Source organism: Mycobacterium sp. NGS15, assembly GCF_059813245.1.
This window is the reverse complement of sequence record NZ_JCALEF010000004.1, coordinates 454,853-509,103: the sequence shown is the minus strand read 5'-3', so window position 1 is coordinate 509,103 and position 54,251 is coordinate 454,853. Positions and strand designations below refer to the sequence as shown.

General features: G+C 63.9%; 59 protein-coding genes, 4 tRNA genes and 1 pseudogene (2 of these 64 running past the window's edge). 39 read left to right on the top strand and 25 right to left on the bottom strand.

Annotation, left to right across the window (positions count from 1 at the left end; translation table 11 throughout):
• A protein-coding gene (locus tag AC5Y5C_RS13635; protein ID WP_499972850.1) for a DUF4873 domain-containing protein crosses the window boundary here: on the bottom strand, window positions 1–332 show its 5' portion. 34 nt of this gene lie to the left of the window's left edge; 332 of the gene's 366 nt are visible here — the first part of the coding sequence; it begins with the start codon at window positions 330–332; its stop codon lies beyond the left edge, outside the window.
• Between the two features lie 135 nt (window positions 333–467).
• Here AC5Y5C_RS13635 and AC5Y5C_RS13630 point away from each other — a divergent pair, with 135 nt between their 5' ends.
• From AC5Y5C_RS13630 to AC5Y5C_RS13600, 7 genes are all read left to right on the top strand, one after another.
• On the top strand, window positions 468–1,451 hold the full coding sequence (locus tag AC5Y5C_RS13630) for a diiron oxygenase (protein ID WP_499972848.1): 984 nt from the start codon (window positions 468–470) through the stop codon (window positions 1,449–1,451).
• A gap of 91 nt (window positions 1,452–1,542) precedes the next feature.
• Window positions 1,543–2,526 (top strand): AurF N-oxygenase family protein, encoded by a 984-nt coding sequence (locus tag AC5Y5C_RS13625; protein ID WP_499972847.1) that lies wholly within the window; start codon window positions 1,543–1,545, stop codon window positions 2,524–2,526.
• Window positions 2,527–2,617: 91 nt separating this feature from the next.
• Complete coding sequence (locus AC5Y5C_RS13620) at window positions 2,618–4,222, top strand: flavin-containing monooxygenase (RefSeq protein WP_499972845.1); 1,605 nt, start codon at window positions 2,618–2,620, stop codon at window positions 4,220–4,222.
• Between the two features lie 29 nt (window positions 4,223–4,251).
• Complete coding sequence (locus AC5Y5C_RS13615) at window positions 4,252–5,115, top strand: SDR family NAD(P)-dependent oxidoreductase (RefSeq protein WP_499972843.1); 864 nt, start codon at window positions 4,252–4,254, stop codon at window positions 5,113–5,115.
• A 10-nt stretch (window positions 5,116–5,125) separates the two neighbouring features.
• A complete protein-coding gene (locus tag AC5Y5C_RS13610; protein ID WP_499972840.1) occupies window positions 5,126–6,196 on the top strand; it encodes a 2Fe-2S iron-sulfur cluster-binding protein in 1,071 nt (356 codons plus the stop codon).
• A 37-nt stretch (window positions 6,197–6,233) separates the two neighbouring features.
• Entirely contained in the window at window positions 6,234–6,725 is a 492-nt protein-coding gene (locus AC5Y5C_RS13605) for a hypothetical protein (RefSeq protein ID WP_499972837.1), read from the top strand.
• A gap of 21 nt (window positions 6,726–6,746) precedes the next feature.
• A complete protein-coding gene (locus AC5Y5C_RS13600; RefSeq protein WP_499972836.1) occupies window positions 6,747–7,550 on the top strand; it encodes an RsiV family protein in 804 nt (267 codons plus the stop codon).
• Here AC5Y5C_RS13600 and AC5Y5C_RS13595 read toward each other — a convergent pair whose 3' ends face one another.
• Window positions 7,551–8,573 (bottom strand): NAD(P)H-dependent glycerol-3-phosphate dehydrogenase, encoded by a 1,023-nt coding sequence (locus AC5Y5C_RS13595; RefSeq protein WP_499972834.1) that lies wholly within the window; start codon window positions 8,571–8,573, stop codon window positions 7,551–7,553.
• Between the two features lie 34 nt (window positions 8,574–8,607).
• Between AC5Y5C_RS13595 and AC5Y5C_RS13590 the strand changes: the two genes are divergently transcribed.
• On the top strand, window positions 8,608–9,657 hold the full coding sequence (locus AC5Y5C_RS13590) for a TIGR03617 family F420-dependent LLM class oxidoreductase (protein ID WP_499973223.1): 1,050 nt from the start codon (window positions 8,608–8,610) through the stop codon (window positions 9,655–9,657).
• Here the strand turns inward: AC5Y5C_RS13590 and AC5Y5C_RS13585 are convergent.
• Together AC5Y5C_RS13585 and AC5Y5C_RS13580 are read right to left on the bottom strand one after the other, a co-directional pair.
• Window positions 9,654–10,301, bottom strand: a complete 648-nt coding sequence (locus AC5Y5C_RS13585) for a LysE family translocator (RefSeq protein ID WP_499972833.1) — start codon at window positions 10,299–10,301, stop codon at window positions 9,654–9,656. The two genes, AC5Y5C_RS13590 and AC5Y5C_RS13585, sit on opposite strands and share 4 nt — an antisense overlap.
• 12 nt (window positions 10,302–10,313) lie before the next feature.
• Window positions 10,314–10,805 carry a YajQ family cyclic di-GMP-binding protein gene (locus AC5Y5C_RS13580; protein ID WP_499972830.1) on the bottom strand — a complete coding sequence of 164 codons (492 nt, stop codon included), beginning with the start codon at window positions 10,803–10,805 and terminating at the stop codon, window positions 10,314–10,316.
• Window positions 10,806–10,895: 90 nt separating this feature from the next.
• On the opposite strand from AC5Y5C_RS13580, the gene AC5Y5C_RS13575 reads away from it, so the two are divergent.
• The 5 genes from AC5Y5C_RS13575 (at window position 10,896) to AC5Y5C_RS13555 (ending at window position 14,289) form a co-directional block, all read left to right on the top strand.
• A tRNA-Tyr gene (locus AC5Y5C_RS13575) sits at window positions 10,896–10,978 on the top strand.
• A 243-nt stretch (window positions 10,979–11,221) separates the two neighbouring features.
• Complete coding sequence (locus tag AC5Y5C_RS13570) at window positions 11,222–11,527, top strand: hypothetical protein (protein WP_499972828.1); 306 nt, start codon at window positions 11,222–11,224, stop codon at window positions 11,525–11,527.
• 15 nt (window positions 11,528–11,542) lie between these two features.
• Window positions 11,543–13,570, top strand: a complete 2,028-nt coding sequence (locus AC5Y5C_RS13565) for an endonuclease (protein ID WP_499972826.1) — start codon at window positions 11,543–11,545, stop codon at window positions 13,568–13,570.
• The gene (locus AC5Y5C_RS13560) at window positions 13,570–13,956 is read left to right on the top strand and encodes a hypothetical protein (protein WP_499972825.1); all 387 of its coding nucleotides are present in this window, start codon (window positions 13,570–13,572) and stop codon (window positions 13,954–13,956) included. The genes AC5Y5C_RS13565 and AC5Y5C_RS13560 overlap by 1 nt, the downstream gene beginning before the upstream one ends.
• Window positions 13,957–13,959: 3 nt before the next feature.
• Window positions 13,960–14,289 carry a hypothetical protein gene (locus AC5Y5C_RS13555; RefSeq protein WP_499972823.1) on the top strand — a complete coding sequence of 110 codons (330 nt, stop codon included), beginning with the start codon at window positions 13,960–13,962 and terminating at the stop codon, window positions 14,287–14,289.
• 18 nt (window positions 14,290–14,307) lie between these two features.
• On the opposite strand, the gene AC5Y5C_RS13550 is transcribed toward AC5Y5C_RS13555, so the two are convergent.
• The 3 genes and pseudogenes from AC5Y5C_RS13550 to AC5Y5C_RS13540 all read right to left on the bottom strand — a co-directional run bounded on the left by AC5Y5C_RS13550 (window position 14,308) and on the right by AC5Y5C_RS13540 (window position 16,003).
• On the bottom strand, window positions 14,308–15,165 hold the full coding sequence (locus AC5Y5C_RS13550) for a metal-dependent hydrolase (protein ID WP_499972821.1): 858 nt from the start codon (window positions 15,163–15,165) through the stop codon (window positions 14,308–14,310).
• A pseudogene (locus tag AC5Y5C_RS13545) lies at window positions 15,149–15,539 on the bottom strand (2TM domain-containing protein). The gene AC5Y5C_RS13550 and the pseudogene AC5Y5C_RS13545 overlap by 17 nt, the downstream one beginning before the upstream one ends.
• The gene (locus AC5Y5C_RS13540) at window positions 15,539–16,003 is read right to left on the bottom strand and encodes a PadR family transcriptional regulator (RefSeq protein ID WP_499972819.1); all 465 of its coding nucleotides are present in this window, start codon (window positions 16,001–16,003) and stop codon (window positions 15,539–15,541) included. Before AC5Y5C_RS13540 ends, AC5Y5C_RS13545 begins: the two are co-directional and overlap by 1 nt.
• A 173-nt stretch (window positions 16,004–16,176) precedes the next feature.
• On the opposite strand from AC5Y5C_RS13540, the gene AC5Y5C_RS13535 reads away from it, so the two are divergent.
• Window positions 16,177–16,425, top strand: coding sequence for a hypothetical protein (locus AC5Y5C_RS13535; protein ID WP_499972818.1), 249 nt, complete (start codon window positions 16,177–16,179; stop codon window positions 16,423–16,425).
• Between the two features lie 15 nt (window positions 16,426–16,440).
• Here AC5Y5C_RS13535 and AC5Y5C_RS13530 read toward each other — a convergent pair whose 3' ends face one another.
• The 5 genes from AC5Y5C_RS13530 to AC5Y5C_RS13510 all read right to left on the bottom strand — a co-directional run bounded on the left by AC5Y5C_RS13530 (window position 16,441) and on the right by AC5Y5C_RS13510 (window position 22,503).
• On the bottom strand, window positions 16,441–16,683 hold the full coding sequence (locus tag AC5Y5C_RS13530; RefSeq protein WP_499972816.1) for a hypothetical protein: 243 nt from the start codon (window positions 16,681–16,683) through the stop codon (window positions 16,441–16,443).
• Between the two features lie 45 nt (window positions 16,684–16,728).
• Window positions 16,729–17,673 (bottom strand): trypsin-like serine peptidase, encoded by a 945-nt coding sequence (locus AC5Y5C_RS13525; RefSeq protein WP_499972815.1) that lies wholly within the window; start codon window positions 17,671–17,673, stop codon window positions 16,729–16,731.
• Window positions 17,674–17,798: 125 nt separating this feature from the next.
• Complete coding sequence (locus tag AC5Y5C_RS13520) at window positions 17,799–19,073, bottom strand: alpha/beta hydrolase family protein (protein ID WP_499972813.1); 1,275 nt, start codon at window positions 19,071–19,073, stop codon at window positions 17,799–17,801.
• Between the two features lie 17 nt (window positions 19,074–19,090).
• Complete coding sequence (locus AC5Y5C_RS13515) at window positions 19,091–20,617, bottom strand: S8 family peptidase (RefSeq protein WP_499972811.1); 1,527 nt, start codon at window positions 20,615–20,617, stop codon at window positions 19,091–19,093.
• A gap of 80 nt (window positions 20,618–20,697) precedes the next feature.
• A complete protein-coding gene (locus AC5Y5C_RS13510; RefSeq protein WP_499972809.1) occupies window positions 20,698–22,503 on the bottom strand; it encodes a peroxidase family protein in 1,806 nt (601 codons plus the stop codon).
• Window positions 22,504–22,752: 249 nt separating this feature from the next.
• Here AC5Y5C_RS13510 and AC5Y5C_RS13505 point away from each other — a divergent pair, with 249 nt between their 5' ends.
• Both AC5Y5C_RS13505 and AC5Y5C_RS13500 read left to right on the top strand, forming a co-directional pair.
• The gene (locus tag AC5Y5C_RS13505) at window positions 22,753–23,877 is read left to right on the top strand and encodes a catalase family protein (RefSeq protein WP_499973221.1); all 1,125 of its coding nucleotides are present in this window, start codon (window positions 22,753–22,755) and stop codon (window positions 23,875–23,877) included.
• A gap of 103 nt (window positions 23,878–23,980) precedes the next feature.
• Window positions 23,981–26,590, top strand: coding sequence for a LuxR C-terminal-related transcriptional regulator (locus tag AC5Y5C_RS13500; protein ID WP_499973220.1), 2,610 nt, complete (start codon window positions 23,981–23,983; stop codon window positions 26,588–26,590).
• Window positions 26,591–26,616: 26 nt separating this feature from the next.
• On the opposite strand, the gene AC5Y5C_RS13495 is transcribed toward AC5Y5C_RS13500, so the two are convergent.
• The 4 genes from AC5Y5C_RS13495 to AC5Y5C_RS13480 form a co-directional block, all read right to left on the bottom strand.
• Entirely contained in the window at window positions 26,617–26,862 is a 246-nt protein-coding gene (locus AC5Y5C_RS13495; RefSeq protein ID WP_499972806.1) for a hypothetical protein, read from the bottom strand.
• A 121-nt stretch (window positions 26,863–26,983) separates the two neighbouring features.
• Window positions 26,984–27,415, bottom strand: a complete 432-nt coding sequence (locus tag AC5Y5C_RS13490; RefSeq protein ID WP_499972805.1) for a hypothetical protein — start codon at window positions 27,413–27,415, stop codon at window positions 26,984–26,986.
• Window positions 27,416–27,567: 152 nt separating this feature from the next.
• Window positions 27,568–28,425 carry a universal stress protein gene (locus AC5Y5C_RS13485; protein ID WP_499972803.1) on the bottom strand — a complete coding sequence of 286 codons (858 nt, stop codon included), beginning with the start codon at window positions 28,423–28,425 and terminating at the stop codon, window positions 27,568–27,570.
• Between the two features lie 9 nt (window positions 28,426–28,434).
• Window positions 28,435–29,427 (bottom strand): Acg family FMN-binding oxidoreductase, encoded by a 993-nt coding sequence (locus AC5Y5C_RS13480; RefSeq protein ID WP_499972802.1) that lies wholly within the window; start codon window positions 29,425–29,427, stop codon window positions 28,435–28,437.
• A 173-nt stretch (window positions 29,428–29,600) separates the two neighbouring features.
• Between AC5Y5C_RS13480 and AC5Y5C_RS13475 the strand changes: the two genes are divergently transcribed.
• A complete protein-coding gene (locus AC5Y5C_RS13475; RefSeq protein WP_499972801.1) occupies window positions 29,601–31,160 on the top strand; it encodes a bifunctional aminoglycoside phosphotransferase/ATP-binding protein in 1,560 nt (519 codons plus the stop codon).
• A gap of 10 nt (window positions 31,161–31,170) precedes the next feature.
• Here AC5Y5C_RS13475 and AC5Y5C_RS13470 read toward each other — a convergent pair whose 3' ends face one another.
• Window positions 31,171–31,728 carry a type 1 glutamine amidotransferase domain-containing protein gene (locus tag AC5Y5C_RS13470; protein WP_499972799.1) on the bottom strand — a complete coding sequence of 186 codons (558 nt, stop codon included), beginning with the start codon at window positions 31,726–31,728 and terminating at the stop codon, window positions 31,171–31,173.
• Window positions 31,729–32,001: 273 nt separating this feature from the next.
• Between AC5Y5C_RS13470 and AC5Y5C_RS13465 the strand changes: the two genes are divergently transcribed.
• The 17 genes from AC5Y5C_RS13465 to AC5Y5C_RS13385 all read left to right on the top strand — a co-directional run bounded on the left by AC5Y5C_RS13465 (window position 32,002) and on the right by AC5Y5C_RS13385 (window position 41,164).
• The gene (locus AC5Y5C_RS13465) at window positions 32,002–32,559 is read left to right on the top strand and encodes a Dps family protein (RefSeq protein WP_499972798.1); all 558 of its coding nucleotides are present in this window, start codon (window positions 32,002–32,004) and stop codon (window positions 32,557–32,559) included.
• A 157-nt stretch (window positions 32,560–32,716) separates the two neighbouring features.
• Window positions 32,717–32,950, top strand: coding sequence for a microaggregate-binding protein 1 (mbp1, locus tag AC5Y5C_RS13460; RefSeq protein WP_499972797.1), 234 nt, complete (start codon window positions 32,717–32,719; stop codon window positions 32,948–32,950).
• Window positions 32,951–33,105: 155 nt separating this feature from the next.
• Window positions 33,106–33,363 carry a DUF7218 family protein gene (locus AC5Y5C_RS13455; RefSeq protein WP_499973217.1) on the top strand — a complete coding sequence of 86 codons (258 nt, stop codon included), beginning with the start codon at window positions 33,106–33,108 and terminating at the stop codon, window positions 33,361–33,363.
• A 202-nt stretch (window positions 33,364–33,565) separates the two neighbouring features.
• Window positions 33,566–33,638: transfer RNA gene (locus AC5Y5C_RS13450), tRNA-Thr, on the top strand.
• A gap of 38 nt (window positions 33,639–33,676) precedes the next feature.
• Window positions 33,677–33,753: transfer RNA gene (locus tag AC5Y5C_RS13445), tRNA-Met, on the top strand.
• Window positions 33,754–33,790: 37 nt separating this feature from the next.
• Window positions 33,791–33,958 (top strand): 50S ribosomal protein L33, encoded by a 168-nt coding sequence (gene rpmG / locus AC5Y5C_RS13440; RefSeq protein WP_030096611.1) that lies wholly within the window; start codon window positions 33,791–33,793, stop codon window positions 33,956–33,958.
• A 97-nt stretch (window positions 33,959–34,055) separates the two neighbouring features.
• A complete protein-coding gene (hadA, locus tag AC5Y5C_RS13435; protein WP_499972792.1) occupies window positions 34,056–34,526 on the top strand; it encodes a (3R)-hydroxyacyl-ACP dehydratase subunit HadA in 471 nt (156 codons plus the stop codon).
• Window positions 34,526–34,957, top strand: coding sequence for a (3R)-hydroxyacyl-ACP dehydratase subunit HadB (gene hadB / locus AC5Y5C_RS13430; protein WP_078288560.1), 432 nt, complete (start codon window positions 34,526–34,528; stop codon window positions 34,955–34,957). Before hadA ends, hadB begins: the two co-directional genes overlap by 1 nt.
• Before the next feature lie 2 nt (window positions 34,958–34,959).
• Window positions 34,960–35,430: an FAS1-like dehydratase domain-containing protein gene (locus AC5Y5C_RS13425; protein WP_499972788.1), complete on the top strand. Its 471-nt coding sequence runs from the start codon at window positions 34,960–34,962 to the stop codon at window positions 35,428–35,430.
• A 172-nt stretch (window positions 35,431–35,602) separates the two neighbouring features.
• Window positions 35,603–35,675, top strand: a tRNA-Trp gene (locus AC5Y5C_RS13420).
• Window positions 35,676–35,746: 71 nt separating this feature from the next.
• Window positions 35,747–36,157 (top strand): preprotein translocase subunit SecE, encoded by a 411-nt coding sequence (gene secE, locus AC5Y5C_RS13415; protein WP_499972787.1) that lies wholly within the window; start codon window positions 35,747–35,749, stop codon window positions 36,155–36,157.
• A gap of 110 nt (window positions 36,158–36,267) precedes the next feature.
• Complete coding sequence (nusG, locus tag AC5Y5C_RS13410) at window positions 36,268–37,008, top strand: transcription termination/antitermination protein NusG (protein WP_499973215.1); 741 nt, start codon at window positions 36,268–36,270, stop codon at window positions 37,006–37,008.
• Window positions 37,009–37,091: 83 nt separating this feature from the next.
• Complete coding sequence (gene rplK / locus AC5Y5C_RS13405) at window positions 37,092–37,520, top strand: 50S ribosomal protein L11 (RefSeq protein ID WP_005061484.1); 429 nt, start codon at window positions 37,092–37,094, stop codon at window positions 37,518–37,520.
• A 118-nt stretch (window positions 37,521–37,638) separates the two neighbouring features.
• Window positions 37,639–38,349: a 50S ribosomal protein L1 gene (gene rplA / locus AC5Y5C_RS13400; protein WP_499972783.1), complete on the top strand. Its 711-nt coding sequence runs from the start codon at window positions 37,639–37,641 to the stop codon at window positions 38,347–38,349.
• Between the two features lie 153 nt (window positions 38,350–38,502).
• On the top strand, window positions 38,503–38,703 hold the full coding sequence (locus tag AC5Y5C_RS13395) for a hypothetical protein (protein ID WP_499972781.1): 201 nt from the start codon (window positions 38,503–38,505) through the stop codon (window positions 38,701–38,703).
• A gap of 62 nt (window positions 38,704–38,765) precedes the next feature.
• Window positions 38,766–39,416, top strand: a complete 651-nt coding sequence (locus tag AC5Y5C_RS13390; protein WP_078297927.1) for a response regulator transcription factor — start codon at window positions 38,766–38,768, stop codon at window positions 39,414–39,416.
• 44 nt (window positions 39,417–39,460) lie between these two features.
• Window positions 39,461–41,164 carry a GAF domain-containing sensor histidine kinase gene (locus tag AC5Y5C_RS13385; protein WP_499972779.1) on the top strand — a complete coding sequence of 568 codons (1,704 nt, stop codon included), beginning with the start codon at window positions 39,461–39,463 and terminating at the stop codon, window positions 41,162–41,164.
• Between the two features lie 24 nt (window positions 41,165–41,188).
• Here AC5Y5C_RS13385 and AC5Y5C_RS13380 read toward each other — a convergent pair whose 3' ends face one another.
• Window positions 41,189–42,133 (bottom strand): LysR family transcriptional regulator, encoded by a 945-nt coding sequence (locus AC5Y5C_RS13380; RefSeq protein ID WP_499972777.1) that lies wholly within the window; start codon window positions 42,131–42,133, stop codon window positions 41,189–41,191.
• 329 nt (window positions 42,134–42,462) lie between these two features.
• Between AC5Y5C_RS13380 and AC5Y5C_RS13375 the strand changes: the two genes are divergently transcribed.
• Together AC5Y5C_RS13375 and AC5Y5C_RS13370 are read left to right on the top strand one after the other, a co-directional pair.
• Entirely contained in the window at window positions 42,463–42,873 is a 411-nt protein-coding gene (locus tag AC5Y5C_RS13375) for a hypothetical protein (RefSeq protein ID WP_499972774.1), read from the top strand.
• A 10-nt stretch (window positions 42,874–42,883) separates the two neighbouring features.
• A complete protein-coding gene (locus AC5Y5C_RS13370; RefSeq protein ID WP_499972771.1) occupies window positions 42,884–43,876 on the top strand; it encodes an alpha/beta fold hydrolase in 993 nt (330 codons plus the stop codon).
• On the opposite strand, the gene AC5Y5C_RS13365 is transcribed toward AC5Y5C_RS13370, so the two are convergent.
• Both AC5Y5C_RS13365 and AC5Y5C_RS13360 read right to left on the bottom strand, forming a co-directional pair.
• Window positions 43,873–45,102, bottom strand: coding sequence for an RNA polymerase sigma factor (locus AC5Y5C_RS13365; RefSeq protein WP_499972768.1), 1,230 nt, complete (start codon window positions 45,100–45,102; stop codon window positions 43,873–43,875). The genes AC5Y5C_RS13370 and AC5Y5C_RS13365 overlap by 4 nt on opposite strands.
• Before the next feature lie 38 nt (window positions 45,103–45,140).
• Entirely contained in the window at window positions 45,141–45,839 is a 699-nt protein-coding gene (locus tag AC5Y5C_RS13360) for a YciI family protein (protein WP_499972764.1), read from the bottom strand.
• 127 nt (window positions 45,840–45,966) lie between these two features.
• Here AC5Y5C_RS13360 and AC5Y5C_RS13355 point away from each other — a divergent pair, with 127 nt between their 5' ends.
• Entirely contained in the window at window positions 45,967–46,911 is a 945-nt protein-coding gene (locus AC5Y5C_RS13355; RefSeq protein ID WP_499972761.1) for a class I SAM-dependent methyltransferase, read from the top strand.
• Here the strand turns inward: AC5Y5C_RS13355 and AC5Y5C_RS13350 are convergent.
• Window positions 46,908–47,786 carry a diacylglycerol kinase gene (locus tag AC5Y5C_RS13350; RefSeq protein WP_499972760.1) on the bottom strand — a complete coding sequence of 293 codons (879 nt, stop codon included), beginning with the start codon at window positions 47,784–47,786 and terminating at the stop codon, window positions 46,908–46,910. The genes AC5Y5C_RS13355 and AC5Y5C_RS13350 overlap by 4 nt on opposite strands.
• Window positions 47,787–47,791: 5 nt before the next feature.
• On the bottom strand, window positions 47,792–49,384 hold the full coding sequence (locus AC5Y5C_RS13345) for an FAD-binding oxidoreductase (protein ID WP_499972758.1): 1,593 nt from the start codon (window positions 49,382–49,384) through the stop codon (window positions 47,792–47,794).
• Between the two features lie 59 nt (window positions 49,385–49,443).
• Between AC5Y5C_RS13345 and AC5Y5C_RS13340 the strand changes: the two genes are divergently transcribed.
• Together AC5Y5C_RS13340 and AC5Y5C_RS13335 are read left to right on the top strand one after the other, a co-directional pair.
• Window positions 49,444–50,043 carry a TetR/AcrR family transcriptional regulator gene (locus tag AC5Y5C_RS13340; RefSeq protein WP_499972755.1) on the top strand — a complete coding sequence of 200 codons (600 nt, stop codon included), beginning with the start codon at window positions 49,444–49,446 and terminating at the stop codon, window positions 50,041–50,043.
• A gap of 20 nt (window positions 50,044–50,063) precedes the next feature.
• A complete protein-coding gene (locus tag AC5Y5C_RS13335; protein ID WP_499972754.1) occupies window positions 50,064–51,509 on the top strand; it encodes a glycerol-3-phosphate dehydrogenase/oxidase in 1,446 nt (481 codons plus the stop codon).
• Here the strand turns inward: AC5Y5C_RS13335 and AC5Y5C_RS13330 are convergent.
• From AC5Y5C_RS13330 to AC5Y5C_RS13320, 3 genes are all read right to left on the bottom strand, one after another.
• On the bottom strand, window positions 51,488–52,348 hold the full coding sequence (locus tag AC5Y5C_RS13330) for a cyclopropane mycolic acid synthase family methyltransferase (RefSeq protein ID WP_499972752.1): 861 nt from the start codon (window positions 52,346–52,348) through the stop codon (window positions 51,488–51,490). The two genes, AC5Y5C_RS13335 and AC5Y5C_RS13330, sit on opposite strands and share 22 nt — an antisense overlap.
• Window positions 52,349–52,530: 182 nt before the next feature.
• Window positions 52,531–53,475, bottom strand: coding sequence for an alpha/beta fold hydrolase (locus tag AC5Y5C_RS13325; RefSeq protein WP_499972749.1), 945 nt, complete (start codon window positions 53,473–53,475; stop codon window positions 52,531–52,533).
• 1 nt (window position 53,476) lies between these two features.
• On the bottom strand, window positions 53,477–54,251 hold the 3' portion of the coding sequence (locus AC5Y5C_RS13320) for an ABC1 kinase family protein (protein WP_499973212.1). The gene runs 530 nt beyond the window's last position; only the last 775 of its 1,305 coding nucleotides appear in the window; its start codon lies beyond the right edge, outside the window — the gene reads right to left on this strand; its stop codon occupies window positions 53,477–53,479.

Here is a 54,251-nt window from a genome sequence, read left to right as displayed (position 1 = left end):
ACGTGGAACGGGGGAGTGCTCTTCCCGATCACCCGGTACCGCTTCCATGGGTCGGGATCGCCGATGAAGGCATCCCGGGCGCTGTGGGAGGTGCGGATCGTGGCTTTCACGCGTGCCTCATCACCGATTATCGCGGTCAGCTGTTCGTTCGGCCTGATGCGTCCTATCCACCGGAAAATACCGTCGATCGGCTCGCTGTACCCCTTGAGCTCCAGCTCGACCGGGACCTCGACACCACGAACGGTCACGGTGGCCTCGCCGATGTAGTCCGAATCGTCATGCGGGCTGTGGGTGAAGACGCTATTGGTGTCGTCGTGTCGGGGAAGGCTCATGATTCTCCGTCCGGCCTGGTGGCCTCTTGACAATCGGGACGCCGTCCCGACAAACTCGCTGACATATGCGTAACAAAGAGTACCCCATACTTATGGATACGGATATTTCATCTTGGCTGACCAGAAGGCGATGACGTGGCGTCCAGCAGTTATAAAGACATCAACTACACCGACTACGACTTCACCCCGGCCACCACGGTCGACGGCGGGGTTCCTGCGCGCCGGCGCCGGGTAGGTGATCGGCTCAAGACGGCCCGCAGGCTGCTCTTCGAGGCGACAGAGCTCAGCTATGACCCCGAGTTGGATATCGACTGGGATGCGCCCCTGGACTCGGGGAAGCACTGGCTGGCCGCCCAGCGGGTATCGCTCTACGGCACCCCGCAATGGGATGTGCTTTCGGCTGGGCAGCGCGGCGAATTGGCGCGCCAGGAGCTGGTCAGTCTGCTGAGCTTCGTCATGGATGCCCAGGGTGCGCTTGCGTCGCTGATGTTCCGCGACGTTATCGAGGGCAACACCCTGGCCGATGATTACACCCGTTTCCTCTTGGCCAGTGTTCGCGACATCAGCCGTAACGCCACCATGGTCGGCCGGCTGATCAACAAGACGGGATTAGAGCTCCAGCCCGCCCCGATGGCGGTGCAACGCCTCCAGCGGTTCTTCGTGCCGCTCATTCCGCACGGTCCGCTCGGTCGCGTATTCATTCTGCTGCTCCAGAGGATGATTCATCAGTTGATGTGCGAGCTCGAGGCCGACGAGCAGGCCCAGCCCGTGGTCCGGCAGGTAGCGAAGATCTGTGTTCTGGTGTGCCGCCGTCAGCTTGAGTTCGCCGAGGATGAGCTGTACCGCGCCGTGGACGCGCGCAGGTATCTCCCGCCGGCCATGGCCGACGTCGCAGCCGCGCTGCTGACGGTGTTGGCGACGTCGTTGGTCGTGCGTCCGCAGGTGTACCGCAGCGTGGGTCTGACCGAGCGGGCGGGTCGCAGGGCGGCCGCCCGGAGCAAGAATGCCCGCCACCGGAACGCGGTGTTGCTGCGGCGATATTTCGACGTCGCCCAGGACGCGGGGATGTTCAGAACCAGTGCTGCACGGGCGATTCTCGGCGGTCGCGGCCTCGTGTGACCTTGCCGGGGGATTGACAAACGCCGGCATGAGAATGAAACTAAAAGTAGCCGGTACTAGAAGTAATGCATAAAACTGAAGGGCGGGATCAATGACGACCATCGACCAACCGACGGCCCTACATGAGGCGGGAGCCTCCTCGGTACGGGGTAAGACCGTGGGCGACCGGCAAAAGACGGCGCAACGACTGCTGCGCTCGGCAGCTGAGCGTGCCTACGACGGCGAGGTTGACATCGACTGGGACGCCCCGGTGGTGCCCGGCTTGTACTGGGCCACGCCGCGCCGGACATCGCTGTACGGCACCAAGCTGTGGGACAAGCTGACTCAGGATCAGCGCATCGAACTCACGCGCCATGAGCTCGGCTCCGTATTGAGCTTCGGCATCTACGTCGAGACCGGTCTCAGCGCCATGTTGTGGCGGCAGGTTGTCGAGCAGAACGGGGGAGCGACCGATCACGGCCGTTACGCGTTGACCGAGATCAGCGAGGAAGCGCGGCACTCCACCATGTTTGGCCGCCTGGTGAACAAGCTCGGCATCGAGCCGTACACCTATCCGAAGTTCGCAACGCGCGTCATCCGGCTCCTCGGTTTGGTGCCGCTGGGCCCTTCAGGGCTTGGCACGCTGCTGCTGGTCGAGGAGGTGCTGGACCGCGCGCAGCGGGAGACGATGATGGATGAGACGGTGCAGCCGCATGCTCGTCAGCTCATGAAGATTCACGTGCTGGAAGAAGCGCGGCATATCACTTATGCGCGTGAGGAACTGGTGCGGCAGATCGCGGAGCGGGGGCCGGTCTCCAACGCGTTCCACCGAGGGGTCTTCGCTCTCTCGGTGATCGGTATCTATCCAGTGCTCTTCAACCCCAAGGTTTACCGGTCGGTGGGTATTCACCCCCTCCGCGGCCTCTTTGCCTTCCTGACGTCACCGCACTATCGCGAGAACGCAACGTGGGTTTCGGAGCCGCTGATGCGCTTCATGCACGAGATCGGTTTCTTGGACGGCAAATTCACCGGCCGACTGTTGCGGATGTCGCGGGCGATGCCGGATGACATCCTGGCCGAGATCAAGGCGCGGTAAGCGCGGCAAGAAACTGGCTCGTTGCCGGCGGCAATGAGCCAGTTCTGCCGTGTCAAGGGTCCACCTCCGAAATAGAAAGCGATTGCGCCACATGACTGCTATCGATACCCCGCCCGAAGAGCGCCAGCCCGACACTGTGACGGAAAGCAGCCCATCGGAGCCCATCCGTATCCGTGCGCTGATTGTCGGCACCGGCTTCTCGGGTATCGGCGCGGGGATCGCGCTGCAGAAGATGGGGGTGCCCTTTCGCATCCTGGAGAAGGCCGGTGAGATGGGCGGCACCTGGCGCGACAACACCTATCCCGGTGCGGCCTGCGATGTGCCCACCCACCTGTATTCGTTCTCTTTCGAGCCGCGCTCGAACTGGGAACAGCTCTTCTCCCGGCAGCCCGAGATCTTCGACTATCTCAAGGAAGTCTCCGCCAAATACGGTCTGTACCGGCACGTCACCTTCAACACGCGCGTCACCCGCGGGTACTGGGATGAGAGCGAGTACCGCTGGCATGTGTTCACCGAGAGTGGGCAGGAGTACATCTGTCAATTCCTCATCTCCGGTGTTGGTGCGCTGCACATCCCCAGCATCCCGGAGATCGAGGGTCTGGACCGCTTCGCGGGGCCGGTCTTTCATTCCGCGCAGTGGAACCATGAATACGACCTGGCAGGCAAGAAGGTTGCCGTTATCGGCACCGGTGCCAGCGCCATTCAGTTCGTTCCTGAGATCGTCGGCAAGGTCGGTGAACTGAAGCTGTTCCAGCGCACCGCACCGTGGGTATTGCCACGCACCAATGTCGAATTCGGCCCGGTGGCCAAGCGGGCGTTTGCGAACATCCCGGGTTTGCGTGCGCTGTTCCGCAGCGGCATGTACTTCGGCGCAGAAGCCGGTGCGTACGCGATGAACCGTCGGCCCGCCCTACTCAAAGGTGTTGAGCTGCTGGGCCGTGCGTACATCAAGAGCCAGATCTCGGATCCGGAGGTACGCCGGAAGGTCACACCCGATTACCGCGCCGGATGCAAACGACTCCTGGGGTCGGCGACGTACTACAAGGCCATCGAGAACCCGAAGACGGAATTGGTCACCGAGTCCATCGCACGGGTGACTGCCGACGGCGTCGTCACCAGCGACGGGACAGAGCGCAAGGTCGACGCCATTATCTTCGGCACCGGCTTTCACGTCACCGACTCGTACAAGTACCTGGATCTGAAGGGCCAGAACGGGGAGGACCTCGGTGACCGTTGGTCACGGGAGGGTGTCACCGCCCACCGCGGAATCACCATCGCGGGCATGCCTAATCTCTTCTTCCTCTTGGGCCCCAATACCGGGTTGGGTCACAACTCGATCGTGTTCATGATCGAGTCGCAGATCCACTACGTCACCGAGGCGATCAAACGCATCGACGAGGCCTACGCCCAGGCGATCGTGCCCACCCGGGAAGCTCAAGACCGGTTCAACGCCGAGGTCCAGCGCAAGCTGCAGGGCTCGGTCTGGAACAACGGTGGCTGCCAGAGCTGGTACTTGGACGAGCATGGCAAGAATCGGACGCTGTGGTCGGGATTCACCTTCGAATACTGGTCGCAGACAAGAAAAGTGGATCCCACTGAGTACGCGTTCGAGGGCGCGGTGCGCCCGGCCGTACGCAAGACCGTTCCGCTCGCAGACGGTCCCCGGCAGACCTCGCCGAGTATGGCCGCGAACTAGCCACCCGCCCCAACAGAAGCGAGAAAACGATGAAAGACTTCGATAACAAGGTCGCCGTAATAACCGGTGCCGGTTCGGGTATCGGCCGCAGCCTGGCCCTGACGCTGGCACAGCGCGGGGCGCGCCTGGCGCTCTCGGATATCGACACCGCCGGGGTAGCCGATACCGCCGGGCGCTGCGAGAAGGCCGGTGCCACCGCCATTCCCTTCGAACTCGACGTTGCCGACCGGGCCGCCGTGTATGCCCATGCCGCCGATGTCAAGAACGAGTTCGGTCAGGTCAACCTGGTGTTCAACAACGCCGGGGTGGCGCTTTCGGCGGATGTCACAGACATGGAATGGGACGACTTCGACTGGTTGATGAATATCAACTTCTGGGGTGTTGCGCACGGCACCAAGGCATTCCTGCCACACCTCATCGAATCGGGCGACGGCCACATCATCAACGTGTCGTCGGTGTTCGGATTTATGGGCATACCTTCTCAGAGTGCCTACAACGCAGCGAAATTCGCTGTTCGCGGCTTCACCGAGGCGCTGCGTCAGGAGATCCGGGCGGCGAAGTATCCCGTGGGCGTCACCTGTGTGCACCCCGGCGGGATCAAGACCAACATCGCATCGAGCGCGCGTGGTATCCCGGAGGGCGTAGACCGGGAAACCGTCCGAAAGGGCTTCCAGCTCGCGGCGATCACCCGGCCGGACTCGGCGGCCCGGATCATTCTGCGGGGAGTCGAAAAGAATCGGCCCCGCGTATTGATCGGTCCCGATGCCCGGGTGTTCGACGCGATACCGCGCATCATCGGACCGCGCTACGGGGATCTGATGGCACCCTTCTACGGCATCGGCAAGTACGGAATCGGCAAGAAGATCGCGGGCCGCTTCGGTATCGAGCTCTAGGCAGCCGTCGATGACAGATACCATCTCGCCCGATACGTCCACCGTGACCGGCAACCCCCACGTTCATTCACTGGAGGTCGTCGAGATCATCAAGGAGACAGGCGATGCGGTCTCCCTGGTGTTCGAAGTGCCGGACGCGCTCGCGCATGCCTTCCGCTACCGGCCGGGCCAATTCCTCACGCTGAAAATTCCCAGCGAACAGACGGGCTCGGTGGCCCGCTGCTATTCGTTGTCCAGCTCGCCGCATCTCGATGACGACCTCGTGGTCACCGTCAAACGTACAGATGGCGGGTATGCGTCGAACTGGCTGTGTGACAACGTCGTTGTCGGAGACCGCATCACCGTGCTCACCCCTTCCGGGGTGTTCGTCCCGCGCTCGCTGGACGGCGACTTCTTACTGATCGCGGCGGGCAGCGGCATCACCCCGATGCTGTCCATAGCCAAGTCGGTCCTGCTCGGCGGTGCGGGCACGGTCTATCTCTTCTACGCCAACAGGGACGAGCACAGCGTCATCTTCGGTGCCGAGATCGACGAGATCATGGTGGAATTCCCGGACCGGCTGCGGGTTGTGCACTGGCTCGAAGCCGAACGCGGACTGCCCACCCGCGAAGCCATGGCCGAGCTGTTCGCCGCCTATACGCGCTACAGCACGTACATCTGCGGTCCGGCGCCCTTCATGGACGGCGCCCGCGCCGCGCTGTCGAGCGTCGGCATGCCCGCCAATCACATTCATGTCGAGCTCTACCAGTCGCTGACCGGCGACCCGTTTGCCGACATCGTGGTCCCGCGGGCCGGTGGTGAAGATGCCGCCCAGGCGAGCGTGGAACTCGACGGCACACAGGTCACCGTCACGTGGCCCAGGAACACCCCGCTGCTCGACGTGCTGCTTGCCCAGGGCATCGACGCGCCGTACTCCTGCCGCGAAGGCGCGTGCAGCGCCTGTGCCTGCACGGTGCGCCGCGGCGAGGTGCGGATGCTCCGCAACGACACCCTGGTCGACGCCGACCTCGCCATGGGGCTGACCCTCGCCTGTCAGGCCGTTCCGGTCACCGATAGCGTCGATATCGTCTTTGACCAGTAGACGCGAGATTGCGCGCGATCTTGGATATGGTCACGGGATGCGTAGCATGCCCATCCTTGGCGCTTTGACCAGCGCGGTCGCCGCCGTCCTGCTGGCGGGTGTGGCCTCCGCCGACCCGGACACCCCGAATCCGCTTGACCCGTCCGGGCTTCCGAACGTCAACGGGTTTACCGCGGTGTCGCCGTTGGAGTACAGCATCATGGCGGACACGGCATACGGTTTCACCATCCCCGGCGGGATCTCATGTCTGATCAAGCGCGCCGACGCCAGCTACGGCTGCAGTGGCCCGCTGCCCGGGGCGCCGAACGAGGCGAACCTCGTCAGCGGCAGTAACGCTCCGGGTTTCGCCAGTACCGACCGGCCGATCTACGGCATCGGCGGCGAATCCTTCAAACCCCTACCGCCGGGCCATCGCCTGAGTTACCGCGAGGTCAGCTGTGGCTTGGACGGTGCCGGCACGCTGACCTGTGTCAACAACCGCTTCCAGAACGGCTTCGTGGTCGGTCCGGGCGGCAGCTACACCACCTAGCCGGCCGGTTAGATTGGTTCCATGCGTCCTGGGTACCTGCTGGTCGCCGCCCTGTGCGGCATCGTCCTCGTCGGCTGCGATAGGGGAGAAGCGCCCAGAGACACGCCTACTCAGGAATCCAGCAGCGCGACCACGCCGGCCCCTAGCGCCACGATCGATCCGGCCGCCGCGCCCGCATGTCCCAAACACGGCGGTCGCTGGGATGCCGCACAAGGCTGCGTCATCGACGAGGTCACGCCGCAGGCCACACAACACCTGCTCATTCCCGTCCAATGGGATTCGTCGTTTCCCGAGTTGCAGAAGGGGGTCGACGAGCTGGTGGCGGACATCCGGGCCAGTTTCCGCAAGTCCGTCGAGCGGGCGGGGGCGCCGCCCGAGGGCAAGCCGTGGGCGCTCAACGTCACCTTTGACGCGTATCAGGGCAAGGGCGTGCATCCGACCGACGGGGTCCGGTTCTCGATCAGCGAGTCACTGGGCGGCTATCACCCGGGATTCGCGTTTCGCACCCTTACCTTCGACCGCACCACCAAACAGGCCATCACCCTGGGTGCGCTGCTGATCGATCCCGCGAAGGCGCTGCCCAAGATCTCCGCGCTGGTCCGCAGCGATCTGCGCGCGCAACTCGGCGGTGTGGGAACCGAATTCGTGGACACCGGAACGGTTCCGGAGACCGGGAACTTCAAGAACCTCTCGCTCGACGGTGATGCGTTGCTGTTCTCCTTCGAGCCCTACCAGGTGGCGGCGTATGCCGAGGGGCCGATGCAGAGCCGGGTGGCGCTGTCGGAGCTGCGTGATGTGGTGAAGCCCGAGTACTTGCCGGCCTGATCAAAATCCGGTGCCATGGACCTCATGGCCTGGCGTTGCCGCCATGAGCCCACGGTAGGCCTGTTCCACCGTCGAGCCGTGGTTGATCACCCCGTCGACCTCGCGGGCGATCGGCATCTGGATGCCGTACTCGTCGGCGAGGGTCATCACCACCGACGACGCCTTGACACCCTCGGCCACCTGGTTCATCGCCTGGATGATCTCGTCGATGGTTTTGCCCTTACCAATCTCCTCACCCACGTGCCGGTTGCGGCTGCTGGCGCTCGTGCAGGTGACGATGAGGTCGCCCAGACCCGCCAGGCCCGGGAACGTCTCGGGGTTGCCGCCCATGGCCACACCGAGTTTGGTCATCTCCCGCAGCGCCCGCGCGATCACCATGGCGCGGGTGTTCTCGCCGATCCCGATCGCGTAACCCATGCCGCTGGCGATGGCGAAGACGTTCTTGAGGGCGCCCGCCATTTCCACACCCACCACGTCGTTGGTGCTGTACACGCGAAAACGTGACGTGCGGAAAAGCTCCCCGAGCCTCGCTGCCTGATGCTGATCGGGCATCGCGACAACGCCGGCGGCCGCATACCCACGGGCCACCTCCTTGGCGATATTGGGCCCGGCCAGGATGCCTGCCGGGTGCCCGGGCAGTACTTCCTCGATGATCTGTGACATCCGCATCCGCGAGCCTTGCTCGAGGCCCTTGACCAGCGAGACGATCGGCACCCACGGACGCAGCGATTGCCCGATCTCGGTGAGCACCTCGCGGAAGCTGTGCGAGGGAACCCCCATGATCACCACGTCGGCCCGCTCGATGGCCTCGTGCAAGTCCGAGGTGGCGCGCAGGCTTTCGGTGAGCTCTACCTCGTCGGTGAGATATCGCGAATTGCGGTGCCGTTCATTGATATCGGCCACGGTCTCCGGCGAGCGGGCCCACTGCAGGGTGGGGCTGCGACGCGCCACAATCGACGCCACCGTGGTGCCCCAGGATCCGCCCCCGAGGACGACGACTTGTGGTTCACGAAGTGCTGCCATGCCCGCCAGGGTATGGGCCCAGTGCGCCCCGAATATGGACTTCGGCAATATGAGTGCGGTGCTGATCGATGTAACGCTCACGACCGGGTTGACCGCCATGGCTGCCGACGCTGCCGAGGCCGAGGCGGCCGGGTACTCCGGTATCTGGACGTTCGAGGGCGCGCACGACCCCTTTCTGCCTCTACTGCTGGCCGCCGAGCACACGGAGGGCGTGACCCTCGGCACCTCGATCGCGGTCGCGTTCGCGCGTAATCCGATGCTGCTGGCCACTATTGGCTGGGACTTGCAGGCGTACTCGGGCGGGCGATTCATGCTGGGGCTCGGTACGCAGATCAAACCGCATATCACCCGCCGGTTCGGCATGCCGTGGGGCAGTCCTGCGGCGAGGATGCGGGATATGGTGCTGGCTGTGCGCGCCATCTGGCAGTCGTGGCAGGAGCGTGGCCGCCTGGACTATCGCGGCGAGTTCTACCAGAACACCCTCATGACGCCGATGTTCATGCCCGATCCGGGTGAGGTGAGCGCCTTTGGCCCGCCACCTATCTGGCTGGCCGGTGTCGGTATCGGGATGACCGAGGTGGCCGGCGAGGTGGCGGACGGATTCCTGTCGCACCCGTTCTGCACACCCGAGTACCTCGCGCAGATCACCCTTCCGACATTGGCGCGGGGCGCGGAGAAATCCGGAAAGACGGTCGCCGACATTCAGATCCACCACTCGCCGATGATCGTCATCGGGCGTGACGACGCCGAGCTGTCCGGTGCCCGCGCGGCGGTACGCAAACAGCTCGCCTTTTATGGATCCACCCCCGCGTACTGGCCGATCCTGGAATTGCATGGCCGGGCAGAGGTTGGCCCGAGACTGAAAGAGCTTTCCAAAGAAGGTGAATGGGATGCGATGACGAACCTGATCGACGACGAGTTCGTCGATATTGCGGCGGTCACCGTGACCGACACCGCGCAGGGTGCGCGCGAATTACAGGCCTGTTACGGCGATCTGGTGCACCGGTTGGGTTTCAATACCCCGTACCGGCCCGACCGCGCGCTGCTCGCCGAACTGCTTCGAGAGTGCGCGCAGGCCCGCTAGGCGCGGGCGCCCGAGACCGCCACTCCTGCGCCCAGGCCGACGATCATGAGGCCTCCCGCGCCGCCTAGAGCTTCCAAACGCCGCGGCGAACGGGCGAACCAGTTACGAGCGGTGCTGGCCAGCAGCGCCCACAGACTGTCCGAGACGAGAGCCATCGCAACGAACACGATGCCGAAGACGAAGATCTGTACCGGCACCGAGCCCGCGGCCGGATCGGCGAACTGCGGCAGCACCGCGGCGAAGAACAGCGCAGTCTTCGGGTTGGTCATGCCGACGATGAAGCCTTGTCGGAAGACTCGCTGCCGTCCTACCGTGGGCTGTTTTGCGTTCAATGCCTCGTTGAGTGATTTTCGGTTCCGAATTGCTTGCACGCCAAGGTAGATGAGGTATACGGCACCAGTCAGCTTCACCGCTGTCAGCGCCCATGAGGAGGCTGTGAGCAGGGCGCCCAGCCCGGCTGTCGCCAGCACCACGAACACGGCAGTGCCCGCCGTATTACCGAGGACGCTCATGAGGCCCGAGCGGCGGCCCAGGCTAAGTGAGCGGCCGACGGAAAACAGGACGCTGGGGCCCGGAATCACGATGAGGGCGTACGCAACGATCACGAAGCCGATTAGGTGTGATGGCGAGACAGCGGGGATCATCGACCGATCCTGCTACCGGTAGTTGACGAACTGCAATGCAATATCGAGATCGGAGCCCTTCAATAGGGCCTGGACGGCCTGCAGATCGTCGCGCTTCTTGCTCGACACCCGGATCTCCTCGCCCTGCACCTGCGACTTGACGCCCTTGGGGCCCTCGTCGCGGATGAGCTTGTTGATCTTCTTGGCGTTCTCGGCATCGATGCCCTGCTTGAGGGTTCCGGTGAGCCGGTAGGTCTTGCCACTGGGGGCGGGATCGCCCGCATCGAAGGCCTTCATGCTGATGTCCCGCCGGATCAGCTTCTCCTTGAAGACGTCGACGGCCGCCTTCAGGCGCTCCTCGGTGGAGCTCACCAGCTCGATGGCCTCGTCACCTTTCCAGGCGATAGTGGTGTCGGTCCCACGGAAGTCGAATCGCGTGGCCAGCTCCTTGGCCGCCTGGTTCAGCGCGTTGTCGACCTCCTGCCGGTCGATCTTGCTCACGATGTCGAATGATGAATCCGCCATGACTGCTCCTCTTTCTGGTCCTCGTACGTTCCGTATCCAGTCGGTTTGCGTTAGCCCGACCCTATCGTTGTATCCTGCATCGTCTGATAAGGCGGGTTGCCCGAGCGGCCAATGGGAGCGGACTGTAAATCCGTCGGCTTACGCCTACACAGGTTCGAATCCTGTACCCGCCACAGCAGTCAGGCCCCCTTTCGAGGGGGCCTGACGTGTTTCATCGGTCTGCCGTCCGCAGTAGATGTGCGCGGCGGTCACAAGGGCGTCCACATCGTGAGGGTTGGCTCACTCTGTGCATGCCAGAGCGCGGGCGCTAATTGTGCGGACAGTCGTCTTTTCAGCTAACACAGTGCACGGCTCGAGGGCCGCTGTTGTACGGTGGGGTCAGTTATGTGGCTGCTGGCTGCGTGAAGGGGACACGGGTGGCGGGTCGGATTAAGGCTGACTTGGAGGCCTTGGAGCGGTTACGTCCGCAGGTGCAGGAGTTGGCCAGCGCGATTCGGGGCGAAAGCGCAGCTAGCGGTGCGGCACCTGCGGGGGCTGATCCGGCGATGGCCGCGATTGCGGCGATGACAGCCAGGACGTTGCCGAATGCTGCGAAGGTTGTCGGGGGCTGGATGAGCGTGTTCGGTGATGTCTGCGAGGCGGGCCGGCAGGGCTTCATCGCCAACGAGGAGCACGGCGTGGCGTTGATGAAGAGCGTCCCGGCCCTGCACCGCGGCCTCTAGTTTCGGGTATCGAATATGTCGCCGACGAAATCGCTGCTGCTGAGCATCGATTCGAACGCGTATCTGGCACCCGTCGCGACCTGGAAGCAGACCGCGGCGAAGCTAGAGTCCCGCACCGCCACGTTCAAAGGGTACGTGGACAAGCCGGGCGGCACCTATTGGGAAGGCGAGTTCGCCGAGGCCGCACAGCACAATGCGGGCGAGGGCCTGAAAACTGTTGGGTCTATCCGGGACACCGTGGATGCTGCTGCCGATGAGTTGACAGGCACCGTGACCTATAGCGTGTTGCCGCCGTTGACTACGGCCAAGGCGATCATCAACCACGCCGAACAACAACAGGGTGTCAGGGTCAACGAAGACTTGTCGATGACCTACACGCCGCCCGACGGTATGAGCGATGAGGCGGTGGAGAAGTCCCGGCAGGCCGTGGCGACGATGGCCAAGGAGCTCAAAGACAACGCCGACAAATGGTGGGCGGCAACACAAACCGTCAAACAGCAGGTCGAGACCGCCGAGAAAACGATTACCGGCCAACTGAACCTTGCCGCAGCGACGTTCAACGTCAACAACAATGTCGCCCAGGCCGCCCCCGCAGATCAACCAGGGATCGCAGCCCGGCTGAAAGGCCTGGACGCGCCTAACCCGGAAGCTGATCCTGGTGCGACGAAGGCCGCCGCCGCGGGAGCCGACACGCAAGCCAACTACAAAGACTGGTACCCGAAAACCACTGCACCCGCTGGCGACAAACCTATCGACCCGCGACAGGTCGGCAGCCTAGGAGCCGTACCCGGTGTGGGCGATATCGATAAGACGAAACCGCAAAAGCTTGCCCCCACACTGCAACCCGGCGACGTGGCAGCGTTCAAAGACATCACTCGCCAAAAGCTGATCAACGAGCGTGTGCCCGCCGATCAGATCGAGCAGCGAGTCAACGACGCGGTCAAGGCGGCACAGGCGCCGCGTTTCCAGCCTGATGTTGAGCAGACGCGCACACCCGGCGCGGTGCCGCTGCACAACTCTCCTGGTGATCAGTTCAACGACATCGTGGGCCGCGCCAACGATTCAGCCACCGATACCGTCAACAGTCAGATAGAGCAGGCGAAAATCCTTACCGGGCAAGCCGGTCCGGGGGCGCCCGGTGTTGCTGAAGCCTGGAAAGAGTACGGGCTGGCCGCTGCCAAGCAGGCCCATGAACTGACGACCGATCCTCTGGCCGCACCCAAGATGGGTATTGAACAAGCCAAGGACTTTTACAACCACCCGGGCGAGTTCATCGGCAAGAACATGATCCTGGGCACCGAGGCCCTGGCCGGTGGCGGAGTCGGTGGCGAAGCCGCGGCTGGCGCCCGCGGACTGCTCGGCGATCTCACCGGCGCCGAAACACGAGCAATCACAGACGGACTCGATGGCGCCACTCCCGGCCATCATGCGCCGCCTCAAGTGGAACACCCGACACCTACAGTGGATCACCCTGCAGCCAACGCCGGGCTTGACCATCAGTCGCCGAATGCTGGCAGCTGGAACCACTCCACCGAGCATTACTCACCGCAGGCGCCGCAGTTGGCAGCCGACCTCAACAATGCGTTTACTAACGGCCACGCAACCTCAGATCTGGCTGGTCAAGTCGCCGATCACTCCACCCATCACGCACCGGGCATCGGCAGCACCGCCAACCCCGACCGAGTTGTTCTGGGCAAATGGGATGGGCAAGACGGCGGTTACATCGGCGAAGCCAGACACAATGGCGGCATCTACTTCGACACAGGCGATGACACATGGAACGCGGTTGGTCACGGACTTGATGACGCAAGCTCCCGAAGCCTGGGGTGGCAGGTCAACGAACAGTTCTTGCGTGCACAATTGGAGAATAGGGTGCCGCGGGTCGACTACGTTCTGCCCGAGGGCTTCAGCAGTGTTGAACAAGTAGCAGCCGTGCAGAGGCGTTCCTTCTCTGCAATGGAGATCAACTTCTTGAAGGAAAACGCCGCAGCGTACGGATACGTACAGCAAGGCAACGTGTGGGTCTACACGGGAGGCAAGTGATGAGACCAGCAGAGTTAGCGAGCTTTCTGAATCGAACCCTCTCTGGAGCTGGCTTCGCGCTTGACGAAGTGCAGGACTCCGCCACCTATGGAAACCGTCCAGCGTGGGCGATCTACTATTTGCGTCCGGACTGCAAGCTTCAGATTTGTTCATCGGTGCGCGACGGCGGCATCGACTTCTTCCTTGCGCCGCTGGACGCGCCCAACGAACTCGGGGTGGACAACAAGTCCAAGAAATGGCACTACATGCTCATGCTGAGCGGTGCCCACGACGATCTGGTCACCCCCGGCCTCGATGCCGATGACACTGCGGTGATGTCATGGATGAAGGAGCTCTTCGAAATTCATTTCGGCGCAGCACATAACGCTCTCCTCTCCCGCCGTTAGCGCATGTCCAGCACCGACATCGATGTCAGTGACGCGATCGTTGTTTACCTCTGGCGCTATCCCGGGAAAACGGCGGACTTCGGTGCGTATGACGACACGGCAGCCTTGGAACAGGTCCGAGCCATTCTCGACGAGGCGATCAAGATCGAGCTTGACTGGGGCCGAATGTCCTTGAATGACGCCGGCGATTATGTCGAAGCCGTCATGTATGAGCGACACCCGGAGCTATCTCGTCAAGCACTCCAAGTAATCGGAAACGACTTCGCTTACGCCTACGCAGGTTCGAATCCTGCCACCCGCCACAGCATTCAGGCCCCCTTTCGAGGGGCCTGACGTCGTTTGAGGGTCTGCTCAGCGTAGGTGGCCGGCCAGCTGTCCCTGCTCACCGAAAAGTTCGGTGTTCCAGCGAGCCACGAGGTCGGTGTTGTCGAATTCGTCCGGGTGGAAACCCGGACGGTTATAGGCCCTGACGCGGTCACGTACTTCCCTGGTTACGAAGGGTGAATGCCTCAGCTCGGCAAGGCTTTTGAATAACCTGATCGGGTGGTATGCCGCCCTGTCCAGCATCAGGGACATCAGGGTGTCGAGGACTGTTCCACAGATGAAGACGGTAGTGATCAGCCGCATGGCCCACACACGCATGCGTTCGGTGCCTCCAACCGTCCGATAGACATCGAATGCGACGGCACGATGCTCGGACTCCTCCAGCGCATGCCACAGAAGCATCGAGCGCACCTCGCCCTCGCCCAAGAGATCTTGCGCGCGCGTATCGGTCAGCAGCGTCTCGGCGAGCGTCGCGGTGTAATGCTCCAGCGCCGCCGTCATGGCGAGGTTGAAGCGAGGCGGCAGGTGCCGCGTGTAGAGATTCATCCCGCGCAGGGTTATCCGGTCGACGATGCGCGTCGGGTAGCCCATCTGCTGCAACCGCTCGTTGAGCTCGCGGTGCTCGCGCCCGTGCGTCACCTCCTGGCCGATGAACCCGGCCACCTGCTTCTTCAGTACGGGATCGGTGATCTGGTCGGAGAAGTGCTTGACCGAGCGAATGAAGTAGTCCTCACCCTCGGGGAACACCGCGGACAGCATGGCAATGATGTGGCTCATCACCAGATCGCCCTGCACGTAGTGGCGATTCAGTGAGCCTGTCGGATAACGGAATGTGATCCGCCTGGTCTTGATGGGCCGGGTGCTCTGGTCAGTGTGGGCGGTCATGGCGACTCCTGAGTGGGTGTGTCGTGCGTGGCTCGGTTGGCGCCCTCGGTGGGCCAGGATTCGAGGGCGGGCTCGCCCTCCGCGTGACGCCAAATGGACCTGGCGACGACGTAATGCGCGATGAGGCCGATGCCCCAGCCCAGCAGTGGATAGATGAACCAGGGGTACGCGGTCCCGTGGTCGAATTGCCAGGTGAGCGCCCAGATCGCGACCAGGAGGATCTGCACGGCGACATAGGTGGCGGCGTGGATCTGGAAGGCCGCTCGATTCACCTGCCCGATCCATGCCCGGCGTTTTCGCTCGAGCCTGCGCTGTTCCTCCTCGGCCCGGCGTTCGGCGCGTTCCACCGCTCGTTCAAAGGCATCACCGCTCACTACTTGGCTCCTCTCCTGCGGTCTTCAACTCGGGTAAGGCCAGTGATCTCGGTGGCGGCCCGGTCGAGAATCGCCTCCACCGCGACGGGATCCACGCGACCTGCAGACGGCATGACCCGCGCGGAGAACCGGGCGAGGATCTTCTCGAAAGAATCCCCGCGGCCGAACCGTGCGCCGGTACGCAATTCCACCGCCGCCAGCACATCGGCTCGACCGGTGAGCGCTCGTTCGCCCTCTTCGGACGCCCGATAGACCGTCCGGCCCTCGCGTGTCTGGCCCGTCAGCAGGCCTTCCACGGCCAGTGCCTCGACTGCGGGATACACCGTGCCGGGCGACGGTTGGTACCCGCCGGCCCCGAAGAGCCTCGACAGTTCGGACATCAGCTCGTATCCATGCATGGGCCGCTGCGCCAGCAGCGCCAGAAGCACGAGCGGCAGCTCGCCATGACGGAAGAAACGTGCCAAATCAGAGCCCCCTCTTCTCCTACGAAAGTATTACGAAAGTTATATCGAAACTATTACGAAGTCAACGGCGGGCAAGCGATTGGGCAGACAAGGTACTACGCCTGTCGTGGCTCATTTCCCGGCGAGGCCTGCGTCGTCGCGAAGGGCCAGGGAAATGGTGCGACCATGCGCTCATGACTGAAGACGCAGCGGTGGCGCAGGCTCGGGTCCTGCTGCGGTCGTTGTATGAGCATGTGGACCAGGTGTCTCAACGAATCGCCACCACCGAACGGCAGATCTGCCGGACTGGCAATGCAATGCCGCGGCATCGTAAGCGGCTGAGGGCGATGCAGAAGGACCTTGATGAGGCGCATCGTCTCATTAGCGGCCTGCACGGCTGTTATCCGGCCGCGCGCGATATTCGGGGCCAGACGTCGCGTTGATCCGTGCCGGACGGCCTAGCCGGCGGTCACCGTGAGCTGATCTTGTCCCTCGGCGATATGGGCCGTCGCATGAAAAGTCTTCCCTGTGTACGACACAAGAAATCGGTAGTCACCGGCCAGGGGCACGGAGATCACAATCTCGCCCCAGTCATCGGCGACCATCGCAATATCGTGGACCTCGCCGGGCGCCGCGGCGATGCTGATCACAGCACCGGCCATGGGACGCCCGGCGCGGTCACGGAATGAGATACCGACCACGTATCCTCCTGTGTCCGGGTTTCTCGGGTTACCTGAAATGCCTTGTCACATACCGTTACTCTTCCAGGTTGACATGTTGTTGAAGACGGCGCTGTTGATGCGGGTGGCCGAGTTGCCCGAGTTGGCGCCGTTGGTGTGAACGCCGACGCCGTAACGGTTCCCGTTCTGCAGCACCCACACCGGCGAGCCGCTCTGCCCGCCCGTGCTGTCGATGTTGTAGGTAATGACGCGATCGGAGACCGCCTTGGTGCGTTGCGCCATGAACCACTGCTCGCCGTTCTTCTCGCCGGGATACCCGGAAAGGTTCAGAGCCGCGGCCTTCAGGAAGTCGTCGTTGCGGGTGGCGAAACCGAAGTAACCCGTCTGATCGCCCGGACGTGACGACGGCGGCAGGATGATCGCGCCGTAATCGTTGTCGCGGTTCTGGTTCTGGGTCCACCCGGTGACACTGCGGAAGGTGGTACCCACATGGGTCCCGAACGGACGGATACCGGAATTGCGGCCGGGAATCACCTGGATCGAGCGCACCCATCCACCGTCGGCATGCATGTAGACGCAGTGCCCGGCCGTCATGACGGTGCGAGGCGCGATCAGCCAGCCCGTCCCGACGTAGGTGCGGTTGTTGGCGGAGGTGATGATCAGGTGGCAGATAGCGCGCCACGGGAACGTCGTGGTGTTGCCGACCCGAACGCGATCATCGGTACCGATAATGATTTCGGCACTATTGGCCAACTCGGGATAACTACCGAGGATGGCGTCCAGCGGCGCGAGCTCGGACTCATCGATAGTCAGCCCGTCGACCGAACCCAGTTCACTGACCGCCGATTCACCCTGTGCTTGCGTGGCGGCGTTGGTGGTCTCGGTGTCGGCGTTACCCGCTTGCCCCGAGGGCAATTCGTGTTCGGTGACCGCGGCCGCACCGGCGGCCCCTGAGATTTCGTACTCGGTCTCGGACGGTTTGTGATTCGTTGACTTGACTGCGGTGGCCATGGTGGACTCCTTGCATAGTGCGTGAGGTTCGAGCTAGGACCTGCTCATCGTGTTCCGATATGCGGTCTGGTTCGCGCGTAGTCAGGTACTCGATCTCACAGTGCAGGAATGATTTTCGTGTTCGATCAGGTGGCGCGGGCGGCGGAGACGATCGCCCAGGCCACCTCGGGGTGCTTGATATCGCTATGCGCACCACTGAATTCGGACTGGCTGGCGTCGTCGATAACCTTGTTGGCGTCAAGTCGGTAGAAATGCCCGCGCTGGAAGTCGTAGGGCTTGCCGGCCTCGGACAGCTCAAGTGCCGTGGCGGCCGGGTCCTGCTGGTATCCGTCGTGACCCATTGCTCCCCAGCGGAACCACAGGTCCTGCCCGGCCTGACTGTCCTGCCGCGCGAGCATGCTGGCCGCCGGGTACCACCAGCCGACTGCGCGGTCGGCGGAGGAATACGTTGTGAGCAGCGGCCCGTCCACCCGCTCTTCGAGCCCGGCCAGGCCGCCGGGGCCACGGCCCGGATCGAAGAGCAGCTTGCGGTTGAAGGTGAAGTGCGAGAAGGCGCCCTGGATCAGGGTGAGCGACTTGACCGGGCTGGTGCCGGTCTTCGGCAACCCAGCCAGCGCATAGGAGACCAGTCGCGCCCCGAAACTATGCCCGATGAGGTGAATGCGGGGTGCGCCGTCAGGACCGGACAATGAGGCCAGCAGTGGGCCAAGGCCGCGTTCGCCGATGACTCCGGCCCGGTTCTTCATCTCGTAATAGCTCATCGTGCGCAGGATCTCGCGCGCCCCTGACCACAGCCCGGCGAAGGGATTGCCCAGCCCCTGGGCGGAGCTCGTGGACTTCGGTGCCATGGCCGCGGCTTGCCCGAACACCGCGAGCGGGTCGCTGTTCGCAATGCTCGACTCTCCGCTGTCCTCTTCCGACTGGGGTTTGGTGGTGACGAGTCCGGCAGCCAAGGTGTGGAACTCGATGAGCTTGGCAGACTGCTGCGGTTTCTCGTCGAGCAGCTCGCCCATCGTCTTGAGCTGCTCTGCCTGGCCGGGGAAGCGTGGAGCCAGCGCCGCCGCGAGCTGTGCACCCGTCGAAGGGACCGGCGGCGCGCTATCCGGATCGTCGTCGGGCAGTAACACCGACGGCCAGTTGATCCCCGCGACAGCCACACCCTCTGTGTGTCCGCCGAGCTGGTCGGCGATCAGCGAGAACATCGCGGTGTAGAGCTGGCGGGCCGACGTCACACTGTTGTTCCATCCGTGCGACATCACGAACAGATCGGTGATGCCCCCGGCCGCCACGGCCGCCGGCAGACCGCCGTCACCGTCGCCAGTGGCGTCATTGAGTGAGCCGTCGGCATTGAAATCCGGTTCGTAGTAAGGCAGTCCGCTAATCGTTACCGTCGTTGTCATGATGTTCCCGCTTGTCTCTACGTGTTGGATAGTGCGCGCATCAGGTCGACCAGCCCGGCGCCCTGGAAGAACTCGTGGCGCCCCAGGTCGACGGCCGACTTCAGGAAGATCTCCTTGACCTCCTGTGGTTTACCCACGAACTCCGTGCGGGCCGACAAGAAGGCGGCGATCGCGCCCGAGACGTGGGCGGCGGCCATCGAGGTCCCGCTGTCCTCGATGTAGTTGGCGGCGCCTTCGGTACCGCCGTCCTTCAACAGGTCAATGCCCGTGGCCATGAGACCGGTTGCCGCAGAGGTGATCCGCTCGCCCGGCGCCACCAGGTCGGGTTTGCGTCGGCCATCCAGAGTCGGCCCCTTGGACGAGTCGAAGGTGACACCGCTGGTGTGTGGCCGGTACCGGTGGACCGAACCGACGGTGATGGCGGTGGCGGCATTGCCGGGGTCGGTGATGGTGGACAGCTGCCCGTAGACGTCGGCCGTCGTTCCGAGAATGGCAGCACCCACACCGACAGTGGCGGTGCCGGCGCCCAGGTTTCCCGCGCTCACGACGCAGACCACGCCGGAGCCGGTGAGCAGATCGAGCTCACGACACAGCGGACTTTGACCTGCCGCGTAATCCCTTGGCATCCAGCCGCATCCCAGCGACAGATTCACGCCGTGGATCTGTAGATCGTTGCCGTAGCTGTTGATCTCACGCACATAGTTGAGGGCGTCGATGAGCACGCTAGACAGGGTCTTGCCGTCGTCGTCGAGGACCTTGAGACTCACCAGGTTGGCGTGCGGCGCCACCCCGGACAGCCGCGACCCCTGTGCCAGCATCCGCGGAACCCATTCCGGAAGTCCTTCTGCGGTCGGTTGGGTGGAGGCGATCCGGATGAGCTTCGGGTCGGTGGGTGATTCGCCCGCGATGATGCCGGCCACGTGGGTGCCGTGTCCGTAGACATCGACGAGTGGGCCCTTGGACGCTTCCGGAGAAAGCGTGAAGTCCTTGTGTAGAGGCCTCACCGAGTCTGCGGTGAGGGTGCCGTTGGCGGCGAAATGCGGGTGCTCGGCATCGATTCCCGAATCCAGCACCGCCCATACGACGCCGGTGCCCCCGGAGCCATACGTACGGATCGCCGCGTCTGCCTTGATCGTCGTGAGCGAGCGGTCCAGATGCGCCTCGACCACCAGGTCGGGCCACACCCGCCGGATCAGCTGCAGTGCTTGTTGGGCGCTTTTGGCGCTCGAGGACTTGGCGCCCCCGCGGACCAGGCGCTGGATCTCGTCGGGGGTGAGCATGCATCGCACATAGTGGCGGCCGACGGGCGTTGGCGCGGGTGGCTCGTCGCGCAGCACCCGGTGGAACATGTGCAGGAATTGATCCCGCACATGGTCGGGGTCGACACCGGCGCCGACGAGAAGCTCGATCAGCACCATCCTGCGGTCGTCATTGTCGGTGACCAATGCCTTGGCCTCGCCGGGCGGTGCCGTCTGCGGATCGGCGAGCACCATCGGGCTGATGACCGAGGGCCGCTTGGGGCCGCGCGGCACTGGGCTAGTCACCGCACACCGCAGGTATGAATCCAGTAGGGCTCATCTGATGATTGTGGACCTAAAGGCCCTTGCCGGTCATGAGTATTCGACTACTCGGTCGGTCCGTTGGCCCACACGGGCGTCCACGGTGCAAAGGGGTTGGCGACACCGGTCAGCGCGGACTGCAGGGACGGGAAGTGCCGGAGCAGGACCGAGCGCATCGAGTTATCCCTGACCCACGCAATGCCTTCCGGGGTGTAGACCTCGGGCCGGAAATCGGATGTGAAGAATCTGTCGCTCTCCAACCGTCGGGATGCCATCAGCACAAATATCCGAAAAGCTGTGTCGCTGAACCCAAATCCTTTCGGTTTGGGCTCTGCGTACAGACCGACCATCAGGTCTACCCGCTCCACGTCGCCATAGATTGCCGCGAGTTCCCGGGCGACCACCGGGTCGTCGGTGAGTTCGGCGAAGGACGACACCGGCCGCAGCCGCAACATCCGCCGGAACTGGTTGTAACGGGGGACGCCCCGCTCACGGACCCGAAGCACGTCGATGGCCGCGAGGTCCAGAATCGACCCGTCCGGTCGCTCCAGACGCTGCAGATGACGCGGGAAGTTATGCAGGGTCAGTGCGCCCGGATTGGCACGGCCGAATGAATAGATGATGTTCTCTATCGAGGTCTCACTGAACCGGGTCCGGACATGTTGAACGGCGAGATCGGGCAACTCCTGCTCGGCGATCACGGAGTCGTCGGATGCCGACCGGAGCACGAAATGATCGGGGATGAGCGGGTGCATCCGGTACACCGCGACAAACTCTTCGGTCAGCGAATAGGGCACGTGATGCAGACTCGTCGGTGAGCCCGGAATGCCGCGCAGCAGAGCATTGTGGGGCTGACGGCGAAACAGCGTGCTCAAGCGTTCACCGAGAATGCCGGACCAGTTTGTGTGCATCGCGAACACGGTGGTGGGGTGCCCAATGATCGCGGGGGTCCAGTCGATCGTATGGATTTTCGCCATGAGTGCGGTGTTGACCAGGCGGGCCTTGTCGTACAGCTCTTGATCCGACATTTCCGGGTGGCTGGCGGCCAGATGTGCGCAGATCGCATTGTGCTCCCGCATGAACAGCGAATGCAGGACGGCCAGACCAACCCAGAAGTTGGCGGTTGTCTCTGATGCGCTGGCCAGCTCTTCGACATCGGCCGGTGGCAGACCGAGCCGGTCGAGCCGCAGCGTGCCTCCGGTCCGGGAGCGCAGCGCATCGGCGATGGCCCGAGTGCCACCGTAGACCTGCGATCCGTCCCACCAATGGGTGTCCTGGGTGACGAATGTCGGGGGACCTGAGGCGTCGGGAAAGGGATCGGGTGCGGTGCGGCGTATCTGCATCGGGCGCTGCGGCCACGGATCGTCCTCATCGAGCGGCAAGGCCCAGGGCTTGGACTCGGCGGTGTTATGACTGAACCAGTCGTGGACCTCGAACTGGATCCACGCCGCCGCCAGCACGTTCAGCGTTGTCGCCGGAATGAACTGGTCACGGGTCAGCAGTCTGCGACTGATCAGCCGGGGGTTCGGGTCCAGGAGTTGTCCGGGAGCTTCCGGAAAGGTCTGTGCCGGGGGTGCGTTGCGTCCGAATCGGCTTCCCACCGAACCCATCAACGGGTGATCGAGATTGTTGTAGGTGCCATCCAATGTCCGTGCGGTGCGATAGCTCATGTTCTCCGGCGGCGGTGATCCGCCCGGTGCTCGCCCCGTGTCGAACAGATTGTCGGCCCGTAATGCGTTGCGTAGCCCTATGAGTACTGCGATGCCGAATGCCGGAGGCAGCCGGGACCACCCGACCGACCGATCGATTCGTGTCGCGAGCCATGACGCCAGGGTGGCGGCCGATCCGGCGTGTCTGTCCTTTTTCGGCATACCGGTAATGCTGACAAATTTCGATGGCGTGGAACGTGAGTATTGAGTTACTCGATCGCTATGAAATCCGGATTTCCGATGGCGCCGGGAATACCTGGTCATTTCACCCGCACCGGTCCCGGCCGGGGCGCAGGATTGGGTAGTCGTGTACTCATGCGCGCGCCGCCGGCCTTCACGACACTGACCAAGTCACCGTGTCCGATGGATATCGACAGTCTCGGACCACTAATACGGGAGGACTGGACCGCGATGGGCACAACGGAGCGACGACTCGATGCGGCGCGTACTTACCTTCGGTACCACGAGGAGATGAACGTGGCTCCGCCCGGCGAGGAGGAGGCCATCGACAAGATCATCACGGTGTTGCATACGAACAACGAACGGGCGTTCCGGAAGTATCGGCACGCGGTCCGGGATGCGCACGCGAAGAGTCACGGCATCTTGCGCGGTGAGCTGACGGTCTATCCGGACCTACCGCCGCACTTACGCCAAGGCATGTTTGCGACGCTGGGTAGATACCCGATCATCTGCAGGTTGTCCACGACGTCCGGCCTACTGCGCAGCGACCGGATCCGTGGCGTGCGGGGCCTGGGTATCAAGGTCATGGGAGTCGGTGGTCCGCGCACTCTCCCGGATGACGATGCCACCACCCAGGATTTCGTGCTGGTCACCCACCGCGAGTTCCTCTTCGCGGACGCGAAGACATATCTTCGGCGGGGAATGCCGACGGCATGGTTGCTGGCGCGCCTGCCGGACACCGCACTGAGGCTGGGTAGCAACCTTCTTGGAGGTGTGGCGAAATTTCTTCCACGCGTGGGACTCTCACTGCCGGAATCGGTGGCCGTGTTCGTGCGTCCCAACACACATATTCTCGGCGATACCTTCTACTCCTCGGCGCCGCTGCGGTACGGAGAGTACGTGGCCAAGCTCAGCTATGTACCCCTGTCCAAGTCGGTGCGGGACCTTGAGGGGGTGCTGTTGCCGGAGCCCATCGCCGACGACGAGCTCCGCCGCTTGGTTGCAGAGTTCTTCCAGCACAACAGCGCTGAGTACGAGATAAGAGTTCAACTGTGCACCGATGCCAAGACCATGCCGCTCGAGGATGCCACCGTCGCGTGGCCGGAGGCGGACTCGCCACACCTGGGAGTCGCCAAAATCGTCTTCCCCGTGCAAGATTCATATAGCGCCGAGCGACAGGTATTCGGCGACGACGTGCTGTCCTTCAACTCCTGGCGCGCCCTGGCGGCGCATCGCCCGCTGGGATCGATCAACCGAATGAAACTTCGAGTCTACGAGGCCTCCAGCAACTTTCGGCATGAGAAGAACGGGGTGTCGCGGATGGAGCCGGCCGGGGTCCAGGATCTGCCGGACTGAGAAGGTTGCGATGACACCCACGATCACCAAACCCGTCACGCAGGAGAAGTCGTCCGACGGACTGGCCCACACAAACCGGCATCGCGATCTAGACTCTCTTTCCATGTCGGGGAGCTGGCAGTTGCTCGACCGCCCAACCGAATTCGAGGCTGTCCGCTCAACGCTGGCGGACAATCTTTCGTGTGGAGTGGTGTTGGTGGGCTCCGCCGGCGTCGGCAAGACAACCCTCGCGCGGGCGGTCACCGACTCGTTGGCATGCCCGGTTCGCTGGGTGGCGTGTACCGAGTCGTCGCGGAGCATTCCTCTGGGCGTATTCGCCCATTGGATACAGACGACCGGATCGCGTGATCCGGCCGCGCTCATCGCAGCGGCGCGGGAATCCATTGTCGCAACGCCGCATCCGATCATCGGAATCGACGACGCCCACCTCTTGGACGACCTCTCCGCGACCTTGCTGCACCAGATAGCCGTCGGCCATGCGGGCCGGTTGGTGGCCACCGTGCGTAGCGGCGAGCCCGTTCCAGATGCGGTCACCGCATTATGGAAAGACGACTACCTGCGCCGGTTCGAGCTCGAGGCGTTCACCAAGGAGCAGAGCGTCGCCCTCGTCGAATCGGTGCTCGGTGGGGCGCTCGAAGGGTTCAGCGCCGACGTGATGTGGGAGTCGTCCGGAGGAAATCCGCTGTTTCTTCGGCATCTGGTGGAAGGGGCTGTCGAGGCCGGCTCCCTGACCGCCGTCAACGGGGTGTGGCAGCTGCGCGGTAACACGGTTGTCCCGTCGGGATTGGCGGCGCTGCTCGGAGATCGCCTCGAGCAGCTGGACGGCGACGTGCTCAACGTGCTGAAACTGCTGTCCTTGTGCGAACCGCTTGATCTCGACACGTTGTGTGAGATCGCCGGTGGCGACGCGCTGGACGGCGCAGAGATCACCGGTTTTGTCCGTGTCGAGGCCGACGGACGACGGATCAATGTGCGGTTCAGCCATCCGATGTTGGGCGAGGTGGTCCGGCGCAGAGTGGGAACCGCATCGGCGCGACGCCTACGCGGTCAGCTCGTGCGGGCGCTCCGGGAGCGCGATAACGGCTCGCCCGTCAAGCGCATCCGGTTGGCGCAGCTCTCGGTCGACAGCGACGAGGCCACCGACCCCGCCCTCTTGGTCTCCGCGGCGAAGGACGCGGTGTATCTGTCCAATCTGCCCGTCGGGGAGCACCTGGCGCGGTGCGCGGTGGAACGCGACGGAGGACTGCGTGCGGCCGAGGTTCTTTCCCGCGCTCTGCTGTGGCAGGGCCGGCCCGAGGAAGCCGAACAGGCGCTTGCCGAGTTTGATCCGGACGAGCTCGACGAGCTTTCGCTGGTCCTCTGGGGTCTTCCGCTGGTGTCCATCGCGTTCTGGTCGATGGGCGATGTCGGACGTGCTCATGAGCTGATGGCCCTGCTCCGTGAACGGGTGCAGCATCCCGCGCTGAAACTGGTCGTCGACGCAACGGGAGCGGCCTTGGCCGTGCACGAGAACCAGTTCGATGAGGGGCTCGCGGCCGCGACCTTGGTGCTGTCGGATCCCGAGGCTCCCCGGCAGGCGGTGGAATTCGCGGCATTCGGTATCGGGCTTGCGCTGCCCGTCGCTGGGCGCGGTGACGAGTTCGAGCCGATCGCGGCGAGGTGCCGTGCCCAGAAACGGTCCACCGACGGCATGATCGCGGTAATGGTGCGTTACTGCGACGTACTGGCCCTCGTCTACACCGGTCAGCTCCGGCTAGCCGACCGCCGTGTTACGGAATACACCGAATTCTCCTCTGCTGGGCAGTTTCTCGCATGGGCGATAGCGCGCATCATGGCCGGGTTGGTCGCCGTGCACCGGGGGGCCTTCCCGACGGCGATCTCCTCGATCGAGCAGGCTCTGGCGGCCCTCAACGCCGAGAAGCCACTGCCGTGGCAGCTGCCTGCGCGGCTATTACTCGCCCGTGCCTACGCCGCACTCGGGAAGGTTGAAGATGCCGAGCGCGTGCTCACCGAATCAGGGGAACACTCGGGGCAGTTCGTCGCGCTCCACGACCCCCAGTTGTTGATCGCGAAATCATGGCTCGCCGCAGCACGCGGTGCGGACCGGTCGGCGGTAGACGCCGCCCGGCGCGCGGCCGATGCCGCACACACCGCCGGTCAGTATGCGGTGGAGGCCGAGGCCTTGCACCATGCCGCACGGTTCGGTGACCGGACTGTGGGGCGCCGCCTCGGATCGCTGGTATCGCGTGTGCATGGCCCGTTGGTGGGGTTGTATGCACGGCATGCGGTCGCGGTGGGTACTTCGGATGCCGCGGCCCTGGACGCGGTGAGTCAAGAGTTCGAGAACGCGGGCCTGCTGCTTTCGGCGGCAGATGCCGCGGCCCAGGCGGTGGCGTTACTGGGTCGCGATGGGGACCGGAGCAAGAGCGCCGAGTCTGCCGCGCGCGCACTGCGGATCGCCGGCCAATGCGGTGGTGCGGCCACGCCCGCGATCCGGGCCGCCGCCCGTCCGCTGCCGGTCACGGCGCGTGAGCGTGAAATCGCGGCGCTCATCGGGGAGGGGCTGTGCAACCGCGAGATCGCCGAGCGTCTCACGCTGTCGGTGCGGACCATCGAAGGCCACATCTACCGTGCGTGCATCAAACTCGATGTGGCAGACCGCGATCAGCTCGCCAAGATTGTGTGGAGCGATCTGGCGAACCCGCAGGAATAGGCGTACCGCACGCGATCCGCTGCACGTCAATCGTCTGCGGCGCCTTCTGATGCTGGCTGCTGAAGAACAGTGCGTTCATGCACCAAGTAGCCGGATGCGACGGAGAAGAGGACGGTAATGGCCGATCCCACGTCTCCGGGTATCTCGACATTGAACTTGCCGAGGATGAATACCAGGACAACCGAGATCGCGCCGGCGGTGCCGCTGGCCGCGACCTTGGTCGTGGGTGTGGGTGACGGTTGCCGGATTGCTTGTCGTTCAAGCGTTGTCATGATCGGCTCCTTCGGGTGATGGCTCTCCTCGAACCGTAGGCCGGCGGGCGGTCACCCACACGAGTAGCGAGCTACTTCGTTCGTTGGGGGCGCGCGGCCACTCCGGAGTACCTCAGCGGTACTAGCCGGCCAGCCTAGGCGCCCGCCGGGCTCCGAATCTGCCATGGCTGACACGGTGGATTGCTGCCCGACGCTGACTGCCGATCGATACCGGAGGAGAGCTGACGCCGGCGGGCTGAGGTTGAACGTCAACGGATTCCAGGTAGGTGGCCGCAACGCCGGGCAGCGTATGCAGATACTCGGCGAGCCGGTCGAATTCGGGGCAGGCGGGTGCGGTGACGACGAAAATGGATCGAAGCTCGAGTGGCACGCCCGCCGCGTTGGCGTGCAGGGGCGCGACTGTGTGCCCGGCGACCCGAACGGCCTCGAAAATCGGTGTAGCTGAATTGATTCCACCCGGATGCTCGCGAAGATCGTGAGCAGGGCCGGCCTCAACCAGGATGAGCAGCTTGACGTGCGGCGGGACGGAGTGTGGGGCAGTTCGCGTAATCATTTCTACTCCTCCCGGCAAGGGCCGCGCAGTTCGGTTTCGTTGTGTAAAAGCGATACACATCAATCCTGATCTGACGCGGTCTCGACGACGCGAGTAGCGAGATACCCCAAAAGTGGCGTGATGTGGCAGTAGGCACCACGCGGTGGTGTTGCTTAGAGCAGCTGTTGCCGCGCGGCCACGAGTACCGAACAGTGGGTCCTGCCCAGCACGCCGCACCCGCTGGGGCCGACCAATTCCTGAACACGCGCCGCATCGCCGGCCCCGACGATCACCAGCTGCACGGAATGTCCGTGGCGCTCCAGGTAATCCAGCGTGCCGCCCACCGGGTCGAGGGCGCGGATGTCCAGGTCGGGGTGCCGTGCTCGTAGCGGCGCCAGGCGTCGCTCCAGCAGGACCGCCGCCACCTGACGGTCCTCACGCGTCAGGGTGGTAGCCCGGAGCCGGCCCGAGCTTGGCGCACGATGGCGTAGCAGGACGCGCATCGGTGCTCCGCGCAGCCTTGCCTCGTGCGCGGCCAGCTCCAGCGAGGCTACGGACTCATGGGATTCGTCGACCTCTGCCACCACCGCGGGTGTTACACCGAGCGGCGACTGTCCGTCACGGATCACCGCGACCGGACACCGCGCCGACCGGAGAACTTCGGCGGCGGTGGACCCGACCTTCCGGGTATCGGAGCCGCTGATGCCGATCGCTCCCACGCAGAGCATGAGGGCACCGCGTGAGGAGTCCAGGAGCACATCTGCCACCCGCCCGTGCCGGATGTCGACTTGGACCTTCACCGGCTTTCGCGTCGCGCCGATCTCGCGAGAGACGTGCTGTACCGCGGCCCCGGCGGGACTTGGCTCGGCGTCGAATTCCGGGAACTCCGGCTGGGGCGCCACGTGGACCAAGCGCAGCGGTACGTCATGGTGCAGCGCCTCGTCGACAGCCCATAACGCGGCCCGAACGGCGGACCGCGAGCCATCAATACCGACTACTACCGCGGACTCGGGAAAGCGGATATCGCTCATAGCCGCGCCCTAGCCGCGAATCTCGAGCACATCGGCAAGCGATCGGCGGGGTGTCGGGGGAGGGACGCGACCGAATGTCGGAGCCAGGCCGACCCGGATCAATGCCTGTGGGTGCGCGCGCCCGATGGCGGCGCCGACAACTTCGCGACTGGCCGTCAACTCCAACATGTGCGTGATGGTGCAGGTAGCCATCCCGGCCAGCGTCGCTTCCAACAGCACCTCAGAGAGCAGCTCGCCGCAGCGCAAGAGATGTTTCGGGGTGTCTCTGGCCGTCGACAGCGCGAGCACCTTGGACTGGTCCTCCTGCAGGCCGGACCGCGAGGTCCGTTCCGAGACGACCGGGAAGGTGCGGCCGATGTCGACGCGATCGCTCTCGCCGGCCGACACCAGCGCGCTGCGCGGGATACCGTCCTGCAGGGTGAACGACGCCGTCCACCAATCGAGCTCGGTCTGGTAGGCCGAGTCGTAGATGCGCAGGGCGTCACTCAGTGCCGACGCCTCGGCCAGCCTCGGCCGCATCGCGTCGTCCACCATGTCCAGGATCACCGCCCTGTCGGCGATCACCGCGTTGAGCATCCGGGCGAACTGTGACCAGCTCGGTGGTGACTCGAAGGGGAGACGGTCGGTACGCCGCTGCAGGATAGCGTCCGCGCGTCGTCGATCACCGGCCACCACAAGGGTTCTGGGCGAGAAGGTGATGGCCGCGAGATGATCGGGGTTGTCGGGATCGGGGATGCGTTCCACGCGTGCCATCCAGCCCGCCGAGGCCATCGCCACCCTGAAATGATCCAGCGCCGCGCCGCAGCTGATGATCGCTTCGCGGCCCGCGCCGTCGGTTCTCCGCACGCAGCGCGAGCGGTCCAGATACAGGTGTAGACCGGCGGCCCCAGAGACCGATTCGACAATCCAGCGCCATGGCTGAGTGTTGTGTAAAGACGGTGCACGGCAGGCAAGTTGGATCGCGGTCTGGATGACGTCGATGTGAACCATTGTCTTGGGCATGTCGGCTCCGATCGGCTAGTGGTGATATCGACTCTTGGGTACGTACTGGGGTGCGGACAGGGCACTTGGTCACCGGTACCGGGCCTGAAATGCCCGACTTACCGCACCTGCGCACGCTCAGCGGGCCGACCAAGGGAAGAACTGGTGACTTCCGACCCACGAATCGAGGGCCCATGGCCGGATATCCGGGTGGCGTGCGCGGCGACGATGAACTCATGCGCGCATCACGATCGACCGCCAGTCCCACCTCCGTCGGTGCGGAGATCCGCGAAACCCACACGGGAATCGTCATTTTGGTCGGAGGCCGGGCCTACAAGCTCAAGAAGCCCGTCACCACCAACTTCCTGGACTTCAGTACCCCAGAGCTTCGCGAAAGGGCTTGCGCCCGTGAGATCGCGCTCAACAGCAGGATCTCGCGCGACAGCTACATCGGCGTCTCGCATCTCGCCGATCCCGACGGTGGACCCGGTGAGCCGGTTGTGGTGATGCGGCGTTATCCGGACGCTGCGCGGCTCTCCGCGATGGCCAAGAACGGCCGGGTCACCAAGGCGCATCTGGACGCCATCGCCGAGGTACTGGCGGCGTTCCACGAACGGGCCGATCGTAGTCCGTCGATCGACGAGGCCGGGGCGCTCGACGCCGTCGTCGACCGGTGGGAGGACACCCTGGCTTCCCTGGAGAAGTACGCGGGGACGGTACTCGCGACGGATGACGTACGTCTGGTCCGGACGCTTGCGACGCAGTTCATCTCCGGTCGGGCGGTGCTGTTCGCCCAACGTGTTGCGGACAAGCGAATCATTGACGGGCACGGAGATCTGATGGCCAGCGACATCTTCTGCCTGCCCAACGGGCCCGTGCTGCTGGACTGCCTGGAATTCGACGACCGTCTGCGGCATGTGGACAGTCTCGACGACGCGGCGTTTCTGGCCATGGATCTGGAGTACCTGGGGCGGCAGGATCTCGGCGACTATTTCATGAATCGCTACGTTGAGCTGTCTGCGGACCCCGCGCCGGAACCGTTGCGGCACTTCTATATCGCCTATCGCGCGCTGGTCCGGGCCAAGGTGGACTGCGCACGGTTCACGCAGGGGCAGCGCGCGGCCTCTGCCCGCGCCACCAAGCATCTGGCGATGGCACTGAACCACCTGGGGGCCGCGACGGTACGGCTGGTGCTGGTCGGCGGTGGGCCGGGCACGGGTAAGAGCACCTTGGCCCGACGGATATCGGAAGATATTGGTGCTCAAGTACTTTCAACGGATGAAGTGCGTCATCAGCTGCATCGACTGGGCGTGATATCCGGCGGGAAGGGAGTGCTCGACGCCGGGCTGTATTCGCCGGAAAACGTAGGCGTTGTGTACGAGGCCGTGCTCCGGCGGGCGCGGCTGTGTTTGGCGGGCGGCCACACCGTGATCCTGGACGGAACATGGCGCAATCCCCGGCACCGGCTGCGTGCGCATCAGCTGGCCTATGAGGCGGGTGCGCCGATGGTGGAGTTCCTGTGCATGGCGCCATTGGTCACCGCACAACATCGGGTCGCTACCCGTCATGACGGGATATCCGAGGCCGCCGGCGATATCGCGGCGGCCTTGGGTGCAGAATTCGCCGGACTGGACAACGGGTGGGGGGAGGCGCACGTCATCGATACACGTCTGCCGCTGGACCGGTCGACCGCCGAGGCCGAGCAACTGTGCCGACAGGCGTTGTACGCCCCCGTGCCGTGCCACCCCCGGTAGAGCTGCCCGATCAGTTTCTGGCACTCGCGGCGGCAACGTTGTCCACGATGGCTCTGCAGAATGCCGGCAGGTCTTCCGGCGAACGACTGGTGATGAGATTGTGGTCGATGACGACCTCCTCGTCGAGGACGTGGGCACCGGCATTGCGCAGGTCTGTTCGGATACTGAGATACGACGTGACCGTCCGGCCGACGAGGACACCTGCTTCGGCCAACGTCCATGGGCCATGGCAGATCGCGGCCACGGGCTTGCCGGACCGCACGAACCTACGCACGAAGGCCACCGCATCTGCGTCGGCGCGCAATTTGTCGGGGTTGACGGTGCCCCCGGGAAGCACCAGCGCGTCGTAGTCGTCCACGGACACCTGGCTGACTTCGCGGTCGACGGGCAGCGTCCCGGCGGGCTCCAGATCGTGGTCCCGGGCAGCGATCTCGCCAGATTTGATCGAGAGCACCACCACGGTGCCACCGGCAGCGATGATCGAGTTGCGTGGCTCCTCGAACTCGACACGCTCGACTCCGTCGGCCGCCAGTATCGCGATGGTCCGCTCCTCAAGAACAGTGGACATCCTTCTCTTTCCCTTCCTTCCGTTTGGGCGCGCAGCACACCGTTATGGGATACCCGGTGTGCGGTTGTTTATGCACGGACCGGGTATTTCGTGGTGTCCGCAGGCAGGCGATACTGCTGTGCGCGAACCGCGTCCGAACCGGTATACCGGCGAGGAGACGTCCGGGACGCTGAGGCCCGGCTGCCTCTGGCCGATTTGACGTGTGAAGAGAGGTTTGGTTCTGGAATCCGGCGGGTAGACATCCTCTGACGCCGCATAGCGAAGGAGCTGACTATGACCACGTTCACCATCCCCGGGCTTTCCGATGCGCAAGGCAGAAAGATCGCCGATCTGCTGCAAACGCAGCTCAGCACCTACAACGATCTGCACCTCACCCTGAAGCATGTGCACTGGAATGTGGTGGGCCCCAACTTCATCGGAGTGCACGAGATGCTCGACCCACAGGTTGCGCTGATACGCGGATACGCCGACGAAGTCGCCGAGCGGATTGCGGCACTGGGCCGGTCCCCGCTGGGAACACCCGGCGCCATCATGAAAGACCGTACGTGGGACGACTATTCGGTAGATCGTGACACGGTGCAGGCTCATTTGGCGGCGCTGAACTTGGTGTATGACGGCGTGATCGAGGACACTCGTAAGGCCATCGAGACACTCGACAAGCTCGACCTGGTCTCCCAAGACATGCTGATTGGTCATGCCGGTGAACTCGAGAAGTTTCAGTGGTTCGTCCGTGCGCACCTGGAGAATTCCGGCGGTCAGCTGGCCGGTGGGGATGCGAGCACCGAGAAGAAGGCCGCGGCTCAGGCCAAGAAGAAGACCACCGTCAAGTGAGGGGTGCCGCCCGTGTGGCGAGCCGTCGCGTGTGTTGAAGGTTACTTCCCTTGCGGTTTGAGCGAACTGGATACGGGAAGTCCACAAGTAAGGGCGGTGCACACCGTCTGCCGCGTGGATGCGTGGTTGCAACAGGATGCAGGAGGAAAGGAAACGTATGTCTGACAAAAGTGGTCCCGAAGAAGGGATCGAGGGCGTCGTCGAGGGCGCGAAGGGCAAGCTCAAGGAAGTCGCCGGCGCGGTGACCGGCCGCGACGACCTCAAGCGCGAAGGCCAGGCGCAGCAGGACAAGGCCGATTCGCAGCGGGAGGCCGCGAAGAAGGAAGCCGAGGCCGAATCCGCGCGTAAGGCGGCGGACGCCAACGAGGCGCGCCAAGAAGCGCAACGGTAGTTGGCCTGGTCGGCAGCGGCCCGTTCCCGAAGGGGGCGGGCCGCTGGCTTGTCTTCTGCGCCAACTGGAATGGTGGCGGCAGGCGTGCGGATGTTTCAGGCGTTACGCCAGTGGGAATCCCTAGCGGACATGGTTGCGCTATGGAGGTGATTCTCGTGCCGAACTCGTCGATCAAGAACGAGAAGATGTACAAGGAGCTACGTAAGCAGGGCGATTCCCAGGAGAAGGCGGCCCGGATCTCCAATGCGGCCGCCGCCCGCGGGCGCTCCACGGTGGGACGTAAGGGCGGCAAGTCGGGTTCCTACGATGACCGAACGGTGACAGAACTCCGCGAGCGCGCCAAGGAACTCGGCATGTCGGGTTACTCACGGTTGACCAAGGACGAACTGATCGACATGCTGCGAAACCACTGAGTGCCGGGGCGCCCTTCGTCGGCCCATCGGAGATCATCCGCATGGCGACGGTGCGGGCCGATGGCCCGCGATGAGTTGTCCGGCGAGCCCGCATGGGCATCTTCCACACAGGTAATGGGTGATCGAACGCGATGGGCCGGTCGCTCCGGCCGAGCGGTTTTGGATCCGCCGACGTCACCGGGTACCCTCGTGAGGGCTTTATGCCCCCTTAGCTCAGTCGGTAGAGCGTTTCCATGGTAAGGAAAAGGTCAACGGTTCGATTCCGTTAGGGGGCTCGGTAGACGGCAGGCGGAAACGCCGGCTCTGTCTGCGGGGCGGTGTAGCTCAGCTGGTTAGAGCGCACGACTCATAATCGTGAGGTCGGGAGATCGAGCCTCCCCACCGCTACCACCCGTACATAGTCAACGAACGAAAGAGGGCAACTGCAGTGGCCTCCAGCACAGACGTCCGGCCCAAGGTCACCTTGGCATGTGAGACGTGCAAGCACCGTAACTACATCACTAAGAAGAATCGGCGCAACGACCCTGACCGGCTAGAACTGAAGAAGTTCTGCCCGAACTGCGGATCGCACCAGCCCCACAAAGAGTCGCGCTGATCGCGCTTCTCTTTGGTCTATTCGCGTTGCCTGAACGCGACACGAATAGGCCAGCCTTACTTGGTATCGGTCAACATCAGTAGGTAGGTTCCGCCCCGTGGCTTTATCGCAAGATCTCGTCGGAACGCACTACCGATACCCCGACCACTACGTGGTAGAGCGGGAGAAGATTCGCGAGCACGCCGACGCGGTGAAAAGCGGGCACCCCGCCCATCACGACGAGGCTAGTGCCGCGTCTCTCGGCTACGGATCGCTGGTCGCTACGCCGACCTTCCTCTGCATCTTCGGATACGTCGCTCAGGCAGCCTTCTTCGAGCACTCAAATATCGGGATCAGGGACGAGAAGATCGTCCAGGTCGACCAGGAACTCAAACTCCTGCGGCCGATCACGGCCGGCGACAAGCTGTACTGCGATGTGTACCTTGACTCGATCCGACGCTCGTTCGGTGCCGACATCATCGTCACCAAGAGCCTCATCACCAATGACAAGGGTGAGCTGGTGCAGGAGCTGATAACGACTCTTGCCGGGCGCACTGCAGAAGACGGAGAAGAAGGCGGGTTCAACTGATGGCATTGCGTGAGTTCAGTTCGGTCAACGTGGGAGATCAGCTGCCGGAGAAGATGATCCCGCTGACTCGGCAGGATCTTGTGAACTACGCCGGAGTCTCCGGCGACCTCAACCCGATCCACTGGGACGACGAGACCGCCAAGCTGGTGGGGCTCGAGGACGGCGCTATCGCGCACGGCATGCTGACCATGGGTCTCGGTGGCGGCTACGTCACCGAGTGGATCGGTGACCCGGCGGCGGTGACCGAGTACAACGTGCGCTTCACCAGTTTCGTCACCGTGCCCAATGACGGTGTCGGCGCGGAGATCGTCTTCAACGGTCGCGTGAAGTCGGTCGATCAGGACACCAAGTCGGTGACCATCGCGCTGACCGCCACCACCAACGGCAAGAAGATCTTCGGACGCGCTATCGCGACTGCGACGCTGGCGTAGTCGTGGCGCTTCAACTCGACGTCGTCGGAATGACGCATAAGTACTCCCAGACCTATGTGGTGGGCCGGGAGAAGATCCGCGAGTTCGCGAAGTCGGTCAAAGCCGTAGACCCCGCCAGCCACGACCCGAAGGCGGCGGCTGAACTCGGACATGGCGGTCTCATCGCGCCGTTGGCCTTCCCTGCGGTCATGGCGCTGCTGGTGCAAAAGGAGTTTTTCCGCACCTACGACGTCGGCATGGAAACCATGCAGATTGTGCATTCTGAACAGCGGTTCGTCTACCACAAGCCGATCACCGAAGGCGACGAGCTGTCCTGCGACTTCCAGGTGGACTCCCACAAGGAGGCCTTCGGCGTCGACATCGTGACCACCCGCAACGTCGTCCGCAACCAGAACGGTGAGTTGGTCATGGAGGCGTTTACCACCCTGATGGGTCGGGACTCGGATCGGATGGCAGACATCAAGCTCATCTGAGCGTGATGCCGTCTTCCCCAGGCTGTGCTGACCGGCGGGCAATTTCAGTCTGGGGATAGCGTCGGGGTACACTCAAGATTCGGGGTTTTCCCACCACAACGCGCCTGTCGGGTACTCGGGAGGCGCGTGTGTTGTGTGAGGCCCCGGCCAACCGGGTTGGCATGCCAGCCATAGGGGTGTAGCTCAACTGGCAGAGCAGCGGTCTCCAAAACCGCAGGTTGCAGGTTCAAGTCCTGTCACCCCTGCAACACCCTGGGGTATGCACTAGGGACACGACGAGATCACTCGCCGAAAGGTAAGAGAGGTACGGAAGGGCATGAGCGACGAGCTAGACGAGTCCGACATCGGCACCGCCGACAGCGACCGGGCCGTCACCTCGACCAAGCCGCTTCGCCCGACGGGCAAGCGGACCCGCCGTGCTGACGCCTCGATCGCGGCTGCGGAGCTCACCGAGTCAGGTGCCTCCGAGACCGGTGAGGTGAAGAAGAAGAAGGCCAAGAAGCCGGCCGCCAAGAAGGACAAGACGGGGCCGTCGCGCAATCCACTCGTCCAGCTTTGGGTGTTCCTCAAGCAGGTGGTTGCCGAGCTGCGCAAGGTCATCTGGCCGAACCGCAAGCAGATGGTCAGTTACACCTCGGTGGTGCTGGTCTTCCTGGTTTTCATGGTCACCCTGATCGGCGTGATCGACCTGGGCCTCGCCCGGCTGGTCATGCTGGTGTTCGGGTAGCAGACCGACGAGACGCAAGAAACGAGAGAGGACAAACGGTGACGACCTTCGACGGCGACGCTACGAGCGAGCCAGAAGACACCGCGGATACCGCAGGATCGGTCGACGTGGTGGATGAGAGCACCGAGACCGAGGCGACGGCGGCGGAGCCGGCTGAGTCGGCTGAGCCGTCTTCGGATGTGCCGGCCGCCGAGGCGGAGGCGCAAGAAGACCAAGAGGACGCCGACCCGGCTGTCACGTTGAAGGCTCAGCTGCGCCGCGAGCCGGGCGAATGGTACGTCGTTCACTCGTACGCCGGATACGAGAACAAGGTCAAGGCGAACCTGCAGACTCGCGTGCAGAATCTGGACGTCGGCGATTACATCTTCCAGATCGAGGTGCCCACAGAAGAGGTCACCGAGATCAAGAACGGCCAGCGCAAGCAGGTCAACCGCAAGGTACTGCCCGGTTACATCCTGGTCCGGATGGAACTGAACGACGAGTCCTGGGGCGCGGTCCGTAACACCCCCGGTGTCACCGGATTTGTCGGCGCGACCTCGCGCCCGTCGCCGCTGGCTCTCGATGACGTGGTGAAGTTCCTGCTGCCGCAGACCCCGGCCAAGAAGCCCGCCAAGGGTTCGGCGGCCGAGGGCGCATCCGGGGCGGCCGAGACCGGTGGCCTGGAGCGTTCGGTCATCGAGGTCGACTTCGAGGTCGGCGAGTCGGTCACCGTCACCGACGGCCCGTTCGCGACGCTGCCCGCCAGTATCAGCGAGGTCAACGCCGAACAGCAGCGCCTCAAGGTGCTGGTGTCCATCTTCGGCCGCGAAACCCCGGTCGAGCTCAACTTCACCCAGGTGGAGAAGCTCTAACAAGACTTCGGACCGCGTCACGGTCCGCAGGATCTCCGGTCGAATAACGGCCGGAACACGGAAGGAAAGTAAGGAAACACCCAATGGCCCCGAAGAAAAAGGTCGTCGGGCTGATCAAGCTGCAGATCAAGGCCGGCGAAGCCAACCCCGCGCCTCCGGTCGGTCCCGCGCTCGGTCAGCATGGCGTCAACATCATGGAGTTCTGCAAGGCGTACAACGCCGCGACGGAGTCGCAGCGCGGCAACGTCATCCCCGTGGAGATCAGTGTCTACGAGGATCGCAGCTTCACCTTCGCCCTCAAGACCCCTCCCGCCGCCAAGCTGCTGTTGAAGGCCGCCGGTGTGCCCAAGGGTTCCGGTGAGCCGCACAAGACCAAGGTCGCCAAGGTGAGCTGGGATCAGGTGCGCGAGATCGCCGAGACGAAGAAGGAAGACCTCAACGCCAACGACATCGACGCCGCCGCCAAGATCATTGCCGGCACCGCGCGCTCGATGGGCATCACCGTCGAGTAATACGGCATAGCACTCCGCGAATAACCCAGTGGTAAGGCCCGCTTCGGCCTGCAGCGTTTGACGCTCTTCACTCAAGAGATTCATCGCACACCACAACCCAACGATTGATTGGATACCAATGAGCAAGAACAGCAAGGCATATCGCGAAGCCGCCGAGAAGGTGGACCGCGAGAAGCTGTACACCCCTCTTGAGGCCGCAAAGCTGGCCAAGGAGACCTCGTCCAAGAAGTACGACGCCACTGTCGAGGTCGCGATGCGCCTCGGTGTCGACCCCCGCAAGGCTGACCAGATGGTCCGCGGCACCGTGAACCTTCCGCACGGTACCGGTAAGACCGCTCGCGTCATTGTCTTCGCGGTGGGCGACAAGGCCGAAGCGGCCGCGGCCGCCGGTGCCGATGTTGTCGGTAGCGACGACCTGATCGAGAAGATCCAGGGCGGCTGGCTGGAGTTCGACGCCGCCATCGCCACCCCGGATCAGATGGCCAAGGTCGGTCGTATCGCCCGTGTCCTGGGTCCGCGCGGTCTGATGCCGAACCCCAAGACCGGCACCGTGACCCCCGACGTTGCCAAGGCCGTCACCGATATCAAGGGCGGCAAGATCAACTTCCGCGTCGACAAGCACTCCAACCTGCACCTGATCATCGGCAAGTCCTCGTTCGATGCCGAGAAGCTGGCAGAGAACTACGGTGCCGTGCTGGATGAGATCCTGCGTGCCAAGCCGTCGTCGGCCAAGGGCCGCTACCTGAAGAAGGTTGTGGTCACCACCACGACGGGCCCGGGCATCCAGGTCGACCCGAGCGTGACCCGGAACTTCCTCGAGGTCCAATAGCCTCCCGCGCACATTATCGGCATAAGCCCCCATTCCCCTTTCATATCGAGGGAGGAAATGGGGGCTTTGTCGTGAGTAGGGACCAAATACCGTAGCGGCCCAGCTCCTTCCCGTCCTACCGTTGAACAACGGGGTACGACGGGAAGGAATGCCATGTTGGCGCGCTCTATCCCACTTCAGGGCAGTGTGACCGCCGGAGCGCTGGTCGAGGCGTCGGCTCTGATCGACAAGAAGTTGCTCGTGTCCGCGGGTTCGCAGCACACTCTGGACATCGTGTCGGCCCGTCATCTGCTGGACGCGATATCGCACAGCGACAAGAACATCGGTGATCGATACGTGGTTGGGCTGTGGTGATGCCGGTACTGGAATCCGTTGCCGGTGCCACACTGGGTGCGGCAGGTGAAAGGGAGACGGACATGATCACGGTGTTCCTGGTCGACGACCACGAGGTAGTGCGCCGCGGTTTGGCCGATCTGCTTGAGGAGGAAGAGGACTTCTCGGTGATCGGTCAGGCCTCCTCGGTGGCCGAGGCGATGGCGCGTATCCCCGCGCTACAACCGGACATCGCGGTGCTGGACATTCGTCTTCCTGACGGTAACGGGGTCGAGTTGTGCCGCGAATTGCGTTCCAAGCTACCGAATCTCAACTGCCTGATGCTCACCTCATTCACCGATGAACACGCCATGCTGGACGCGATCATGGCGGGTGCCGGTGGTTACGTCATCAAGGACATCAAAGGAATGGAGCTGATCTCGGCGGTCCGCACCGTGGGAGCGGGACGCTCGCTGCTGGACAACCGGGCCGCTGCCGCGTTGATGAACAAGTTGCGTGCCGCAGCGGATAACCCGTCGCCGCTGGCGGGGCTCACCGCGCAGGAGCGGACGCTCCTGGAACTGATCGGGGAGGGGCTCACAAACCGTCAGATCGCGGAACGAATGTTCTTGGCGGAGAAGACTGTCAAGAATTACGTCTCACGTCTGCTCACCAAACTGGATCTGGAACGCCGGACACAGGTTGCCGTGCTGGCCACCAAACTTGCGCGAGAGAACCAGGGGCCGCACGGCTGACGAGTCCGTGTTCACTCGAGGTCAAGGTGTGCGAGAGTGGAATTGTGGTCGACGATGCTGGTGCGCAACCCAATCGGGTGACGGCCGAGCTGGCCCATTTGCAACTGCGTGAATTACTCGCGGAGGTACAGGGCCGGATCGAGCAGATTGTCGATGGGACGCGGGGGCGTATGGACGCGCTCCTCGACGCCGTCATGGCTGTCAGTTCAGGGCTGGAACTGGACGCGACCCTGCGGGAAATCGTCTGTGCGGCATCGGAGCTCGTCAGTGCGAGGTACGGAGCGCTCGGTGTAGTGGGCTCGGACGAGAAGCTGGCAGAGTTCGTCTACGAGGGTATCGACGAGGAAACCCGCAAGCAGATCGGCCCGCTACCCACGGGCCACGGTGTGCTCGGCGTGGTGATCGACGAGGCCAAACCACTGCGGCTGCGGGATATCGCCGCCCACCCCGCGTCGGTAGGCTTCCCCGCGAACCACCCGCCCATGCGGACCTTCCTGGGAGTGCCCGTGCAGGTGCGCGGTGAGGTGTTCGGACGGCTATATCTCACCGAGAAGCTCGACGGGCAGGAGTTCACCGAGGACGACGAGGTGGTGGTGCGGGCGCTGGCGGGGGCGGCCGGTATCGCGATCGAGAACGCCCGCCTCTATCAGCACGCCCGGCGTCGTGAGCAATGGCAGCGTGCCACCGCCGATATCACCGCTGAGCTACTCGCTGGCGTGGACCCGGGCAACGCGCTGCACCTGGTGGCTTCCAGTGCGGCACTGCTCGCGGAGGCAGATTTCGCGTTCATCGCGCTGCCTGTCGGTGATGAGGAGGACACTGCCGCGCTGGTGGTGTCGGTCTGCGAAGGTACCGGTTCGGAAGTACTGTGCGACAAAATGATCCCGGTCGATGGGTCAACCTCCGGCAGCACCTTTGTTGATCATGAGCCGAGGAACGTGAGCCAGCTCGCAGTGAACCTGGCCGAGGGCACGGACTTGGCATTCGGGCCCGCACTGGTGCTACCGCTCGGAGGAGGGGAGTCCACGGCAGGTGTGTTGATCCTGTTGCGCACGGTGGGATCGGTGGCCTTCGACGAAGAGCAGCTCGATATGGCGGCCTCCTTCGCGGGGCAGGCGGCGCTGGCGCTGGAACAGGCTGAGGTCCGTCTGGCCAAACATGAACTGGATGTGCTGGCCGATCGCGATCGCATCGCCCGCGACCTGCACGATCACGTCATCCAGCGCTTGTTCGCCGTCGGGCTGGCCATGCAAAGCACACATCGCCGGTCCGTGGATCCAGCGGTGGCGGCCCGCCTCGCCGACCACATCGATCAGCTGCACGAGGTGATCCAAGAGATCCGGACCGCGATCTTCGACCTGCACACCAACGACGAATCCCTACGCGCGACATTGCGTTCCACGATCAACGAGCTCACCGCCGACACCGGCCTGCGGGTCTCCCTGCGTATGAGCGGCCCACTGGATGTGATCCCCGCCAGCACTTCCGGTGATGCCGAGGCAGTGGTGCGTGAAGCGGTGAGCAATGTGGTCAGGCATGCGCGCGCCAGGGAGCTGTCGGTGACGGTGTCTGTCGACGACGACTTGGTCATCGACGTGGTGGACGACGGCATCGGGATACCGGACGTGGTCGCGCGCAGCGGTCTGAGCGGGCTGGCGAACCGCGCGGCAGAGTCGGGGGGCACGTTCAGTGTGTCGGCGATGGACACCGGCGGCACCCGGCTGGTGTGGTCGGCGCCGCTGCCGTAAAGGTTCTGTCCCCTGCGGGCCGGCCTATGCCGAGTCGGTTCGTGGGTTGGTGCCAGGTCTGCGTAGTAATGCGACTGCCGTGTCGATGACCGCGCGGACTCCTTCGTCCGGCTCGGCGAGATCCGCCTGCCACACCAGGCAGGTGACGAGGGTCAGCTCCATGTTGTTGATCGGTACGCAGACGTCCTCGGCGAGGTTGTACATCCGGGCACCGCTGACCGGAGCGAGCGGTGCGATGGCGAATCCATCGCCGACACTGATGACGTCGGCGGCGCCCGCAAAGTCTCCGGGGTCGACGTTTTCCCGTCGAGGTATCCCCGCGGACTCCAATGCGTTGTCCACCTGCTGCCGATACTCGGTGTCGGTGTCTCGCCGCGCGGTCACGTAGTTGAGGTTGGTGAGTTCGGATACCGAGATCGAGGACCTGGATCCGTACCTTTCCTTGGAAAGCACTGCGCCCAAAGGCTCTTCACATACCACCGTGCTGATCAATCCATCCGAATCGAATGGCGGCCGGACCAGGCCGAACGCGATATCGCCTCGGCGGAGCGCGGAAATGATCTCCGCGCTGCCGCGTGGCCACTTCCTCAAGGTGAATCCACCGGCATGCATCTTTTCCAGGTCTGCCAATACCGTACGCAGGTCGGGGTGTAGCCAGGGCGGCACGCCATAGTCAAGGGACCGCACCGGCGCGGTGGGTTCCGGCGACACTATCGCCGGCAACTCATCGAATTGTGCGAGTATGCGCCGCGCCGCGGGCAGCAGTCGGGCGCCCTCCGGGGTCAGTTTCACCCGGCGCGTGTCGCGGTGAAACAACTTCACCCCCAACAGGCGTTCCATGTCTTGGATTCTTCGGCTAAGGGGCGGGGGCGAGACATGAAGATCCCGTGCGGCCTGGGTGAAGTTCAGTGTTGTTGCCACCGCGATAAAGCAGCGAAGATCGTATACATCGAGGCTCTGAAGACCCACTGTGCGATCATATCGCGCAGTGGAAAAATGGTTATTCGGACGGCACACCACTTTCTCTGCGGTGCAACATACTATTTCTTAATCAGTAACACTCTCGCGGAGAACTTGGCTAAGCGCCGTGCTAACTTGCTGGTGTCGACGCCGTGCTCCGGGATAGCCGAGCGTCCATGTGTATGAAAACCTGCAGACTGTGGTACCTGTGTGAATTTGCTATTGAATTTATGGATTACTCATCGGCTTTAAAGCTAATGCGCATTGTCGCGCAGGAGGAGTGAGTGACTCGCGGGACCTGGAATACCCTGCAATCCTCCCGACAGCCAAGGAGGCTCATGATGGGCGTCGCCCGGTCGTATCTGTCGATCGTGGAGCGAGCCCGGCAAGCCCAGCAGAAGACTGAGGATGCCCGGGAAAAGACGAGGGACCAACTTCAGGACGACCTGGACAGGGTCCATGCGCGCCGCGAGGAACTGGAGACCAGAGCAGACAAGGCGGCAGCCACCGCGGGCTCGGCCTGGGCCGAACTGGGCGCGAGCTGGAAGGCCCATGTGGTGAAGGTGAAGAACGCATTCGGTCACAAGGAACGCACGATTGATGCGAGGCTGGCCGAGCGGGAGGCCGATATCGCCGAATCCGATGCGGAATATGCGGTGGACATTGCGTTCTCTGCAATTGAGGAGGCGGAGGACACCGTGCTCTATGCGATCTACGCCCGTAAATATGCCGGGGAGATTGCCTCATGAAAGGACCGCTATGAGTCAGGACGTACCCGTGGACAGTTCGAATCCCGTTGGCGGGCCCGTATTTTCCACGTTCGCATCCGACGTGGACCAGATGGCGATCTGGTATCGGACGTGGCATCCACCATGTGGGATCGAATGGCGAGCCGCCGTGCAGATCACGCACGGTATCGCCGAATACAGTGCGCGGTACGACCGTCTGGCCCGATTTCTGGCCGCGCGCGGGTGTGTGGTGTACGCACTGGACCTCCGCGGACACGGACAGACGGCCGGGCTCGAAGGGTTGGGCCAGCTGGGCGTCACGGCCTGGGACGATATGGCGGCTGATATCAAGCAGCTGGCGGACATCGCGCGTGCCCAGAACCCTGAGCTGCCGTTGATCGCCTTCGGCCACAGCATGGGTTCGGCATTGACGCAGTCCCACATCGAGAACTACGGGGACCTCCTGTCGGGGGCGGTCCTCTGCGGGACGCTCGGTGCGGTGCCGGGCCTCACCGAGGGGGCCTACCAGCAGGCCATTGCCCAACTCGAGGCCGTCGCGTCCGGGCCGAACGCGATGGCACCGAGCGAGTTCTTCGGTTCAATCCTGGCGGGGTTCAACGCCCCCTTCGTCGCCGGCGATGCCACACCTACCGGATCCGAGTGGCAGACGTCCGACCCCGAAGAGATCCGTGCCTTTCAGTCGGACCCCTTGTGTGGCAAGCCGTTCTCCAACGCGATGACATATTCGGTGATCAAAGGATTCCACTCATTGTGGGAACCGGAGAACGAATCGCGCATTCCGGTCGAGCTGCCCATCCTCGTCATCGCGGGAAGTGAGGACCCGGTCGGGGGTCGAACCGAAACGATTCAGAGCCTGATCACTCGCTATATGACCGAAGGTCACCGGCGGCTGGAGTACAGGTTCTACGCGGGCGGACGTCACGAGATCCTCAACGAGCCGGAGAAGGATCGCGTCCAGCGCGATATCGGTCTGTGGTTGGAGAGCGTCCTCGACGCTCTCTAGTTCTCGTTCGTGCTTTCACATTCGGCGATGCGCCGTCGCAGAAACTCACGTCCCGGATCGGATCCGTTGGCGGACAGTGCCGTCCGGTACCAGTCCGCGGCTTCGGCATGTCGGCCGGCGCGCCGGAGTAGATCGGCGCGGACGGTAGCTGCCAGATTCGATCGGGCCAAGCGGGGGTCGTGGGCCACCTTCTCCAGCGCAGCCAGTCCCGCCTCGGGGGTGTCGCGCAGGCCGATCGCCAATGCTCGATTCACCAGCACCACAGGCGAATGCGTCATGGCGGCGAGCCGGTCGTAGGCCTGGCAGATCGCCTGCCAATCGGTCTGCTCCCAGGTTGGTGCGGTGGCATGTAGCCCCGCGATCACAGCCTGCGGCAGGTAGGGGCCTGTCGAGCCCGCAGCCTTTCGCAACTGACTCAGCCCGCGGGTAATGCGATCGCGGTCCCATCGGGTACGGTCCTGCTCGTCCAGCGGTACCAATGCGCCGTTGTGATCCATGCGCTCCGGGCGCCTCGAATCATGAAGCAGCACAAGGGCAGCAAGCGCATTGGCTTCTCGCTCCTGTGGCATGAGCTTGCACAGCTCACCGGCCAGGCGGACGCCCTCGTCGCATAACTCGTCGCGAATCGCCGATGGTCCGCCCGTTGACCAGTAGCCCTCGGTGAACACCGAATAGATGCAGCTGAGCACATGCGGAGTGCGTTCGGGCAGTAGCTCGGCGGGCGGCACCCGCAGGGGAATGTTGGCCGTACGAATCTTGGCCTTGGCGCGGGTGATCCGCTGGCCTATGGCGGCCTCGCTGTGCAGCAGCGCCCGGGCGATCTCGGCCACCGTCAGGCCCGATACCAGCCGCAGCGTGAGGACCAGCTGCGATACTCGCTCCAGGGCAGGGTGGGCACAGGTGAACATCATTCGCAGCTCGTCGTCCGGCACGGAGTGGGGATCTGAGACGTCGGTGCGGGCGGTGATGTCGTCGATCACGGCAGCCAATTCCTTTCCCGGACGCAATGTTTCGCGCCGCAGCCGATCACGTGCCCGATTCCGCGCGGCCGTCAACAACCACCCGCCCGGACTATCGGGTACGCCGTCGCGCGGCCAGGTGCGCACAGCGTCGGTGCACGCCTCCTGGACGGCGTCCTCGGCGACGGTGAGGTCCCCTGACCATCGTGCGATGGCAGCGACCGTTGGCCCCCATTCCCGCCGAAAGACGCCGTCCAGATCGGTCATCGTGGATGAGCCGCGTGCGCGAAGACCATGTGGTTCGCCTAGAGACCTGACACACCGGTGAGCTGGCGCAGTTCCACCGCGGATGCGGGCAGCTGCGAGGCCAGCTCGATGGCTTCGTCGCGGCCATCAGTAGTAAGCACGTAGAAGCCGTTCGCGATCTCGGCGCCCTCGATGTACGGGCCGTCGGTGAGGAGAACCTCGCCGTCTCGCACTCGCACGGTGGTCGCCGTGGACGGGGGATGCAGTGGGCCGGCGATCTTGATGTGCCCGTTTGCTTTCGCACTGAACACCCCGTGCTCGGCCGCCACCGCCTCCCACTCGGGGCTGCCCGGGGTGAAGGCGCGAGCGCGGGGTTCCAGAAGCAGTGCGAGCCAGCTGGTGGCGCCCTGTCCGCTGAACTCACGCGAGCAGTCGATCAGCGGCCACACCTCGACCGCGCCATGCTTGGCTTCGGGGATATCCCGCGCCAGCGTCAGCGCGTCGTCGAGATTCTCCGCCTCCAATACGTAGTAGCCGCCGGCAACCTCGGCTCCCTCGGCGAAGGGTCCGTCGGTGACCACGCGTGCATCGAGCCCTCCGCTGATGCGGACGCCTTCGGTCACCGGGAACAATGCATCACCGGCGCGGATCGCCGATGCCGCCTTGGCATGAAAGCCCTGGTAGTCGGCCATCTCCTGGGCGCCCTCGTCGGGTGTCCGCGTCCGTTCGGGGCCGATCAGCAGCGTGAGGTAGTACATGGTGGAGTCCTCCGTCGGTATCAGTGAGCGGAACTCTGCGATCCACTCTCTACCTGTCTGACGAACCGCGCACTACCGATCAGACACCTTCTGCCGAATATTTCCAGGCTGGCGTACAAAGGAACGCATGGCGCGAAGCGATGGAGACAGCTGGGAGATCACGGAGAGTGTTGGCACCACCGCATTAGGCGTGGCCAGTGCCAGAGACGCAGAAACGCACAGCGAGAACCCGTTGATCAGTGATCCGTATGCCGGGCACTTTCTCGCGGCCGCCGGCGAGGGGGTGTGGAGTATGTACCGCTTCGACGGAGAGCCGCCCGCCGCGCTGCTGGAGGCCGAGCCCCGATTGGTCGAGCGTATCGCCGCCATGCGGTCCTATGTCGCGTGCCGCACGAAGTTCTTTGACGATTTCTTCCGTGAAGCGTCCGCGACTGGGATTCGTCAGGCGGTGATCCTGGCGGCCGGACTCGACGCACGTGCGTGGCGACTCGACTGGCCCGCCGGCGCAGTGTTGTTCGAGCTGGACCTGCCCACGGTTCTTGCCTTCAAGGCCGACACCCTGGATGCGCTGGGTGCCGCGGCGCGTGTTCGCCATGTCCCGGTAGCGGTGGACCTGCGCGACGATTGGCCCGCCGCGCTGAGAGCCGGCGGGTTCGATGCCGGCGAGCCGGCGGCCTGGATCGCTGAGGGCCTGCTGCCGTATCTGCCGCCTGCGGCACAGGACCTGCTGTTCGAACGCATTGATTCACTCAGCGTGCCGGGCAGCCGTGTCGCGGTCGAGAACTTCGGGGAAGGCTTCTTCGATCCGGAAACACTTGCACGGCAAAGGGAACGGGGACAGGCGTTCCGGCGCGCCGCGGAGAACCTCCAAGACCAGGACATCCCCGACGTGGCCGAGCTGTGGTATCTGGAGGAACGTACCGACGCCGGTGAGTTCCTCACCGGCCGCGGCTGGCAGGCGACCAGCGAGACCACGCCCGCCCTGCTGGAGCGTCACGGTCGTGGTATCCCCGCCGATCTGCCCGACGCCACCCCGCACTCCGCTTTCCTGTTCGCGCAGAAGACCGGCTAGGCAAAGACGGTCAGGGCACCGGGAACCACATCGATATCGATCGGCAGAGGTGCCACCGGGTCTCCATCGGCGTACGCGGTGATATCGTTGGCGCACAGCCGAACTCGACGTGACCGGAAGGTACTCACCTCAGGCAGGTCGACATGGGTGCCCTTGTAGACGGTGGGAGATAGCCGCAGTAGGCGCAGCCGCCCACCTGCCGCCACCACAGTCACATCCAGCAGTCCATCGTCCAGCACGGCATGGGGACAGATGCGCATTCCGCCCCCGTACGAGGTCCCGTTTCCTACCGCGACCAGGGTGACATCGGTCTCGATCACCTGATCGTCCAATTCAATGCGGAACGGCAGTGGCCGCAGCTTCGCCGCCTCGAGCGCCATGGCGATGTCATACCGGCGACGACCTCGAGGCCAGCTCATCCGATTGGCCCGATCGTTGACCAAGGAGTCGAATCCGGACGCCACGACGGTGGCGAACCATGTTGTGCTTCCGTGGTATTGAATGCGTCCGGCGTCAATCACCCGAGTATTACCGGTGGCGATCACGTCGGCGGCGGCAACCGGGTCACCCAGCGGGATATCCAGCATGCGGGCACAGTCGTTTCCGGTGCCGATCGGGATCACGCCGAGTGCTATCGGGGTGGATGCGACCGCCTGTAACGCGATGCTCACCAGGCCATCCCCGCCCGCGGCGACTATTCCGCGGGCTCCGGTGCGGGCGGCTTCCTGCGCGAGTGCATGCGATTCCGATGCCGATGATGCCGCGTGGTGCGTCACCGTCAGCCCGCGCGCACGCAGATGCGCGATGGCAGCGTCGGATGCTTGCGCTGCGGCGTGGCCTGCGGCCGGGTTCGTCAGGACGGTGAGGTGGGTCATCGGTGTTACTCGCTCACGGGAATCAGCTTGCCGGGGTTGAGAATTCCATGCGGATCGACGGTTCGCTTCACCGCCTGCAGGATTTCGATACCAAGCTCGCCGACCTCATCGACAAGCCACGGTTGATGGTCGCGTCCGACGGCGTGATGGTGCGTGATGGTGCCACCCGCAGCGACTATGGCGTCGCTGGCTGCCTTCTTCGCCTTGCCCCATTGGGTCATCGGATCCTCGGCGGCCGCGCACACCACGGTGAAGTACAGCGAGGCGCCCGTGCGGTAGGTATGCGAGATATGGCACAACACCAGCGGCGGGGTGCCTTGGGCCCCAAGCGCTTCGGCGAGTGCTGTGGTGACTGCCGTGCGTAGGGTGGCGAGGTTCTGCCACGAGGTGGCGGTCTCCAATGTCTCCACCACAGCCCCGGCATCGATGAGAGCATCGCGCAGGTACGGTGCGTCGAAACGGCCGTGGTCCCAGGCCTTGGCGGGCTCGTCGCCGAGGGCGGTTCCGCCGGCGGCGGTGAGAACGGCGGCCACTTCGGCCGACCGGGCCTCGACGTGCCCGTGGGTGCCCTCGACTGTCGTGATCGCCAGCACACCCGTGGCCGGGTTCTTCCCGCCGATGTCTTTGGCCAGGGCGAGATTCAGCCCGCTTTCGGCTTCATCGGACAGCCGCAGCACGGTGGGCGCCGCATCGGCCTGCACAAGCGTGCGCAGCGCCCGTGCGCCGGCGTCGAAGGAGGGGAAGGACCAACCCTGATACCAGGTGTTCTCGGGGAGTCGGTGCACGCGCACGGTCACCTCGGTGATGATGCCGAGCGCACCCTCGGATCCCAGGAAAAGCTGCCGCAGATCCGGACCGGCTGCCGAGGCGGGCGCCTTGCCCAGGTTGAGATCGCCGCGCGGGGTCGCGACCCGGACCGCATCCACCATCGCGTCGAAGCGCCCGTATCCGCTGGAGGCCTGCCCTGAGGAGCGAGTGGCGGCGAAACCGCCGATGCTCGCGAATCGGAAGCTCTGGGGGAAGTGCCCGAGCGAAAAGCCTTTGGCACCAAGGAGTTCTTCGGCCTCGGGTCCCGTCGTTCCGGGCAGCAGCACGGCTGTTCCCGATTCCTCGTCGAGGGAGACCAGGCCGGACATCCGGCGCAGGTCCACCGCGATGACTGCGGCGAATCCGCCGCGCTCGGGGTCCAGCCCGCCGACAACACTGGTGCCGCCGCCGAAGGGCACGACCGCGACGGCCTGCTCGCCGCAGAGCGCCAGGAGCGCGGATACCTCGTCGTGAGATGCCGGGTAGGCGATGGCGTCGGGGGCCTCCTGGATGCTGGTGGAGCGTCGGCGCAGCAGGTCCGGGGTGCTCTTGCCACCCGAATGCCGGAGCCGGGCGCCGTGATCGGTGCGCACGTGCTCCGTGCCGAGCAGGCCAGTGAGGGCGGCCAGTTGTTCTTCGGAGAGTGAGTTGTGGGACAAGGTGACGGCCGATTCGTCGCGGCTGACCGGCTCCCGTTCGGGAATACCCAGGGCCGACGTCAAGAGCGTCTTCACCTGAGGTGAGAGGGTCTGTCGTTTTTCGGCCACGCCCCAGGCGTCCCACTCCATCATGCGTTACAGTATTACATAAGATGGCAAGTTGTAACGCAGTTCTGTGAAGGTGAGGTGACATGACGGTCGAGACGACTGACATCGCCGGGGTCGCGGAGATCTCGGCGGATCCCGTCACCGAACGCATCCTCGATGCCGCGTTGTCCTGCGTCACCGAGTTCGGGGTGCGTCGCACGACGCTGGTCGAGGTCGCCAAGCGTGCCGGTGTCAGCCGCCCGTCGGTATATCGGCGCTGGCCTGATGTGCGCTCCCTGGTTGCCGATCTGCTGACGCGGGAGATGGCCTCGATCCTGCCCGCTACCGGGCAGGGGCACGCCCGCGATCGTCTGGTCCAGTCGGTGACAGGTCTGGTCACCCAGGTGCGCGAGCACTCGATTTTTGCGGCGATCCTGCGGTCCGATCCCGAACTCCTGCTGACCTACATCGTGCAGCGGTTGGGGACCAGCCAGCGTGCACTCATCGGCTGGACCGCGATGCTCATCGCGGAGGGCCAGACCGATGGATCGATTCGCCACGGTGCCCCGGAGCAGCTGGCGGCGATGGTGCTGCTGATCGGTCAATCGGTTCTCCAGTCGGCGCGCATCGTCGCCGACATCCTCTCGCCGGACGAACTGGTAAACGAGTTGGCCACAGCCATCGACGGATATCTCACGGCTTGATCCGCCCCTTAGGAGAATTCATGACGACCCAGCTCAACAGCACACGCCGCAGTGCCGATCTCGCTGCGCTGGCCGGCAGCGCTCCGGTGGACGTCCTCGTCATCGGCGGCGGTGTCACCGGTGTCGGGGTGGCACTTGACGCCGCGAGCCGGGGCCTGCGCGTCACCCTGGTCGAGAAGCACGACCTGGCCTTCGGCACGAGCAGATTCAGCTCGAAGCTGGTGCACGGCGGATTGCGCTACCTCGCTTCGGGCCAGATTGGTATTGCCAGGGAGAGCGCGATCGAGCGCCACATCCTCATGACGCGTACCGCCCCGCATCTCATTCACCCGCTCGCGCAGGTGGTTCCGTTGCACCCGGCGGTGAGCATGTTCAGCCGGACTCTGGTGCGGGCGGGCTTCGTCGCTGGGGATGGGTTACGCAAACTCGCCCATACCTCGCCCGATGTGCTGCCGCGCTCACGCGCGATCGACGCGGGTGAAGTGATCCGCCGAGCCCCGACTGTGCGGCGCAACGGACTTCGCGGTGGGCTGATGGCCTTTGACGGTCAGCTCGTCGACGATGCACGGTTGGTGGTGTCGATTGCACGTACCGCGGCCGGGCTGGGCGCCCGCATCCTCACCCGCGTGTCCGCCGAACAGGTCACCGGCGACGGTGCGGTGCTCCGCGACGAGCTGACCGGCAATACTGTTGCGATACAGGCGGGTTTGGTCATCAACGCCGCCGGAGTATGGGCCGGCCAAGTCGATCATGACATCAAGCTGCGTCCTAGCCGCGGGACGCACCTGGTGTTCCGGGCGGCGAGCTTCGGTGGACTCACCGCCGCCCTGACCGTTCCGGTGCCCGGCACAATCAACCGTTTCGTGTTCGCCCTGCCGGCCATCCACGATCGGGTGTACCTCGGGCTCACCGACGAGCCGGCACCCGGCCCGGTACCGGATGTGGCCGAACCCTCGGCGGCGGAGGAGCAATTCCTCCTCGATACCGTGAACACGGTGCTACAGACTTCGCTGTCCGAATCGGACGTCGCGGGACGTTTCGCCGGGCTGCGGCCCTTGCTCGACGGCGATGACTCCGCCACCGCGGACCTGTCCCGTAAGCATGCGGTCCGGGTGTCGGATTCGGGTGTTGTCAGCGTGGTGGGCGGCAAGCTGACCACCTACCGCAAGATGGCCGAGGATGCCCTTGACGCGGGTCTGGAACGCCGGCCACTGTCGGCGTCGGAATGTGTGACACAGAACCTGACGCTGGTGGACGATTGGCCCGGTGCCGCCGGAACCCGGTTGGTTGATGGCCTTGACATCACCCGCGAGCACGTCGAGTTCGCGCTCACCCATGAGGGTGCGCTCGACGCCGATGACGTTCTCGATCGCCGTACCCGTATCGGACTTGTGCCCACCGACAAGGAACTGGCCATCGGCGTGGTTCAGGGGCTTGTCGACTCCTACTTCTCGCAGGTGAACTGAACTACGTCGATCCAGCCCTCCCGGAAGGCATCGGCGCAACCTGTCAGGTACTTGATGTACCTGTCGTAAACCTCTTGGGACTGAAGGGAAATCGCTTCATCCCTGTGCGCGGCCAGGTTCTCGGCCCAGCAGTCCAGGGTGCGCGCATAGTGGAGTTGCAGGGCCTGGTGGCGGGTAACGTGGAAGCCCGCCTGCGCGGCATGCTGGTCCACCATCGGCACGGAAGGTAAACGGCCGCCAGGGAATATCTCGGTGAGCATGAAGTGCATGAACCGGACCCGCGACATCAGTAGCGGAACCCCCCTGCGTTTCAATTCCTCCGGGTGAAAGCTGACAATGGTGTGCAGCAACATCTTTCCGTCGACCGGCAATATCCGATGGGCCATCTCGAAGAAGCTGGCGTACCGTTCATGGCCGAAATGCTCGAAGGCGCCGATGCTGACGATGCGGTCGACGGTGCCGTCGAACTCCTCCCACCCGGCCAACCGAACCTCGTGCGTACGCGAACTTTCGGTGGAGTCGAGAAGCTTGGTGACGTGCGTAAATTGATTTTTGCTGAGGGTTAGGCCGATGACGTTGACGTCGTAGTGCTCGAGGGCACGTTTCAGGGTGGAGCCCCAACCGCAGCCGACGTCCAGCAGGGTCATCCCGGGCTGTAGGCCCAGTTTTCCGAGCGCAAGGTCGATCTTGGCCTGCTGTGCCTGTTCGAGTGTCAGGTTCCCGGGCTCGAAATAGGCGCAGCTGTATGTCCTACTGGGATCGAGGAATAGTGCGAAGAAGTCGTCGGACAGGTCGTAATGCGCTTGTACGTCCGAGAACTTGGGGGTCAATCTGGACATGCGGCGGCCTCTCGCGAGAGATGGCGCGGTGCCCCGAACGGCGCGCGTGCGTTTGATCGAATCTAGGGGTGGCTGGATTTGTCCCGTGCCGAGGCTAGAGCATGATCGCCGCAGGTACAAGGATTCTGTGCAGAATTAACAACCAGTTCGATCCCGATGAAATCGTTCCCTACGGGAGCTAATTAGCGGCCCGCGGCCTCGGATTCCGTTGCATCCTCTGCAGGCTCTGATCGGGCGAAGTTCTCGGTGAGCTTGGCAATGACCCGGTTCCACAGCTGTTCGGGCAAGTCATGGCCCATGCCGTCGATCAGCGCCAGCCGTGCACCGGGCGTGGCCCGAGCGATGGCCCGAGCACCCGAAGGGCGCATCAACCTGTCGGCCTTACCGTGTAAAACCAGTGCGGGGGAGGCGATTCGGTTGTCGAACGGCACCAGGCTGCCGGTTCCCATGATTGCCGCGAATTGCCGGGCGAATCCCTTGGGGTAATAGCTACGGTCATAGTACTCGGCGGCGTGTAGATATGACTTCGTTTGGGACTGACGGTATTTCGGACTGCCAATGGTCTGGCCCACCCGCACGCTGTTGGCGATGATCTGCTCGCGGGTGGCGTCGGCGGGCGGTGGCTTCAGCAGCGCCATCAGCTGACGTGGTCCGGGCGGCGGCAGGAATGGCTGGTTGTTGCTCGACATGATGATGGTGACCGTCTCGGTCCGGTCGGGATGCTCGGCGGCGAAAACCTGCGCGATCATGCCGCCCATCGAGGCGCCCACGATATGCGCTTGCCCGATGCCGAGATGATCGAGCAGGCCGGCCGCGTCGGCCGCCATGTCCACCAAGGTATAGGCGGTGTCGGCGATCTTCACTCCGGCAAGGAATTTCGCCATGGTTGGAATGAGTGAGCCACCACCGGCACGCACCCCGTCCAGCTTGGTCGATAGGCCGCAGTCTCGATTGTCGAAGCGGATGACACGGTAACCCTGATCGGCGAGCTGCTGGCAGAATTCGGTACGCCAGAACACCATCTGCGCACCGATGCCCATGATGAGCAGCACCGCGGGATCGGCCGGATTGCCGAACTCCTCGTAGCACAGCTCGATATCGCCGACCTTGGCGGTGTTGGCCGTCATCTCAGATATCTCCCTCGCGATTGTGCTCACGGCTGATATCGACAATGAAATTGCCGAAGTAGCCCTTGAGTTCGGGGTCCTCCATCATCTGCCAGCGCGGCGCCAGCAGTTTCATGTACCGCTCGACATACAGGAATTGCTTGCCTATGAGCACCAGCTCACGCGGCAGCTTGACGTCGTATTGCTCGGCGAGCGTGGACAGCTGCTTACCGATATCCGAGTACGACATGTCCCCAAGGGATTTCATGGTGAGCGGAGTGGCGAAGGCCTGGATGTCCCGGGTGCCCTTGTCGGCGTCGCCGGGGCTGCCGACGGCACCCAACAGAACCACGATTTTGCCTGCGGCGCGATGGTCCTTCTTGACCAGTAGCGCGTGAATCAGCTCGCGTAACAGCCAGCGGGTCCGCGGGTCGATGAAGCCGACGATGCCGAAGTCCAGGAATACGATCCGGCCCTCGGCATCCACCAGGAGATTCCCCGCGTGCAGGTCCCCGTGGAACAAGCCCTGGCGTAGCCCGGATTCGAACACGGAGAACAACAACGACTTCACCAGCGCGGTGCCGTCGAATCCCGCCTTGCGAATGGCCGGCGCGTCGTCAATCCGGATGCCGTGCACCCGCTCCATGGTGAGCACCTTGGACGTCGTGTAGTGCCAGTGCACATCCGGCACCCGGATGTTCTTGCCGAGCGAGGAGGTGTGCAGGTGCTCGACCCAGGTCTGCATGGCCTGGCCTTCGGCCAGGAAATCCAGCTCCTCGGAAAGGTTTCCGGAGAAA

Excerpts from the sequence above, each read along its gene's own strand:
- AC5Y5C_RS13625 (WP_499972847.1), top strand. The coding sequence starts at position 1,543 with ATGACGACCATCGACCAACCGACGGCCCTACATGAGGCGGGAGCCTCC.
- AC5Y5C_RS13620 (WP_499972845.1), top strand. The coding sequence starts at position 2,618 with ATGACTGCTATCGATACCCCGCCCGAAGAGCGCCAGCCCGACACTGTG.
- AC5Y5C_RS13615 (WP_499972843.1), top strand. The coding sequence starts at position 4,252 with ATGAAAGACTTCGATAACAAGGTCGCCGTAATAACCGGTGCCGGTTCG.
- AC5Y5C_RS13610 (WP_499972840.1), top strand. The coding sequence starts at position 5,126 with ATGACAGATACCATCTCGCCCGATACGTCCACCGTGACCGGCAACCCC.
- AC5Y5C_RS13605 (WP_499972837.1), top strand. The coding sequence starts at position 6,234 with ATGCGTAGCATGCCCATCCTTGGCGCTTTGACCAGCGCGGTCGCCGCC.
- AC5Y5C_RS13600 (WP_499972836.1), top strand. The coding sequence starts at position 6,747 with ATGCGTCCTGGGTACCTGCTGGTCGCCGCCCTGTGCGGCATCGTCCTC.
- AC5Y5C_RS13595 (WP_499972834.1), bottom strand. The coding sequence starts at position 8,573 with ATGGCAGCACTTCGTGAACCACAAGTCGTCGTCCTCGGGGGCGGATCC.
- AC5Y5C_RS13590 (WP_499973223.1), top strand. The coding sequence starts at position 8,608 with ATGGACTTCGGCAATATGAGTGCGGTGCTGATCGATGTAACGCTCACG.
- AC5Y5C_RS13585 (WP_499972833.1), bottom strand. The coding sequence starts at position 10,301 with ATGATCCCCGCTGTCTCGCCATCACACCTAATCGGCTTCGTGATCGTT.
- AC5Y5C_RS13580 (WP_499972830.1), bottom strand. The coding sequence starts at position 10,805 with ATGGCGGATTCATCATTCGACATCGTGAGCAAGATCGACCGGCAGGAG.
- AC5Y5C_RS13565 (WP_499972826.1), top strand. The coding sequence starts at position 11,543 with ATGTCGCCGACGAAATCGCTGCTGCTGAGCATCGATTCGAACGCGTAT.
- AC5Y5C_RS13560 (WP_499972825.1), top strand. The coding sequence starts at position 13,570 with ATGAGACCAGCAGAGTTAGCGAGCTTTCTGAATCGAACCCTCTCTGGA.
- AC5Y5C_RS13555 (WP_499972823.1), top strand. The coding sequence starts at position 13,960 with ATGTCCAGCACCGACATCGATGTCAGTGACGCGATCGTTGTTTACCTC.
- AC5Y5C_RS13550 (WP_499972821.1), bottom strand. The coding sequence starts at position 15,165 with ATGACCGCCCACACTGACCAGAGCACCCGGCCCATCAAGACCAGGCGG.
- AC5Y5C_RS13535 (WP_499972818.1), top strand. The coding sequence starts at position 16,177 with ATGACTGAAGACGCAGCGGTGGCGCAGGCTCGGGTCCTGCTGCGGTCG.
- AC5Y5C_RS13525 (WP_499972815.1), bottom strand. The coding sequence starts at position 17,673 with ATGGCCACCGCAGTCAAGTCAACGAATCACAAACCGTCCGAGACCGAG.
- AC5Y5C_RS13520 (WP_499972813.1), bottom strand. The coding sequence starts at position 19,073 with ATGACAACGACGGTAACGATTAGCGGACTGCCTTACTACGAACCGGAT.
- AC5Y5C_RS13510 (WP_499972809.1), bottom strand. The coding sequence starts at position 22,503 with ATGCCGAAAAAGGACAGACACGCCGGATCGGCCGCCACCCTGGCGTCA.
- AC5Y5C_RS13505 (WP_499973221.1), top strand. The coding sequence starts at position 22,753 with ATGGGCACAACGGAGCGACGACTCGATGCGGCGCGTACTTACCTTCGG.
- AC5Y5C_RS13500 (WP_499973220.1), top strand. The coding sequence starts at position 23,981 with ATGTCGGGGAGCTGGCAGTTGCTCGACCGCCCAACCGAATTCGAGGCT.
- AC5Y5C_RS13495 (WP_499972806.1), bottom strand. The coding sequence starts at position 26,862 with ATGACAACGCTTGAACGACAAGCAATCCGGCAACCGTCACCCACACCC.
- AC5Y5C_RS13490 (WP_499972805.1), bottom strand. The coding sequence starts at position 27,415 with ATGATTACGCGAACTGCCCCACACTCCGTCCCGCCGCACGTCAAGCTG.
- AC5Y5C_RS13485 (WP_499972803.1), bottom strand. The coding sequence starts at position 28,425 with ATGAGCGATATCCGCTTTCCCGAGTCCGCGGTAGTAGTCGGTATTGAT.
- AC5Y5C_RS13480 (WP_499972802.1), bottom strand. The coding sequence starts at position 29,427 with ATGCCCAAGACAATGGTTCACATCGACGTCATCCAGACCGCGATCCAA.
- AC5Y5C_RS13475 (WP_499972801.1), top strand. The coding sequence starts at position 29,601 with ATGGCCGGATATCCGGGTGGCGTGCGCGGCGACGATGAACTCATGCGC.
- AC5Y5C_RS13470 (WP_499972799.1), bottom strand. The coding sequence starts at position 31,728 with ATGTCCACTGTTCTTGAGGAGCGGACCATCGCGATACTGGCGGCCGAC.
- AC5Y5C_RS13465 (WP_499972798.1), top strand. The coding sequence starts at position 32,002 with ATGACCACGTTCACCATCCCCGGGCTTTCCGATGCGCAAGGCAGAAAG.
- mbp1 (WP_499972797.1), top strand. The coding sequence starts at position 32,717 with ATGTCTGACAAAAGTGGTCCCGAAGAAGGGATCGAGGGCGTCGTCGAG.
- hadB (WP_078288560.1), top strand. The coding sequence starts at position 34,526 with ATGGCATTGCGTGAGTTCAGTTCGGTCAACGTGGGAGATCAGCTGCCG.
- secE (WP_499972787.1), top strand. The coding sequence starts at position 35,747 with ATGAGCGACGAGCTAGACGAGTCCGACATCGGCACCGCCGACAGCGAC.
- rplK (WP_005061484.1), top strand. The coding sequence starts at position 37,092 with ATGGCCCCGAAGAAAAAGGTCGTCGGGCTGATCAAGCTGCAGATCAAG.
- rplA (WP_499972783.1), top strand. The coding sequence starts at position 37,639 with ATGAGCAAGAACAGCAAGGCATATCGCGAAGCCGCCGAGAAGGTGGAC.
- AC5Y5C_RS13395 (WP_499972781.1), top strand. The coding sequence starts at position 38,503 with ATGTTGGCGCGCTCTATCCCACTTCAGGGCAGTGTGACCGCCGGAGCG.
- AC5Y5C_RS13390 (WP_078297927.1), top strand. The coding sequence starts at position 38,766 with ATGATCACGGTGTTCCTGGTCGACGACCACGAGGTAGTGCGCCGCGGT.
- AC5Y5C_RS13375 (WP_499972774.1), top strand. The coding sequence starts at position 42,463 with ATGATGGGCGTCGCCCGGTCGTATCTGTCGATCGTGGAGCGAGCCCGG.
- AC5Y5C_RS13370 (WP_499972771.1), top strand. The coding sequence starts at position 42,884 with ATGAGTCAGGACGTACCCGTGGACAGTTCGAATCCCGTTGGCGGGCCC.
- AC5Y5C_RS13365 (WP_499972768.1), bottom strand. The coding sequence starts at position 45,102 with ATGACCGATCTGGACGGCGTCTTTCGGCGGGAATGGGGGCCAACGGTC.
- AC5Y5C_RS13360 (WP_499972764.1), bottom strand. The coding sequence starts at position 45,839 with ATGTACTACCTCACGCTGCTGATCGGCCCCGAACGGACGCGGACACCC.
- AC5Y5C_RS13355 (WP_499972761.1), top strand. The coding sequence starts at position 45,967 with ATGGCGCGAAGCGATGGAGACAGCTGGGAGATCACGGAGAGTGTTGGC.
- AC5Y5C_RS13350 (WP_499972760.1), bottom strand. The coding sequence starts at position 47,786 with ATGACCCACCTCACCGTCCTGACGAACCCGGCCGCAGGCCACGCCGCA.
- AC5Y5C_RS13345 (WP_499972758.1), bottom strand. The coding sequence starts at position 49,384 with ATGATGGAGTGGGACGCCTGGGGCGTGGCCGAAAAACGACAGACCCTC.
- AC5Y5C_RS13340 (WP_499972755.1), top strand. The coding sequence starts at position 49,444 with ATGACGGTCGAGACGACTGACATCGCCGGGGTCGCGGAGATCTCGGCG.
- AC5Y5C_RS13335 (WP_499972754.1), top strand. The coding sequence starts at position 50,064 with ATGACGACCCAGCTCAACAGCACACGCCGCAGTGCCGATCTCGCTGCG.
- AC5Y5C_RS13330 (WP_499972752.1), bottom strand. The coding sequence starts at position 52,348 with ATGTCCAGATTGACCCCCAAGTTCTCGGACGTACAAGCGCATTACGAC.
- AC5Y5C_RS13325 (WP_499972749.1), bottom strand. The coding sequence starts at position 53,475 with ATGACGGCCAACACCGCCAAGGTCGGCGATATCGAGCTGTGCTACGAG.